50 protein-coding genes and 1 other RNA gene (1 of these 51 running past the window's edge) are annotated in these 57671 nt (G+C 59.6%); 20 read left to right on the forward strand and 31 right to left on the reverse strand.

All coding sequences use genetic code 11. The features are described 5' to 3' along the window. From KDL09_RS15735 to KDL09_RS15765, 7 genes are all read right to left on the reverse strand, one after another. A partial coding sequence (locus KDL09_RS15735) for a hypothetical protein (RefSeq protein WP_294387051.1) occupies positions 1-186 on the reverse strand: 186 nt, incomplete at its 3' end. 41 nt (positions 187-227) lie between these two features. Continuing rightward, positions 228-1556, reverse strand: coding sequence for a neutral/alkaline non-lysosomal ceramidase N-terminal domain-containing protein (locus KDL09_RS15740; protein ID WP_294387054.1), 1329 nt, complete (start codon positions 1554-1556; stop codon positions 228-230). A gap of 42 nt (positions 1557-1598) precedes the next feature. Further along, a complete protein-coding gene (locus tag KDL09_RS15745) occupies positions 1599-2399 on the reverse strand; it encodes an aldolase/citrate lyase family protein (protein ID WP_294387057.1) in 801 nt (266 codons plus the stop codon). 83 nt (positions 2400-2482) lie between these two features. After that, positions 2483-4315 (reverse strand): phosphoenolpyruvate carboxykinase (GTP), encoded by a 1833-nt coding sequence (locus KDL09_RS15750; RefSeq protein ID WP_294387060.1) that lies wholly within the window; start codon positions 4313-4315, stop codon positions 2483-2485. Between the two features lie 89 nt (positions 4316-4404). Beyond that, complete coding sequence (locus KDL09_RS15755; RefSeq protein ID WP_294387065.1) at positions 4405-5238, reverse strand: BPL-N domain-containing protein; 834 nt, start codon at positions 5236-5238, stop codon at positions 4405-4407. Continuing rightward, positions 5235-6056 carry an SGNH/GDSL hydrolase family protein gene (locus tag KDL09_RS15760; RefSeq protein WP_294387067.1) on the reverse strand — a complete coding sequence of 274 codons (822 nt, stop codon included), beginning with the start codon at positions 6054-6056 and terminating at the stop codon, positions 5235-5237. The genes KDL09_RS15755 and KDL09_RS15760 overlap by 4 nt, the downstream gene beginning before the upstream one ends. Before the next feature lie 2 nt (positions 6057-6058). Further along, a complete protein-coding gene (locus KDL09_RS15765) occupies positions 6059-6775 on the reverse strand; it encodes an SGNH/GDSL hydrolase family protein (protein ID WP_294387069.1) in 717 nt (238 codons plus the stop codon). A gap of 108 nt (positions 6776-6883) precedes the next feature. Between KDL09_RS15765 and KDL09_RS15770 the strand changes: the two genes are divergently transcribed. Then, positions 6884-7519, forward strand: a complete 636-nt coding sequence (locus KDL09_RS15770) for a DUF1080 domain-containing protein (RefSeq protein WP_294387072.1) — start codon at positions 6884-6886, stop codon at positions 7517-7519. On the opposite strand, the gene KDL09_RS15775 is transcribed toward KDL09_RS15770, so the two are convergent. The 11 genes from KDL09_RS15775 to KDL09_RS15825 all read right to left on the reverse strand — a co-directional run bounded on the left by KDL09_RS15775 (position 7500) and on the right by KDL09_RS15825 (position 23731). Then, entirely contained in the window at positions 7500-9329 is a 1830-nt protein-coding gene (locus KDL09_RS15775) for a monovalent cation:proton antiporter-2 (CPA2) family protein (RefSeq protein ID WP_294387074.1), read from the reverse strand. The two genes, KDL09_RS15770 and KDL09_RS15775, sit on opposite strands and share 20 nt — an antisense overlap. Positions 9330-9390: 61 nt before the next feature. Beyond that, entirely contained in the window at positions 9391-10266 is an 876-nt protein-coding gene (locus KDL09_RS15780; protein WP_294387076.1) for a DMT family transporter, read from the reverse strand. Continuing rightward, positions 10263-10868, reverse strand: a complete 606-nt coding sequence (locus tag KDL09_RS15785) for a nitroreductase family protein (RefSeq protein WP_294387078.1) — start codon at positions 10866-10868, stop codon at positions 10263-10265. Before KDL09_RS15785 ends, KDL09_RS15780 begins: the two co-directional genes overlap by 4 nt. A gap of 26 nt (positions 10869-10894) precedes the next feature. Continuing rightward, a complete protein-coding gene (locus tag KDL09_RS15790; RefSeq protein ID WP_294387081.1) occupies positions 10895-11800 on the reverse strand; it encodes a YceI family protein in 906 nt (301 codons plus the stop codon). 35 nt (positions 11801-11835) lie between these two features. Next, the gene (locus tag KDL09_RS15795) at positions 11836-12327 is read right to left on the reverse strand and encodes a VOC family protein (protein WP_294387082.1); all 492 of its coding nucleotides are present in this window, start codon (positions 12325-12327) and stop codon (positions 11836-11838) included. Positions 12328-12329: 2 nt separating this feature from the next. Next, positions 12330-13406: an alkene reductase gene (locus KDL09_RS15800; RefSeq protein ID WP_294387085.1), complete on the reverse strand. Its 1077-nt coding sequence runs from the start codon at positions 13404-13406 to the stop codon at positions 12330-12332. A 74-nt stretch (positions 13407-13480) separates the two neighbouring features. Then, on the reverse strand, positions 13481-13858 hold the full coding sequence (locus tag KDL09_RS15805; protein WP_294387088.1) for a hypothetical protein: 378 nt from the start codon (positions 13856-13858) through the stop codon (positions 13481-13483). A 37-nt stretch (positions 13859-13895) separates the two neighbouring features. Beyond that, complete coding sequence (locus KDL09_RS15810; protein ID WP_294387089.1) at positions 13896-14597, reverse strand: pirin family protein; 702 nt, start codon at positions 14595-14597, stop codon at positions 13896-13898. Between the two features lie 80 nt (positions 14598-14677). Continuing rightward, positions 14678-17014 (reverse strand): PQQ-binding-like beta-propeller repeat protein, encoded by a 2337-nt coding sequence (locus KDL09_RS15815; RefSeq protein WP_294387091.1) that lies wholly within the window; start codon positions 17012-17014, stop codon positions 14678-14680. 295 nt (positions 17015-17309) lie between these two features. Then, a complete protein-coding gene (locus KDL09_RS15820) occupies positions 17310-22904 on the reverse strand; it encodes a choice-of-anchor D domain-containing protein (protein WP_294387093.1) in 5595 nt (1864 codons plus the stop codon). 104 nt (positions 22905-23008) lie between these two features. Next, positions 23009-23731 (reverse strand): hypothetical protein, encoded by a 723-nt coding sequence (locus KDL09_RS15825; protein ID WP_294387095.1) that lies wholly within the window; start codon positions 23729-23731, stop codon positions 23009-23011. Between the two features lie 96 nt (positions 23732-23827). Between KDL09_RS15825 and KDL09_RS15830 the strand changes: the two genes are divergently transcribed. Further along, positions 23828-26311, forward strand: coding sequence for a serine/threonine-protein kinase (locus KDL09_RS15830; RefSeq protein ID WP_294387097.1), 2484 nt, complete (start codon positions 23828-23830; stop codon positions 26309-26311). Between the two features lie 14 nt (positions 26312-26325). Here the strand turns inward: KDL09_RS15830 and KDL09_RS15835 are convergent, their stop codons facing one another. Beyond that, positions 26326-27756 (reverse strand): DUF1501 domain-containing protein, encoded by a 1431-nt coding sequence (locus tag KDL09_RS15835; RefSeq protein ID WP_294387099.1) that lies wholly within the window; start codon positions 27754-27756, stop codon positions 26326-26328. 92 nt (positions 27757-27848) lie between these two features. Between KDL09_RS15835 and KDL09_RS15840 the strand changes: the two genes are divergently transcribed. The 3 genes from KDL09_RS15840 to KDL09_RS15850 are packed head-to-tail and all read left to right on the forward strand — an operon-like array spanning position 27849 to position 31710. After that, positions 27849-28751: a LysR substrate-binding domain-containing protein gene (locus tag KDL09_RS15840; RefSeq protein ID WP_294387102.1), complete on the forward strand. Its 903-nt coding sequence runs from the start codon at positions 27849-27851 to the stop codon at positions 28749-28751. Positions 28752-28795: 44 nt separating this feature from the next. Beyond that, positions 28796-30442 (forward strand): CocE/NonD family hydrolase, encoded by a 1647-nt coding sequence (locus KDL09_RS15845; protein WP_294387104.1) that lies wholly within the window; start codon positions 28796-28798, stop codon positions 30440-30442. Between the two features lie 17 nt (positions 30443-30459). Further along, entirely contained in the window at positions 30460-31710 is a 1251-nt protein-coding gene (locus KDL09_RS15850) for a lactonase family protein (protein WP_294387106.1), read from the forward strand. An 8-nt stretch (positions 31711-31718) separates the two neighbouring features. Here KDL09_RS15850 and trpC read toward each other — a convergent pair whose 3' ends face one another. Together trpC and KDL09_RS15860 are read right to left on the reverse strand one after the other, a co-directional pair. After that, on the reverse strand, positions 31719-32513 hold the full coding sequence (trpC, locus tag KDL09_RS15855) for an indole-3-glycerol phosphate synthase TrpC (protein ID WP_294387108.1): 795 nt from the start codon (positions 32511-32513) through the stop codon (positions 31719-31721). An 83-nt stretch (positions 32514-32596) separates the two neighbouring features. Then, positions 32597-33442 (reverse strand): hypothetical protein, encoded by an 846-nt coding sequence (locus KDL09_RS15860; RefSeq protein ID WP_294387111.1) that lies wholly within the window; start codon positions 33440-33442, stop codon positions 32597-32599. 262 nt (positions 33443-33704) lie between these two features. Here KDL09_RS15860 and KDL09_RS15865 point away from each other — a divergent pair, with 262 nt between their 5' ends. Together KDL09_RS15865 and KDL09_RS15870 are read left to right on the forward strand one after the other, a co-directional pair. Then, positions 33705-33935, forward strand: a complete 231-nt coding sequence (locus KDL09_RS15865) for a phosphopantetheine-binding protein (RefSeq protein WP_294387114.1) — start codon at positions 33705-33707, stop codon at positions 33933-33935. 347 nt (positions 33936-34282) lie between these two features. Next, a complete protein-coding gene (locus KDL09_RS15870; RefSeq protein WP_294387117.1) occupies positions 34283-35224 on the forward strand; it encodes a hypothetical protein in 942 nt (313 codons plus the stop codon). A 26-nt stretch (positions 35225-35250) separates the two neighbouring features. Here KDL09_RS15870 and ffs read toward each other — a convergent pair. Then, positions 35251-35345, reverse strand: an RNA gene (gene ffs / locus KDL09_RS15875) — signal recognition particle sRNA small type. A gap of 136 nt (positions 35346-35481) precedes the next feature. Between ffs and KDL09_RS15880 the strand changes: the two genes are divergently transcribed. The 3 genes from KDL09_RS15880 to KDL09_RS15890 all read left to right on the forward strand — a co-directional run bounded on the left by KDL09_RS15880 (position 35482) and on the right by KDL09_RS15890 (position 37639). Then, complete coding sequence (locus KDL09_RS15880) at positions 35482-36576, forward strand: hypothetical protein (RefSeq protein WP_294387119.1); 1095 nt, start codon at positions 35482-35484, stop codon at positions 36574-36576. A gap of 83 nt (positions 36577-36659) precedes the next feature. Beyond that, on the forward strand, positions 36660-37415 hold the full coding sequence (locus tag KDL09_RS15885) for a hypothetical protein (protein ID WP_294387123.1): 756 nt from the start codon (positions 36660-36662) through the stop codon (positions 37413-37415). A 26-nt stretch (positions 37416-37441) separates the two neighbouring features. Continuing rightward, a complete protein-coding gene (locus tag KDL09_RS15890) occupies positions 37442-37639 on the forward strand; it encodes a hypothetical protein (RefSeq protein WP_294387126.1) in 198 nt (65 codons plus the stop codon). Between the two features lie 42 nt (positions 37640-37681). Here the strand turns inward: KDL09_RS15890 and hisI are convergent, their stop codons facing one another. After that, entirely contained in the window at positions 37682-38098 is a 417-nt protein-coding gene (gene hisI / locus KDL09_RS15895; RefSeq protein ID WP_294387128.1) for a phosphoribosyl-AMP cyclohydrolase, read from the reverse strand. Positions 38099-38149: 51 nt separating this feature from the next. Next, the gene (locus KDL09_RS15900) at positions 38150-39682 is read right to left on the reverse strand and encodes a hypothetical protein (RefSeq protein ID WP_294387132.1); all 1533 of its coding nucleotides are present in this window, start codon (positions 39680-39682) and stop codon (positions 38150-38152) included. Positions 39683-39757: 75 nt separating this feature from the next. Between KDL09_RS15900 and KDL09_RS15905 the strand changes: the two genes are divergently transcribed. Next, positions 39758-41578 (forward strand): ABC transporter ATP-binding protein, encoded by a 1821-nt coding sequence (locus KDL09_RS15905; protein WP_294387134.1) that lies wholly within the window; start codon positions 39758-39760, stop codon positions 41576-41578. Here KDL09_RS15905 and KDL09_RS15910 read toward each other — a convergent pair whose 3' ends face one another. Further along, positions 41579-42949 (reverse strand): NCS2 family permease, encoded by a 1371-nt coding sequence (locus KDL09_RS15910; RefSeq protein ID WP_294387137.1) that lies wholly within the window; start codon positions 42947-42949, stop codon positions 41579-41581. An 89-nt stretch (positions 42950-43038) separates the two neighbouring features. Here KDL09_RS15910 and KDL09_RS15915 point away from each other — a divergent pair, with 89 nt between their 5' ends. Together KDL09_RS15915 and KDL09_RS15920 are read left to right on the forward strand one after the other, a co-directional pair. Beyond that, entirely contained in the window at positions 43039-44964 is a 1926-nt protein-coding gene (locus KDL09_RS15915) for a sulfatase (RefSeq protein ID WP_294387141.1), read from the forward strand. Between the two features lie 18 nt (positions 44965-44982). Continuing rightward, positions 44983-45279, forward strand: a complete 297-nt coding sequence (locus KDL09_RS15920) for a Dabb family protein (protein WP_294387146.1) — start codon at positions 44983-44985, stop codon at positions 45277-45279. A gap of 6 nt (positions 45280-45285) precedes the next feature. On the opposite strand, the gene KDL09_RS15925 is transcribed toward KDL09_RS15920, so the two are convergent. Further along, a complete protein-coding gene (locus tag KDL09_RS15925) occupies positions 45286-48522 on the reverse strand; it encodes a hypothetical protein (protein ID WP_294387150.1) in 3237 nt (1078 codons plus the stop codon). 158 nt (positions 48523-48680) lie between these two features. After that, positions 48681-48911, reverse strand: coding sequence for an SWIB/MDM2 domain-containing protein (locus KDL09_RS15930; RefSeq protein WP_294387153.1), 231 nt, complete (start codon positions 48909-48911; stop codon positions 48681-48683). On the opposite strand from KDL09_RS15930, the gene KDL09_RS15935 reads away from it, so the two are divergent. The 4 genes from KDL09_RS15935 (at position 48910) to KDL09_RS15950 (ending at position 52325) form a co-directional block, all read left to right on the forward strand. After that, the gene (locus KDL09_RS15935; RefSeq protein WP_294387155.1) at positions 48910-49074 is read left to right on the forward strand and encodes a hypothetical protein; all 165 of its coding nucleotides are present in this window, start codon (positions 48910-48912) and stop codon (positions 49072-49074) included. The genes KDL09_RS15930 and KDL09_RS15935 overlap by 2 nt on opposite strands. Positions 49075-49353: 279 nt before the next feature. Continuing rightward, positions 49354-49599, forward strand: coding sequence for a hypothetical protein (locus tag KDL09_RS15940; protein ID WP_294387159.1), 246 nt, complete (start codon positions 49354-49356; stop codon positions 49597-49599). Further along, positions 49596-50984, forward strand: a complete 1389-nt coding sequence (locus tag KDL09_RS15945; RefSeq protein WP_294387161.1) for a SpoIIE family protein phosphatase — start codon at positions 49596-49598, stop codon at positions 50982-50984. Before KDL09_RS15940 ends, KDL09_RS15945 begins: the two co-directional genes overlap by 4 nt. 3 nt (positions 50985-50987) lie before the next feature. After that, positions 50988-52325 carry a response regulator gene (locus tag KDL09_RS15950; protein ID WP_294387164.1) on the forward strand — a complete coding sequence of 446 codons (1338 nt, stop codon included), beginning with the start codon at positions 50988-50990 and terminating at the stop codon, positions 52323-52325. 12 nt (positions 52326-52337) lie between these two features. Here KDL09_RS15950 and KDL09_RS15955 read toward each other — a convergent pair whose 3' ends face one another. The 4 genes from KDL09_RS15955 to KDL09_RS15970 form a co-directional block, all read right to left on the reverse strand. Further along, entirely contained in the window at positions 52338-52985 is a 648-nt protein-coding gene (locus KDL09_RS15955; RefSeq protein ID WP_294387167.1) for a response regulator transcription factor, read from the reverse strand. Continuing rightward, positions 52982-54049, reverse strand: a complete 1068-nt coding sequence (locus KDL09_RS15960; protein WP_294387170.1) for a PAS domain S-box protein — start codon at positions 54047-54049, stop codon at positions 52982-52984. The genes KDL09_RS15955 and KDL09_RS15960 overlap by 4 nt, the downstream gene beginning before the upstream one ends. A 12-nt stretch (positions 54050-54061) precedes the next feature. Next, positions 54062-54967 carry a universal stress protein gene (locus KDL09_RS15965; RefSeq protein WP_294387174.1) on the reverse strand — a complete coding sequence of 302 codons (906 nt, stop codon included), beginning with the start codon at positions 54965-54967 and terminating at the stop codon, positions 54062-54064. Positions 54968-55054: 87 nt separating this feature from the next. Next, on the reverse strand, positions 55055-55513 hold the full coding sequence (locus KDL09_RS15970) for a hypothetical protein (RefSeq protein WP_294387176.1): 459 nt from the start codon (positions 55511-55513) through the stop codon (positions 55055-55057). A 92-nt stretch (positions 55514-55605) separates the two neighbouring features. Here KDL09_RS15970 and KDL09_RS15975 point away from each other — a divergent pair, with 92 nt between their 5' ends. From KDL09_RS15975 to KDL09_RS15985, 3 genes are all read left to right on the forward strand, one after another. After that, positions 55606-56919 carry a PQQ-binding-like beta-propeller repeat protein gene (locus KDL09_RS15975; protein ID WP_294387179.1) on the forward strand — a complete coding sequence of 438 codons (1314 nt, stop codon included), beginning with the start codon at positions 55606-55608 and terminating at the stop codon, positions 56917-56919. A gap of 205 nt (positions 56920-57124) precedes the next feature. Then, on the forward strand, positions 57125-57478 hold the full coding sequence (locus KDL09_RS15980) for a hypothetical protein (RefSeq protein WP_294387181.1): 354 nt from the start codon (positions 57125-57127) through the stop codon (positions 57476-57478). Positions 57479-57587: 109 nt separating this feature from the next. Further along, positions 57588-57671, forward strand: partial view of an NADH-quinone oxidoreductase subunit A gene (locus KDL09_RS15985; protein ID WP_294387183.1) — the 5' end (the start) only. Its footprint extends 291 nt past the window's final position; 84 of the gene's 375 nt are visible here — the first part of the coding sequence; its start codon is at positions 57588-57590; its stop codon lies beyond the right edge, outside the window.

Here is a 57671-nt window from a genome sequence, read left to right on the forward strand (position 1 = left end):
GCTGAGGCGGAATCCGCGCTGTCCCGTGATCGCCTTGGCATGACACACGCCCGCATTGCATCCGGCCTTGGTGAGGATCGGCTGGATGTCGTTCACAAAGCTCAGCGGACGCGACGCCTCCGCCGAAAAGCAGGTTCCGGCGAGCATCGCGAGGAGGCAGGCAAACAAAGGGGATTTGAGGGGCATTGCGGGAAACCTACGCGCGCAAACTGGCTTTTCTCGCTGCCTCAATGCGGAGCAAGGAAGCCCTTCGGCATCACCGCGTGCACCGCGCCCATGATCCGCTCCTCGACATCCGGGGCGAACTTGGTGGGCCGGTCATAATAGACCATCGCCCCCGCGCCCTCGTAACCACCTTCGTCCAAAACGCGACGCGAGGGCACGTAGCACGGCACATCATTCGAGTAGCCGTTCACCCACATCCGCGAGCGATCAAACTCGCGCTTGATGCGCAGCGAGTAATCCACCGTGATCTCGCCGGGCAGGAAGACCATGGCCAGATCGTCACCAAAGCTCCAGCGCTGCACGAGGTAGGGCAGATGCGTCGGGATCTGCTCGCCACGATCCAGCCGCGCGAGATTCTTCTTTGCATGATAGGCGACCGCAGCCTTGGGATCCGCCGCGAGCGTCTGCCATTCTTCACGCGTCGGCAGCGTCGCAAAGGCGAGGTCGATCTGCTTCGTCTGGCACGTCATCGGCCCATTCACCGGTTTCATCTGTCCCTGCACCAACCGCTTTGCCTCTGCGCCGAGATTTTCGCCGTATTGCTTCACGAGTTCCATCGTGCGACGCGGATTAGGATTCTGATCCGCGCCACAACCGATCGCCGTCAGCGCAATCGCGCCGGGAAACTCACGCTGCAGCGCCTCCTGCGCGCAGCCGGCCCAGTCACCGTGAATCTCGTCAATGCCGATCGTCGTGCAGTGGCAGGCGTAGCTCGTGAAAATCGCCCGCACCTTGCCGTCCTCGCCGGTCACACGCAGCACGGGCAGATCATGATCCACTGGCTTAAAGGGGAAATTACGACGGTTCGCCGCGAAGCCGACCTCGCCCACACTCCAGGCCAGCGTCGCCGGCTGACGATCCGCGAGGGCTGCAAGCGCCACCTTCTCGATGTTGTCGGTCAGTTCACGTGTGTAGCGCTCGATGGCAGGCAGGTGCTCCGCCGGAATGTCCATGCCAAAGAGATTTGGCAGCACGCCGATGAGCATGGGTGCGCAATGCGTGTGGCTGGAGCAGATCGCAAAGCGATCGCCGGTCACCTTCGTCTTCGCGCTGAGGCGACGCAGCACTTCATCGCGCATTGATCCCGGCACGCCGACGTTGTCCACCGTCACCAGCACCGCCGGCCCTTCGTCATCACTGCCGATCGCGAGGGCTTTCGCAAAAATGTGCTGCGAGACGCCGGTGTTCGGCGCCCGCCGCCCTCCATAACCGCTGAGCCGGACCGGATAATCCGGCGTGATGTCCACGGATGCGGCGCCGGCTTGACGAGTGGTGTCGGCCCCAAATCCGGCGGCCGTGAACAGAAAGATTGCAGCAAGCAGAGGTTTCATGAGTGGCAATCACTACGCGGAGCCAGTCATGAGACTTGCCACTCATCCTTTCCGCAGCGCACCAAACACTTCGGTCATCGCGTCCTTGAGCAGCGAACTGTCGTTTGAATGGCAGATGAAGCGTGCGCCCTGCTTGATGGCACGAAGCTGCTGCTCCGTTTTGCCAAACCAGGAGCCGGCGGGAATGTGGCGCTTGTCGGCGGCGTCGATGACCTTCTGCACGTTGGCGATGAAATCCGGATGATCGTACTCGTTCGGAATGCCCATGTTCGTCGTCATGTCGTTCGGACCGATGAACAGGGCGCTCACGCCGGGAATCGCACAAATCGCATCCAGATTCTCCAATGCCCGCACCGACTCGATCATCGGCACGAACAACGTGTCCGCGCACTTCTGTTCGATGTAGTCGCGCGTCTTGTCACTCGGCCACCGGCCTTCCTTGATCGCACGCTCAAGCGCCACGCCCTTCAAGGGACGATAAACGGCGGCCGCCGCGAGCCGTTTGATCAGTTCCACATCCTCCGCATACGGAATGACCACGCCGTCGAAGGAATCGCACACCTTTGCCACATCATCCGCATCCCGGCTGTGCGTGCGTGCCAGCGTGGCGATGCCCTTTGTCGCCAGCGCATAGCGCAGCGGCATGAAGTCCGCGATGTCGAGCGCGTTGTGTTCCGCGGTGACGATGACGAAGTCAATGCTGCCGTCCGGGATGAAATCGACAATGGAGGGCACCACGGCATGCTGGACTAGCATGCCGAAGACCGTGTGGCCTTTGATCATCTTGTCCTTGAGGATGGCGGCAGGCTTCGATCCGGAGGCGTTGTAGGGCTGGGTGGTCATGGCTTGACCCTAACAAACGAACTCCACATCCCGGGTTATCCCGGGATTGCATTTCAAGCGACCGTCAGGCTCAAAGCCCGGCCTTACATCCGGCAGATCAGGAGCTCGCGCTCATAGATCAACTCCTTCGGCAGATGGCTCTTCAGATCGAGGAAGAGCTCTTCGTGGGACAAGATTTCAGTGCGCCAGGCAACGCGGTCGAAGCGCTGAAGCTCCTCAAATTTCTCTTTCGGGAAGTTGAGCCCCTTCCAATCGATGTCGTCATAATGCGGCACCCAGCCGATTGGCGTTTCCTTGGCGATACCACGGCCGTTCGCACGAGCGACAATCCATTGCAGCACGCGCATATTTTCGCTGAAGCCCGGCCACAGGAACTTGCCATCGGCGTCCTTGCGGAACCAGTTCACGTGGAAGATGCGCGGTGTCTCGCTCAGCGTGCGCTGCATGTTGATCCAGTGGCGGAAGTAGTCGCCCATGTTGTAGCCGCAGAACGGCAGCATGGCCATCGGGTCACGGCGCACCTTGCCGATGGTTCCCGCGGCGGCGGCGGTCATCTCGCTGCCCATCGTGGCGCCGGCATAGACACCGCCGCTCCAGTTGAAGGCCTGGAAGACAAGCGGCATCGTCGTGGCACGGCGTCCGCCAAAGATGATCGCGCTGATCGGCACACCTTCCGGTTTTTCCCAATCCGGATCGATCGTGGGGCACTGCGAAGCCGGGGCGGTGAAGCGCGAGTTCGGATGCGCAGCTTTCACGCCTTTCTCCTTCGCGATTTCCGGCGTCCACTGATTGCCCTGCCAGTCGGTGCATTTGGCGGGCGGCTCGTCGGTCATGCCTTCCCACCACACACCGCCGTCAGGCGTGAGCGCGACGTTCGTGAAGATTGTGTTCTTCCGCAGCGAGGCCATCGCGTTGGGATTCGTTTTGTCACTGGTGCCGGGAGCCACGCCGAAGAAGCCGGCCTCAGGATTGATCGCGTGCAACCTGCCGTCGGCACCCGGTTTGATCCACGCGATGTCATCGCCAACCGTCCAGATCTTCCAGCCTTTGTCGGCGAAGTACTTCGGCGGAATGAGCATTGCGAAATTCGTCTTGCCGCAGGCGCTCGGGAACGCCGCGGCCACATAGGTCTTCTTCCCCTTCGGATCCTCGACGCCGAGGATGAGCATGTGCTCGGCCATCCAGCCTTCATCGCGAGCCATCGCGGAGGCGATGCGAAGCGCGAAGCACTTCTTGCCCAGCAGCGCATTGCCACCGTAGCCGCTGCCGTAGCTCCAGATCTCGCGAGTTTCCGGAAAGTGGACGATGTACTTCTCCTTGTTGCAGGGCCACGGGACGTCCTTCTGCCCCTTGTTCAGCGGGGCGCCGACAGTGTGCATGCAGGGCACGACGCGCTGCTTCGTTTTGTCGATCAAATCAAACACCTTCTTCCCGATGCGCGCCATGATGCGCATGTTCACCACCACGTAGGGCGAATCCGTGAGCTGCACGCCGATCTGCGACATCGGCGAGCCGACCGGGCCCATGCTGTAGGCCAGCACATACATCGTGCGTCCACGCATGCAGCCGTTGAAGAGCTTGCGAAGCTTCTCCTTCATCTCAAAGGGGTTCATCCAGTTGTTCGTGGGACCGGCTCCGTCTTTGGAGTAGCTGCAGATGAAGGTGCGCTCTTCCACGCGGGCGACGTCGCTGGGATCGGACTTCGCGTAGAAGCAGCCGGGCCAGGTCTTTTGATTCAACCGGATGAAGGTTCCGGCCTCGACCATTTCATTGCAGAGGCGGTCGTATTCAGCCTTCGAGCCATCCACCCAGTGAATCCGGTCCGGCTTGCACAGCGTGGCCATTTTGGCGACCCAACGCTGAAGGTGAATGTTTTTACTGAGAGGCTTCGAGGAGGGAGTTTTGACTGATTTCATGGCATGCGAGAAGAACCACCGCAAGAACGCGGAAAGCGTGCCAATGTCCAATGCTCAAGTCGTGCCGATCTTGTGCAGTTCGCACATCATCACGGCTGCAATGCTTCATCCTGTCCCGCCGCCCAGAGAATGCCGCGCGGAATGAGATGCTCCAACCCCGGTGTGTTTTCCGGATGCGGGCTGGAAATGAAGACGCGTCCTCGGCCAAAAGTGCTGACGGCCTGTGCGGGTGAATTCACCATGACGCCCTTCGGCGTGCCGTTTTCCGCAAGTTCGCTGCGAAACAGCGTCAACGGCCGGTAGGCGGGGATGTCCGCGCGTGTCCCCGGCTTGATGATGGGACCGTTGGCGTAGCGCACCTTGAATTTGCCATTCACGTCGCCAAGCAGCGGCCTGCCGTCCACGGTCACCTCCAGATCGACGAATCCGCGTCCACGCATCCATTTGTTCGAAACGGTGCCGGCGTTCAAGATGCCGAGACCCCATGAGAAGTTGGAACACGCGAGGTAGGCGCCGGCGCAGATGCCGCAGTAGCCACCGCCACCGCGCACATACTCGCGCACGTTCTTCAAACCGGCCTCTCCAATGCTCTTCGACTGCTGCGAGCCGCTGCCGCCGGAGAACACGACGACATCAAACTGCTTCAGATCGATCGTGCCCATCTCGGCCGCCGGAATGCGGGTGACCTGCGCTTCGGGCAATGTTTTGAGCACGTTGATGACATTGTTGATGCCGTCACCAGGAGCACCCTTGCCGTCAAAGATGCCCACCTTCACCGGCTTTGGCTTCGCGGGCGGCGAAACGATCGTCTTACCGCCGTTGATGTCCGGCGGAATGTCAGAGCTCGAGCTTTTCGGCTTCGCCTCCTGCGCATGAATCGCCAGCGACAGGAAAAGACTGCAGGCTACGAGACGGAGCTTCATGGCTGGGAGAGTTGTTCGAGAATCGACTTCGCCACCTGCTGTCCCATCAGGGCGTAACCTTTGGCGTTATAGTGCACGTCCTGCGGATTGGCGATGCCTTCGAGTTGCGGCTTGAGGAAGGAATACAGGTCGTCGATGACGACTCCGTTCTTCTTCATCACACGCAGGGCGATTTCATTCTTCTCGGCGATCTGCGTGACAAGTTCAGGGCCGTCCTTAGTGTCAGGCGGCACGGGCGTGGTGGTGGCAAAGATGAGCTTCGCACCTGTCTGCTTCATGCGTGCGATGAGCGTCTCAAGCCGCTGCTCGTAGTCGGCGGCGGGTGTTTTACGGTCGTGGATGCCGAAGTTGAAGTGGATCACGTCCCATTTGCCGTCGCCGAGCCAGATGTCGATCTTCTTCACGCCGTTTGCTGTGGGCCCGCAGTTTTCCGGCGCACGATGCACGTTCGCCTTTCCGGCGAGAGCCTTGCGCGTGTCGATCGTGTAACCGCGCGAGATCGAATCACCAATCAGCAGCACAAGCGGCAGCTTGGGATCATCCTGGACGAAATCCCAGGCGTTCGAGCGCCCGGCTATTTTGTCCTTCTTGTGCAGCGGCAGATAAAAGCCGTTGCCAAGGTTTTGTTCGAGCACGGTTTCCCATGCCTGCTGGTCGGCAGGCAGAGTCGCCTTCCATGCCTGATACTTTTCATCGACCGCCTTGTCCTCCGCCGCCTTCTTAGCGGCGGCCTCGGCGGCATTGGTGGGTTCGTTTTGCGATTTGATCTGCGCGTTGAGGGTCGCAGCGGAGAGAAGGAGAAGAACCAGCGGCTTCATGATCACTTCTTCGGAAGGTATTCGGTGATCATGGCGGCAACCTTCTCCGCCAGGTAACGGGAGCCTTCGGGAGTGTAGTGAACGTTCGCAGGGAGCTGCGCATCCGGCTTGGCGGAGGCGTGCGCATGCAGATCGTCGGTGGGAATCCCTGCAGCCTTCATCACTCGGGCGGCGGCCTCATTGTACTTCAGCTCATCGTCCTTGATGCGACCATCCGAACCTTCGGGAACGGGCGTCGTGTTGCACCAAATGAGTTTCGCGCCGGTGCCTTGCAGGATTTTGACCAGTTCGGTCAGGTTCTTCTCATAATCCGCCAGCAATACCTGCTGATGCGAGCCTTCCGCTTTGGGATCCGCACGCACCGGCGACTTCTCGCTGATGTATTTCAGGTCGTGCAGGCCCCAGTTGAAGTGAATCACGTCCCATTTCGAATCCCCGAGCCACTCCTTGAGATGTTGCAGTCCATTCGTCGTCGGGCCGCCGTTCGTCGGGATACGATGCACGTTGGCCTTGCCCTTGAGCATCTCGCGCACGTCGAGCGTGTAGCCGATCGAAATGGAGTCGCCGATGAGAAGCACACGAGGCAGGCCGGGCACGTCCTCGATCTTGGCGAAGGCCGGACTCGGTGCGCGTTTTTTGGTGGCCTTCGGGGCGGGCTTGGGAGCATCGGCGGCAATGGCCGTTCCAGCGATCAGGGCGAGAAGCAGGATGGATTTCATGAGACGTGATGAAACGCATGAGCGCCGCTAGAATATCACCCCGTTAAAAAAGATGATGGCAAAGACGGGCGCACCGCGTTTGATGGGCCACCTTCCAACCCACCCACCATGCGCACGCTGCTTTCCCTCCTTGCCCTCGCTTCCTTCGCCACCGCCGCCGAGCCGGTTTACCTGACACTCGCCGATTTCACCAAGGCCGATGGAGCAGCTCCCGGCGAAGGCTGGGCCACGGAAGGCGACAACACGATCCATCTTTCTGGCAAAGGCGCAGGACTGCTGATCTCCAAGAACGAATACACGAACTTCGAACTCGAATGGGAATGGAAGCTCAATGAGAAGGGCAACAACGGCATCAAATACTGGGTGACCAAGATCGGCGGCAAAGAATGGCTTGGCATCGAATATCAGATGATCGACGACAGCGGTCATCCGGATGGCCTGCGTGGCGGTTCACACACCACAGCTTCCATTTACGACATCAAGGAATGCGTGAAGGACAAGCGCGTGAAGCCGGCCGGCGAATGGAACACGAGCAAGATCATCGTCCAGGACGGCAAGATCCAGCACTGGCTCAATGGCGCTCTCGCCGCCGAAGCCGACACCAATGCGCCCGAGTGGAAGGAAATGATCGCGAAGAGCAAGTTCAAGAACAAGGAGGGCTTCGCCCCCGGCCACGGCAAGATCATGCTGACCGAGCACGGTGACGAAACCTGGTTCCGCAACATCAAGCTGACGGCGAAGTAGGTTCCGTCTTGTCACGCTCAAACAACTGCGTGAGTTCGATACGCCGTTGTCGCACGATGCTGGCATAGGCGTCGTCATCGTCCTGAACCGGGATGAGCATGTGGAAGGTCTCCTCGTCGTAGACTTTCCACTGCTTCATCGCACGCTCAAGCTCGTCGCGCTGCCTGCCGAGCACGCACAACGCCTTGGTTCCGAGCTCGAGCGCGCTGTGCATCTGCTCATGCACGATGTCCTCCACGTTCAGGCCGAGCCCGCGCAGTTCGAACCGATGATCAAAGTCATAGGCACGGGCCAGGATGCGCACGTTTGGAAACTTCTCCCGAATCTCCGCGATGAGCTGCGCCACCTTCGCACGATCGGCCAGAGAGATGATGAGAATCCTCGCCTCGGCGATGCCCGCGGCATGCAGCAGATCGAGGCGTGTGGCGTCGCCATAGAACACCTTGAAGCCAAAGTTGCGCAGCATGTCCACGTGATCAGGATCACTCTCCAGCACGGTCACTTTGACACCCTGCGCCATCATGAAACGGCCGACGAAGTTTCCAAAGCGGCCAAATCCGGCCATGATGACGGGCGCGTGCTCGTCGATGGCATCGGGCGCACGTTTCTCCATCACGACCGCCGTGAACCGCGGTGCGATGACCTTTTCATAGAGCACGAAGAGCAGCGGCGTCACCGCCATCGAGAGAGCCACGACGGCCACGAGAAGTTTCGACGTTTCCGCATCGAGAATGCGCTGCTGGATGGCCATGGAGAGCAGCGCGAAGGCAAACTCTCCGCCCTGCGCCAGCGCCAGTGACAAAAGCCAGCGATGACTGCCACGGATCTTCAGCACCGAAGCAATCGCAAACATCACCGCTGCCTTCATTACGATCAGTCCGGTCACCAGCAGTCCGATGACCACCGGTCGTGACGCGATCACGCTGAAATCCAGCGAGGCACCGACCGCGAGGAAGAACAGGCCGAGCAGCAGACCTTTGAACGGCTCCAGGTTGCTCTCCAGTTCATGACGATAGTGGCTTCCTGCCAGAACCACTCCGGCGACAAAAGCGCCCAGTGCCGGAGACAGTCCCACCTGCTCCATCAACAATGCAACACCGACGATCAGCAGCAGGGCGGCCGCCGTGAGCAATTCGCGCAGTCCCGTTTTCGCCAGAATCGCAAACCCGCGCGGCACGATGAACTGTCCGGCGATCACAATCGCCACCACCGCTCCGAGCGTGACGAGCGGCTGGGCCCAGTGCGGCAGATCTTGCAACCAGCCGTGATGATCACTGCTCACACCGCTTGCCGCGAGCAGCGGAAACACGGCCAGCATCGGAATGACGGAGATGTCTTGAAACAGCAGCACGGCGAACGAATCGCTCCCGCCGTCGGTGCGCATGAGCGCCTTCTCCTGCAGCGTCTGAATCACGATGGCGGTCGAGGACAATGCGAGGATCATGCCGACCGCAATGGCGGGTTTGAATTCCAGACCGCATGCCATCGCCACGCCCATCACTGCCAGTGCAGTAAACACGACCTGCATGCCGCCGAGGCCAAAAATCGGCCCGCGCATGCGCCAGAGGCGCGAGGGTTCCAGCTCGAGGCCAATCATGAACAGCATGATCACCACGCCAAATTCCGCGAAATGCATCGCCTCCTCGCCCTGCGATCCCCCGACCCACCCGAGCACGAACGGCCCGATCAATGCGCCGCCAATGAGATAGCCAAGTACGGATCCCAAACCCAGCCGATGTGCCACCGGCACCATGAGCACCGCGGTGGCGAGGTAGATAAAGGCAGATAGGAAGAAACTGGGATCGTGCATGCGCGAGTGGCCGGATGTAGGCACAGAAGCATTCGTTACGCCAAAAAAAGAATCAGGAGGCTCACCTTCCCCGCGCCATCCAAACACCCGTCACCGCCACTCCCATGCCGACGAGCGACAGGCCGGTCAGCGTTTCGCCAAAAATGCCCCAGGCCATCAGCGCCGTCACCGCGGGCACGGTGTAGAATAGGCTCGCCACATTCACCGCCGTGCCGCTGCGAATCAGGTGATTCAGCAGGCTGATCGCGCCGATGGAGAGCACCAGCGCCACCCACAGCAGTGCGAACACAAACTGCCCGCTCCATTCGACGCGCATCGTTTCGGTAGTGAACGCCAATAGTGCGGTCACCATCAGGCTCGCCGCATACTGCACCACCGTGCTCGTGCGCAGATCAAAGCTCGGGCAATGCCGTTTCTGCCACATCGTTCCCGCCGTGATTCCTATCAGTGCCAGGATGGCGGGCACCGTCATGACAAAGGTAAGCCCGCTGCCGGTCTTGTGCGCCACCACCAGCGCCGTGCCGACAAATCCGAGCACCAAACCCGCCCATTGACGCGACAGCACCCTTTCACCCAACGCCACTCCGGCAAACGCTGCTGTAAACAGCGGTTGCATCGACACGATCAAACTCAAGACCCCCGCCGGCAACCCGAGCCGCAGCGACCACACACAACCGCTCAGATATAGGGCGTGAATCAGCAGGCCCGCGAAAGCCACATGCAGCGTTTGCGCCCGTCCCTTCGGCCACGGTGCACGTGTCACCAGTGCGATCGGCGTCAAAATGGCGAGCACGATGCAGTAGCGCAGCATCAGGAACGTAAACGGTTCCGCATACGGAATTCCCAGCTTCGATCCGATGAAACCGCTGCTCCACAGCAGCACAAACAGCCATGGAATGACGACGTTCCAGCCCGCGGATCGAGGCGGCGCACTCATCCAAAGGTGTTCTGAATCACCACCTCATCGTAGGAGAGCTGACCCGGCTTCGGCCATGCAGGCTGGGTGCCTTTGCCGACGGCGATCATGAACGAAATGACGTGGTCTTCGGGAAGTTTGATGATTTTGGCCACAGCATCGAAATCAAACCCGTCCATCGGGCAGGAGTCGTAGCCCATGGCTTTCGCAGCCAGCATGATCGTCATGCCCGCGAGGCCGCAGGATCGCATGCACTCGTCGCGCTGCACCTGCTCCTTGCCTTCGTAATACGGTCCGATGGCAGGCACGAGAAAGTCCTGCACAGGCTGCGGCGCATTCTTCCAGTAGCGGCCCGGATCCTTCTTCCACGCGTCTTTATCGGCGCACATGACGATGAGCAGCGAAGCCTCCGTGACTTGCGCCTGATCCCACGCGACGGCACGAATCTGCTTCCGCACTTCGGGGTCGAGCACGGTGACAAAACGACAGTGCTGGATATTGAAAGCGGAGGGCGCCAGCATCGCGGATTCGAGAAGCTGACGAATTTCCGCGTCAGTCATGCGGTGGTTGGGATCGTAGTGCTTGATGGCGCGGCGGGCGTGAATGGCGTCGAGGGTGTTCATGGGGGGGATAAGAATGGGGAATCGTTTCAATGAGCGTTTTCAATTCGTTTCGCCTGAATCTTCAGATGCAGGTGAATGTGATCATTGACGACATGTTTGCCGAGAAAGGCGAACAGCCTGCCGGAGCCGTAGTGGCTGCCGAACTGGGTGCGGTCGAGTTCGATCTGTGCCTGACCCGTGAGGTGATCCGCATCTGCCGCTGCGATGACCGCGGGGAAGCTCAGCGGCCTGGCGACACCGCGCAGCGTCATCATGCCGTGCAGGGTGTAGTTCGGCGTTCCAGGTGTGCAGGACGGCAGCGGTTCCGCCCGTTCGCAGACAAATTCAGCGGACGGAAAGCGTTCCACGGCGAAGAAATCGTCGTCGCGCAAATGGCGGATGAGCATGGCATTGTAGGCGGTGTCCACGAGGTCCTCACAGGCGATGCTGTTCATGTCGAGCGTGAACCTCGCAGCCTTCAACCCGCCGTTTTGCACCTCGATCCGACCACCGGCCAGTTTCACCGTGCCCTGATGATGATTGAAAAGATTGCGGCCCGTCCAGCGCACGACGCTTGTTTCTGTATCGATGTCGAAAACGCCACCGAGATCATTCGATTCCTCCACGATCCCGGAACCTTCGACGGGGAGATCCTCCTTGAGCCACTCGTTTAGACCGCCGCGAAAGTCGCAGACGTTCGTGTAACCGGCCCTCTCCAGCTTTTCCGCCGCCACAGCGGAGTCGAGCGAGGGATCGCCCGCGCCATACACGATGATCAGCGAATCCCTGTCTGGCACCAGCTCCTCAACTTTGGACACGAAGACCATCTCGTAAACACAAGCGTTCACAGATCCCGGCAGATGTTGCTGCACGAAGTGCTCCTCAGGCAGCACATGAATGAGCTTTGCCCGGTCCTTAAGGGCACTGACTTCACTGGCATTGATATGTTTCATGAGTTCCTCCGGGTTGGTTTGAGTTTAAGCAGGGATCACTGGGATGCAGCCTCTGCGAGCAGCGCATCGAGATCGAGGGGATCTGTGGTCATCGAGAGCTCACCCTTTTCATCACGTGGCCATTCGGATGGATCACGATCGACGTAGAGTTCGAGGCCGTTGCCATCGGGATCGTGAAGGTAGAGCGCCTCGCTCACGCCATGGTCGGCGGCTCCATCGAGCGGCACCTTGTGCTCGATCAGACGGCGCAAGGCGTCGGCGAGTGATTTGCGATCCGGATACAAGATGGCGACATGATACAACCCGGTGCTGCCACGTGGCGGGGCCTTGCCACCCCGGCTTTCCCAGGTGTTCAGGCCGATGTGATGATGATAGCCACCTGCTGAGACGAAGGCCGCACCCGGCCCATACCGCTGCGTGAGCTCGAAGCCGAGCACGCCGCAGTAAAACGCAAGCGCCCGTTCCAGATCGGCCACTTTCAGATGAACGTGGCCGATGCGGACGCCAGGATGGATGGGCTTGCTCATGATCAGGCCGCCATGGCGGGGTAGTCCGTGTAGCCTGCGGGACCGGGAGAGTAAAACGTCGCTGCATTCGGCGCATTGAGCTCCGCTTTCGCCGCGATGCGGGCAGGCAGGTCAGGATTGGCGAGGAAGCTGGTGCCGAAGGCGACAGCATCGAGCTGTCCAGCCGCAATAGCCTGTTCCGCTTCATCCGCCGTGTAGCCCATGTTACCGATGAGCACGCCTTTGAAATGATGACGGGCGGGCGTCATGACATCGCCGCTTTGCGCCTGTAAGAAGTCACTGCGCATGACATGCAAGTAGGCGAGGCCGCGAGCGCTTGCCTCTTTGGCGATGTATTCGGTTATGGCCACGGGATCGCTGTCGATCATGCTGTTGTAGCTGTTCAGCGGCGAGATGCGCAGTCCCACTCGATCCGCGCCCCAGACGCTGATGACGGCATCGACAACTTCGAGCATCAAACGGGCGCGATTCTCGAGGGGGCCGCCGTAGGGACCGCTGCGCTTGTTCGCGCCATCGCGGAGGAATTCATCGAGAAGGTAGCCGTTGGCTCCGTGGACTTCGACGCCGTCGAATCCGGCGGCTTTGGCATTCTCCGCAGCTTTTTTGAAGCCTGCCACGATGCCGGGGATTTCATCGTCGCGAAGTTCGCGAGGTGTGACGTAAGGCTTCTTGCCTTCGGGCGTGTGAACTTCATCACCGGTGATCGGGATGGCACTCGGTGCGACGGGTTGCGCTCCGCCATTGAGCAAAGGATGGCAGGCACGGCCGCCGTGCCAGATTTGCAGCACGATACAACCTCCTTTGGCATGCACGGCATCTGTGACGAGCTTCCAGCCTGCGACTTGGGCATCGGAATAGATGCCGGGCTCCATCCAGAAGGAGGAGTTCCCCTCAATTGCCATCGTCGCCTCGGCAATGATGAGTCCGGCGCTGGCGCGTTGGGCGTAGTACTCGGCCATCAACGGCGTAGGAACGTGGTCGGCGTCAGCACGGCAGCGTGTAAGGGGTGCCATGAGGATTCGGTTTGGCAATTTGAGGGCGCCGGCTTGAACTGGAGTGAAAAGAGAGGGGTGGGACATGGTGATCAGATGAGGGTTTGAGAACAGAAAAACGAGCCGGATTCAGTGACGAATCCGGCTCGCGAGCGGACGCATCATTTCGCCGCGAACAGGGTGCTAATGAAGTCTTTGCGGCTGGCCAGAGTCACCAGTGACAAGACGCCGAGCACTACGGGCATTTCGTAGCCTCCTTTGACGAGAAAGAAGTGATACAGGGCGATATTGATCACAACCGGACCGAGCAAGGTAAGCGCGAGGTTCGTGAAGCGTCCGCTGAGGAGCAGCAGACCACCGCTGACTTCGAGCACCTTCACCACGGTGAGGTAACCGCTGCCGTAAATGGCGAACATGAAGTTTGCAGCAGGACCTTCCGGCGGCGGCGGGATCGGGATGAAGTGGAGCCACATGTTGGCACCGAAGACGGTGAAGATGAGGCCAAGGAGCAGGCGGGTGATGGTGGGGATGTGTTTCATAACGATGGGTTTGTTTGATGGTTTGGAATGGGGATTTTCAGGCGAGGTCGAACAGGAGAGCTTCGGCGTCTTCGCCTGCGGTGAAGGTGAGCGTGCCTGCATCGTCGGTGCTGACAGCGTCGCCGGGATTCAGTGTAGCCTCATTGGCCTTCACGCTGCCTTTGATGAGCTGCAGCCAAGCACCACGACCCGGTCGAACGTCGTGCGTCACGGATTCGCCGGCCTTCAGGCGCACGCGATAGATGTCGGCATCCTGATGGATGGTGGCGCTGCCTTCGCGGCCGTCGGAGGAGATGACGAGCACCTTGGCGGCGGTCTCATGTTCCGGCTTCGGATGCCATTCGGTATAGCTGGGCTTCAATCCGCTCTGGCGCGGACGAATCCAGATTTGCAGCAGGCTGCCGGCTTCGGTCTGCGAAGGATTGAACTCGCTGTGCGTCACGCCGCTGCCCGCGCTCATGAGCTGGATCTGGCCGGGCTTGAGCACACGGCCGTTGCCCATGCTGTCCTTGTGCTGCAGCGCTCCGTAGAGGATGTAGCTGAAGATTTCCATGTCGCGATGCGGATGCGTGGGAAATCCCGCGCCGGGCGCGATCACGTCCTGATTGATGACACGCAGGCTGCGGAAGCCCATGTGCGCCGGATCGTAGTAGTCGGCAAAGCTGAAGGTGTGATAGGAGTCGAGCCAGCCGTGGTTGGCGTGGCCGCGTTCATTGGAGAGGCGAAGTTTGAGTTTCATAACGACGATGCTTTCGCGCATCCGCCGTCATTCCTCCAATGCCACTTGCTTCACAAGTTCATGCTGTCAGGTAATCAAACTCACCGGCCACCTTTGATCACTTTCACCAGCGGACGATAGCCGTATTCGTTCAGCAAAGCGATGCCGCCGCGGTCGCTGGAGTCGCGGGCGACGTCGGACCAGGAGTTCAGCGCGTTGTAGATGCTGTCCATCGCGGCTTCGAGCGATTCGGCACGGGCGGCGGGATCGTGAGCCTTGTAGAGCGCCTCGATGGCGCTCATGAAGTGGAAGGTAAACTCCAGCCGCTTCGCATTGTAGAGCGTGAAGCTGCGCGAGCCTTCGCGGGCACGGGTGTTGGCGCGATACATCTCGTTCATCGCCGTGGCGTAGAAGGTCTTCGCCTCCGTGAGCCAGTCGGGCAGGCTTTTCTTCGAGTTCAAATGACGCAGCAGCATGTCCGGCGCGGGAATGCCGAGTTCGGGATCGTTCTGCGCGATGAGCTGCGAGGCTTTGTCGATGGCCTGAAAGCCCAGCCACATGCGCTCGGCCACGCCCTCGCCGCACATCGGCGTGACGAAGTCGCTCAGCGCCTTTTCACTCGCGAAATCATTCTTCGGCAGCACGGAACCCGCCACCGGCTCCGTGGCGATGATTTCAAAACCGAGTTTGCCCGCATGCTCACGAAAACGGGCCGTGATGGCGGTCACATCCGCATTTCCGAACGTGGACGCACCATGGAAGGCTTTACGCCCTCCCGTGTCGCCATCGACTCGGATTGGCGTGAATGGCGCGATCTTCGCCGGAATGGCGATGGTGGTGTATTTCAGTTTCTGGAGACGCTTGAGAAGCTGCTCGAGTTCCTCGGTGCTCCACGACTCCTGTCCCATCGCGTTGCCGGTGTAGCCATTCCACACACGCGATCCGTGCGCAGGCTGTGCGGTGATTTCGACGACATCCGCCGGCATCACTGCTGCCTTTCCGACCTCTGCCAGTGTTGGCGTTGAAGCGCTGGCAGACACGCAGACAAGGCTCTCCCGCGTGCGAATGAACAAGCGACCGTCTGCGATGCTCGGCGTGGCGATGATCTCCTCGCCGATGTCGTTTTTGCCGAGCACCTTCATCTCCGGACCATCTTCGAGCACGACGACAAAGCCGTTCTTGCCAGCAATGAACACCTTGCCATCCGCGGCGACGGGCGAGGCGAAGTAATCGCCGAAATTGCCGAGACGACTGCGATCCCACAGCGTTTTGCCATCCTTGGCGTCGTAACAGCTCGACATGCCGCCGCCTTTCACGAGGTAGAGACGGTCGTTGAACAACAACGGCGAGGCGATGTTCGACGGCGTCTTGTGATCGAGGTTCCACAGCACATGCGTCTTCGTCACATCGCCGCTGCCACCGCCTTTGATGGCCTGAATGATGTTCCCGCCGACCGCCATGTTGTCAGGCGATTGAAACGCCGTGTCGATTTCATCGGGATCAATGAGCCCGTTCTTGTTCTTGTCGGACGCGTCGAAACGCTCATGGAACTCCTTCGGCGTTTCTTCGCGTGAAAGGACCTTGTCCTGATTCGTGTCGAGCCATTCCAGCAGCGCGTATTTCAGCGTGCGCGTTGAATCACCGTAGCTCTGCACGGCGATGTAAATGACGCCATCATGCACCACCGGCGAGGTCATGATCGTGCGCAGCAGCGTGTTGCAGGTCCAGAGTTCCTTGCCCGTTGCCGGATCATAGCCTTTCAACTTGCCGCTGCCGGCGATAACGAGATCCGTGCGGCCATTCGCCTCGCACAGCACCGGCAGCGCATAACCGGCGAGCATGTCCTTGCGCGGCGTCCGCCACTTCTCCTTGCCCGTTTTGGCATCGACGGCGACCAGGAAGGGCGCAAGGTCATCATCCTGACAGAAGATCACCATGCCATTGTAAACGATGGGTGATGACGCTGCGCCCCAGTCCATCAAATAAGCCGGACGCGGCAGCGTATGACGCCAGACTTCCTTGCCCGTCTCGAAATCGAACGCCAGCAGCCCGATCGTGCTGAAATAGACATACACGCGCTCGCCATCCGTCGCAGGGGTCGAGGACGCATGACTGTTTGGCGGTGTGATACGTGGCAGCGTACCGGTGTCGAAATCGCTTTGCCAGAGTTGCTTCCCGCTCGCGGCGTCAAAACTGAACACGCCGAGCTTTTGGTCCCCAAGCATCGCCGTGGTGAACACGCGGCCGTTTTTGATGATCGGTGAACCGATGCCGTCGCCAATCTTCGCCTTCCACGAGATGTTTTTGTCCGCCGAAAACTCCTGGGGCAACCCTTTGGATGACGAAACGCCGCTGCCATTCGCCCCTCGAAACTGTGCCCAGTCCTCGGCTTGAAGAGTGATGGAGACCAACAGGACAGGAAGAATCGCGGCTTTCATGCGCCAGCCACTACGGAGCGCAGTGGCCGGCTATATCCTAAGACGTGTTTGAAAACTGCGGGTTCTGGGTTCGACGAGGCTAAGTAGTCCTCTCGCTCCGCAGGAGGAACGCAACGCTTCCGACGGTTCGATCGTCTTCGAGTGATTGAAACGTGTGGCCGATGTCGGGCTCCATGGGCTCATCTCGCGGAGCGAGATGGCTACTGTGCTGGCGCGTCTGCGGCACCTCCATGGATGTCCGGGAGGTTTTCAAACACGGCCAGGGCACCGATTTTGCCCTGATGACGAGGCTGCTTCACTGCGATTGCAGGCGGAAGAAGGCGGCGTTGTCCGGCACGGTGAATTGGAACTCCAACTGGCCGTTGCCGTTGACGGTGGTCTGCGGCGTGGTCATGGGGAATGGATCGAAGTTGGTCAGGTCGGTGCTCTTCTCCACGCCGATGGTCAGGGTGAAGACTCCGGTCGAGGCATTGCGCTGGATGAGCGGCGTGCCGATGTTCAGCGCCTGCACCTGCGAAGGTGTGTAGAGGCCGAAGGGATTTGGATTGCCGACCACGTTGTTCTGACCGGCGGTGTAATTCCCGTCATACTGCGTCTGGTTGTAAAGGCCCGCCGCATTCGCGCCGCTGTTCAGCGCGGCCACGAGAGATGTCTGGCTGGTCTGCCAGTCAAAGCCGAGCGCGGACAAAGAATACTCACCCCAGTCGTTCAGACCATCGTTGTCCGTGTCCAGCGTGGCAGAAAGCGCGAGGCCGGTGAGCGCGATGTCAAAGGTGTTTTCAAGCGCAGTTCCGTTCCCGATGTGAAGGGCGGATGTGCGTGCGCTTGAAGTCCCGGCAGGCGAAAAGGTGATGTCGAGAGTCGTGCTGTCACCAGGAGCCAGTGTGGCAGCCGTCCCCGTGGAATTCAGAACAAAGTCGGCGGCATTTGTGCCGTCCACCGTGATGGTGCCCACGGTCAGCGAGTACCAGCCCGTGTTCCGAAGAGTGAAGGTCTTGAGCGGTCCGGCAGCACCTATCCGCACTCCGCCGAAGTCAATGCTGGCGGAGCCATTCGCGAGAGCTGTGCCCACCGGTTCCTCCACCGTGATTCCTGGCAGCACCCCGTAGATGACGACGCTGTGATTGCCCTGATTGCTGAAAGAGAGTCCGCTGACCATCTGCCCGGCCAGCACGCTTGTTCCGCTGTCCGCATTCACCAGTGTCGGGGCATTGCGCTGCGTGACCACCGTGTTGTCTCCGATCTGGCCGAAGGAGTTGTCTCCCCATGCGGCGACTGTTCCGTCTGAACACAGCGCCAGGCTGTGCCGGAAACCTCCGGCAATGGCCACTACTGTCTTGTTGTACAGTGCGCTGGTCCCGCTGTCCACATTCACCGCCACCGGGGCGCTGCGTGGCGTCGTGGTATTGTCCCCGAGCTGGCCGAAACCATTGCTGCCCCATCCTGCCACGGTGCCATCAGAACACAGCGCCAGGCTATGACCGCCTGCGGCAATGGCTGTCACCGTCTTGCCATACAACGCGCTGGTCCCGTTGCTCGTGTTCACCAACACCGGGGCATGACGCTCGGCGGTCGTGGTGTCGCCGAGCTGACCGTTGACGTTGCCACCCCACGCTGCCACGGTTCCGTCCGAACATAGCGCCAGACTGTGGGCATTAGCCGCTACGATGGCGACCACCGTCTTGCCGTTCAGTGCGCTCGTTCCGCTGTCCACGTTCACCGCCACCGGGACATGACTCTCGGTGGTCGTGTTATCGCCCAGCCTGCCATTGGTGTTGTCTCCCCACGCGACCACGGTTCCGTCCGAGCACAAGGCCAGGCTGTGAGTGGCACCTGCCGCGATGGCCACCACTGTCTTGCCGAACAGCGCACTGGTCCCGCTGTCCACATTCACCGCCACCGGGGCAGAGCGATTGGTTGTCGTATTGTCCCCGAGCTTGCCATTGAGATTTTCTCCCCATGCCACCACGGCTCCGTCCGAACACAATGCCAGGCTGTGTTTGGCACCTGCAGCGATGGCGACCACTGTCTTGCCAGACAGCGCGCTCGTCCCACTGTCCGTGTTCACGGCCACCGGAGAATGGCGTTCTGTTGTTGTGTTATCTCCGAGCCTGCCGGAGACGTTATTCCCCCACGCATACACTTTCCCGTCACTCGTGAGCGCCAGAGTGTGGCCAGCCCCCCGCGCCACCTGCACGATGATTTTGCCTGCCAGCACACCGGTCTGGGTCACTGCCACTGGCGCATTGTTCGATCCTCCAGACGTGCCGTTCCCGATCTGGCCGTCGTTGTTGTTGCCCCACGCGGCGAGCCCTGTGTAGGGCCACATCAGGACCAGGTCGTTGCCATCCCCGCCGTAATACCAGGCCACATAGGGATAGGTCACCCCATTGAAACTGAGGCTCACCGTCGAACCATTGGACACATTGTTGAATTCACCGTTGATGAATCCGGTCCCGGTGTTCTTCACCACGGTCAGGTTGGTTCCTGCCGCAGGGGCAAAGTTCAGTGCCAGCGCTGCCGCTCCGGCTGGAGTGAAGCCGTTGCTGGTCACCGGCACGTCGGTTGCGCTGCCATACGTCCAGTCCAGCAGGCTTGTGCCGCGGATGGTGAACGTGAAGGGATCCTCGTTCGAATCATCATTCGGAACGCTCACCGTGGCGGTGTGAGCTCCGGCGGTGGTCGGATCATAGGTGATCGTGAATGTTTTCGTCTGTCCATTGGCCAAAGTGCCTGAGGCTGGTTGTGCCGTGACGCTGAAGGCAGCCGCCCCTGAACCGCTGAGTGTCACGTAGTCGGGAGCAACACCCGTCAGAGAGAGTATGCCATCGCCTGTGTTGGAAAGGGTGAAGGTATGGGCCACCGCGCCTGCCGTGACGGCCATCGTTCCGAAATCCGTGTCGTCCGCCGTGGCGGGTGTGGTGTCCCCGCTGACGATGTCCGTTCCGTTTCCACTGATGGCGATTTCGGGTGCTGGCGCTGCCGCCACGAGCCCGAGGCTGTGAATGGCATTTGGGCCGCTGCGCACCATGGCAAAGGTTTCCCCGGTGGCCAGCCCCGAGGTGCTCACCGGCACCGGCACGTTGCTAGTAGTCGTTGTGTTGTCGCCGAGCTGGCCACTGCTGTTGAGCCCCCACGACACCGCCGAGCCGTCCGAGCACCATGCCAGGGTGTGATACTGGCCGGCAAACATCCCCACGACAGTCTTTCCGTTCAGCACGCCGCTGGTGTCCACCAAAACCGGCACCTTGCTGTCAACCGGCCCGGATTGGCCCAACTGCCCGTTGGCGTTTGCTCCCCAAGTCGCCAAGGTGCCATCCGAGCACAGCGCCACGCTGTGATTCAGGCCCGCCCGCAACGTGACCACCGTTTTCCCAGCCAGCACTCCTGTGGTGGTCGTCAGCACGGGCACACCGCTGTTCGCATAGGTGTTGTTGCCCAATTGACCATTGCCACCATTGCCCCATGCTGCCACCGCACCATCCGAGCACAAGGCCAGGCTGTGCAACTGTCCGGCGGCGATGGACACCACCGTCTTGCCGGAGAGCACCCCGCTGGTATTCACCGCCACCGGCACAAGGCTGTCGGTTCCCGTAGCGTTGTTGCCCAACTGACCGTAGTCATTCTGGCCCCATGCGGCCACCGTGCCGTCCGAACACAAGGCCATACTGTGCCCCTGTCCGGCGGCAATCGCGGTGATCGTTTTGCCACTGAGGATTCCACTGGTGTCCACCAGCACGGGTACGTCACGAGAGGTTGTTGTGTTGTCACCCAACTGGCCGCGAGAATTGCTGCCCCATGCCGTCAGCGTGCCATCCGAGCACAGGGCCAGGCTGTGACTTGTGCCAACCGCAATGGCCACGACGGTCTTGCCACTCAGCACGCCAGACCTGTCCACCAGCACCGGCACACTGCTATCGCTGGGAGAATGATTGCCCAGCTGTCCGCTGAAATTGGAACCCCATGCAGCGAGAGTGCCATCGGAGCACAACGCCAGACTGTGATTGGCCCCGGCCGCCATGCTGACGATGGTCTTCCCAGCCAGCACACCACTGCTGACCACATTCACGGAGGTGAGCCGCCCTATTGTCGTGCCATCCCCCAGTTTCCCGTTGCTGTTGTCCCCCCAGGCCACCGGGCGCACGTTCTTCCACTGCAAGACCAGATCATTGCCCGTTCCGCCGTAGTAGTTGGCCACGAAGCGATACACCATCCCGTTGTAACCCATCACCACCTCCTGCCCCTGCGCCAGATTGCTGAAGGTTCCGCTGATGAACGCCGCTCCGGTGTTATTGACCACGGTCAGGCTCGTTCCTGCCACCGGTGCAAAGTTCAGTGCCAGCGTTGCGGCGCCGCTTGCGGTGAAACCATTGCTGGTCACCGGCACGTCGGACGCAGAGTTGTAAGTTGAGACAAGGCCGGTTCCTTGGACGGTGAAAGTGAAGGGGCCCTCGTTCGCGTCGTCATTGGGAATGGTCACGTTGGCTGTCTGAACTCCGGCGGCGGTGGGATCGAAAGTGATGGTGAAGGTCTGTGTGCCCGCAGTGGCCACCGTTCCCGAAGCAGGCTGCGCCGTTACGCTAAACGCGGAGGCGCCAGGCCCACTGAGCGTCACGTAGTTTGGCGCCGTTCCTGTCAGCGAGAGAAAGCCATCTCCCGAATTTGAAATGGTAAAGGTATGTGCCACTGAACCGCCCGCGACAGGCACGCTGCCGAAGTCCGTGTCGTCCGCCGTGTCAGGCGTGCTGTCCCCGCTGACAATGTCCGTTCCATTGCCACTGACGGCGATTTCGGGAAGCAGCAGCATCCATTTCAGATCGCCATTGGTCACATCGTAGTAAGCGATGGCAGGCTGGTTGTTTACCACGGCTAGCGATGTAAACTGGCCTACATCGCCAACGGTATCGAGCGATTTGCCTGTCTGCCAACTGGTGCCGCTAGGGTCGTTGGAGCGGATGTATTTGAGGTTGCCGTTGTTTTGGTTGTAATAGCTGACAAAAGGCTTCCCGTTCACCACAGCCAGTGAAGTGTATTCGCCACCAGTGGTGTCGATCGCCGTCCCACCACTCCAACTGGTGCCATCGACGTTGCTTGCTCGAATGAATTTGAGATTACCATTGGTCGGATTGTGGTAGCTGATGGCGGGGTTCCCGTTCACCACGGCCAGCGAAGTATATTGTCCACCAGTCGTGTCGATCGACGTTCCACCACTCCAACTGGTGCCATCGACGTTGCTTGCTCGAATGAATTTGAGATTACCATTGTTCGGATTGGAATAGCTGATGGCGGGGTTTCCGTTCACCACGGCCAGCGAGACGAACGCGCCGCCACTAATATCAATTGTAAGTGGTGCATTCCAACTGCCGCCACTTGCATCACTGGCCCGCACAAATTTGAGATCGACATTGTCCGCATCGAAATAACCGATCGCCGGGTTGCCATTAACCACGCAAAGAGAGGTAAACTGACCCACATCGCCAACTGAGTCGATCGTCACCGGCGTTCCCCAAGCGCTGCCATCGGCAGTGCTGGCCCGCACAAATTTGAGATCGCCATTGGTTACATCGTAGTAACTGATCGCCGGGTTGCCGTTGACCACGCAAAGCGAAGTATATTGACCCACGTCGCCGGCTGAAGCGACAGTCACCGGGGTTCCCCAAGTGCTGCCATCAGGAGTGCTGGCCCGCACAAACTTCAGATCGCCGTTGGTCACATCGTAGTAACTGATCGCCGGATTGCCATCGACGATCGCTTGAGAGCAATGGCTTCCGACATTTGAAGAAGTGCCATCCACGGCGATGGAAAAGTTGGATTGGGCCAGCCCGGAGGATGGGACCGCCAGAATGGCAACCACGAGCAGGAGAGAGAAGAATTGGAAGAGCTTGTTCATGGGAAGGGCGGGATGTCGTCGGGCTCTACCCCGGCCATGCTGCTGCATTACAACCCTTCTCAACAAATCCCGTCCGATGCTCCACCCCAGCCTTGCCTCAGAGTTCAGCTCTCGAAGAGGTCCAGCAGGTGCTGCAGTTCCGGGCGCACGTCTTCGCCATCATCCACGGTCTGCTTGACCTCCTCGATCAAACGCTCCCGAAAATCACCGCGCAGGCGATGCAGGGAAACGCGAACGTTGTTCACCGTGATGCCCAGGCGTGAGGCGACTTCGTCCATGGCCTCGTCTTCCGCGCCACCCGCGAGATGCGGTGCCAGGGCGTCGTGCAGGGTTTCCCTGCCGCGCTTCACATAGACGCCGCGGACCTCCCCGCGCACGCGGTCAATGAGTTCACGCGCCCATTGGCGGTCGTAGTAGATCTCAGGGGTGTCCCCGGTGGCATGCTGCTCGCGCTGCCAGCGTGCCTCATCTTCGTCCCACAGATCACTTTCGGCCTGGACGCGCTGATGGCGGCGGCGCTCGCCGCGCTGCCAGTTGCTCTTGAACCGTGAAAGCGCGGTAAGCAGAAAGGTGCGCAGCCTGCCACGCTCGCGGTCCGCCTGGGCGAGCCCTTCGTTGCGCAGCATCTTTTCGAAAAAGCCTTGCAGCACGTCCTCGGCATCCTCGTGCTGCATGCCGCTCATGCGCAGGTAGCCATAGAGCGGATAGCGGTAGCTGGTGAAGACCTCGCGCACCGCGCCCTCCGCCTCCGCAGACTCGCTGCTCCTCAGCCGGCTGATGACCGACCAACGGGTGGTGGGAAAGGAACGCTGCGCAGGTTCGCTCATGTATTTTCAGTTTAATACATGGGGCAGAATTCCTTTCACGAATTTTTTGCGTGTCATCAGCGTAACGTTGTGGTCTGTGTAGAAAATCTTCGCCGCATGTCCGCCCCTGAATCCCGGCACGACGACATCGCCCCCCTCCTCCGGCTCGGACTGGAGGAGGAACTTCCAGCACCCGACCCGGAGCAGACCCTCCTCCTGCCCGACCCACCGCCGCCGGGCAGCGACTCCAAAAAAAGCAAGAGCGGCCGCCGCCGGTGGAGCGCGCCTGCGATCGAAGAACTTCAGCGAATCCTGCCGAACTATGAAATCACCACACTGGTGGCCTGCGGTGGCATGGGTGCAGTTTACAAAGGCACGCAGGTGACACTGAAACGTGGTGTCGCCATCAAGGTGCTGCCACCGGACATCTCCAATGACGAGGACGATGGCATGGAATTCGCCAACCGCTTCAAGCGCGAGGCGCAGGCGATGGCACGGCTCAGTCATCCGAACATCGTGACCGTCTTCGACGCAGGCCAGACGCCGGGGGGGCTGCTCTACTACGTCATGGAGTTCATCGATGGAACGGATGTGGCGCAATTGATCGCCAGTGAAGGACGCGTCGCCAAGGAACGCGCGGTGGAGATCATCACGGCGGTTTGCGACGCGCTGGCCTATGCCCACGCCGAAGGCATCGTGCACCGCGACATCAAACCCTCCAACGTGATGATTGATCGCAGGGGAACGGTGAAGGTGGCGGACTTCGGCCTGGCCAAGGCGCTGAACCGGGAAACGACGGCGCTCACACGCACGCAGGTGGCGATGGGGACTCCTGATTACATGGCACCTGAAGCGACGATCCCGGGCATCCAGGTCGATGGCAGGGCGGACATCTACGCTGTCGGCGTGATGCTCTACCAGATGCTCACCGGCAAGGTCCCACGCGGACGGTTTGAGGCGGCCAGTGGCGTGGTGCCCAAGCTCGACCGCCGCTTCGACGCCATCGTGGACAAGGCCATGCAGACCGACCGCGAAAAGCGCTACTCCACCGCAATCGAGATGAAGGGCGCCATCGAGCGCGCTACAACGGCAGCCAAGATGACGTCGTGGAGACCGACGTCTTCCTTCGCCGGTCCGGCCCACCGATCTCGCGTCAAAACAAAGCTGGTCATCGCTGCAGTCGCGGTGATTGCTCTGGGTTTCGTCATTGACCGGCAAATGACACGGCAGCCACAGGTCACAGTCGCAGAGGCTTCAACCAATGCCCCCCCCGACTCCGCAGACCCGACGGACATCGGCTGGCACCATTTGATCCCGCTGATCAACCCGGAGAAAAACGCACTAAGCGGCCGGTGGAAGGTCGAGAACGGCGAACTGGTCTATCTCAATCGAGGAAATGACAACCGCGGGGCCATGGAGATCCCTGTGGACTACAACGGAGGCAGCTACGATCTGCGCATCCGTTTCACGCGAGCGGACACCATTCACCAATCCATGAGCTTTTCCTTCCGCAAAGGAACCGTCGGCGGAAGTGTGCTTTTTGATGTCACCACGCCTTCAGGGCTCCACATGGCAGGGCTGGAATATGATCGCGACACCACAATGATGAACTTCAACGACCAGTGGCCCAAAAGGGAACAGGACTGGCTGACTGTGGGCCAACGACACACCCTGCTCCTGCAGGTGCGCGATGAGGGATTGCGCGCCGAACTCAATGGCCAGGAAGTCTTCCGCTGGATGGGTGACTGGAGTCGTCTCCAGCAGGGCCGTGGTCTCGACACTTATCTGGGTGAACTGGACCACCTTCCAATCTTCGGTCTCGGCCTCATTCTCGGATCGGTGACCTACCACAACATCGAGATGAAGAGTGTGGCAGGCGCGGAAGGCGTGAAGCTGCCTGCCTTTACATCACCTCGGGAAAAATCATCCCCCGGCCTTGCGACCGTCAAACCAGCAGATCCATCTGCGTGGACAAACCTGCTGGAAAACTTCGATCCCGTCAGCAATGCATCCAACGGCCTCTGGTCGCTTAAAGACGGTGAATTGTTCTTCGACCCCACTAGTGGCAATGTGGGCAGTTGCGATCTTCCTGTGGACTACGACGGCGGCAATTATGAACTGCGCATTCAACTCACGCGACCAGAGAAAGCCGCAGGAGGCATCGCCTTCGCCATTCGAAAGGGGAAAAACGGTGGCACGATCATCTTCGATCAGCACTTCGTTGGACATGAGAATCTGAAATACGCAGGTTTGTCACATATCGCGGACCGTCCGGATTTCGACCTCGGCGACCTCTGCCCGCCACGCATACGGTGGATGGCGCCGGACTCTAGACACACGCTTCTAATCCAGGTCCGTGACGAAGGGCTGCGCGTCGTGCTTGATGATCAGGAGGCGTTTCGTTGGGTCGGGGACTGGAGCCACCTCAAGCAAGGCCGTGGTGCAGACGTGTTTTTCACGCGGAGTGCCGGGCGCAGTCCGATTTTCGGTCTGGCAAGCAAGATGGGGGGAGCCCTGTTTCACCGAATTGAGTTCCGCAAAGTCACCGGGGAAGAGGGAAAGAAACTGGAACCTGCGGCACCATCCGCAGCAAGTCAGTAGCCGCTCCAACTGGCTCAAAACAACTCGGTCAGCGGCCTGCCTTCATCGAGCAGGTTGTAGGCGCGACCGAGCTTGTCGTGAGCTTCGAGGTCGCCGATTCCCATGGCATAATAGACGGTCTTCGTGACGTCCTCGGGATAGATCGGCCGGTCCTTCGGCAGTTCAGCACGCGCGTCAGTTTCACCCACCGCCTGACCACCGCGGATGCCCGCGCCGGCCATGAGCACGCTCATGCAGGCGGTCCAGTGATCGCGCCCCGCACCCACCACGCCGCCGGAGCGACGGTCTCCGACTTTGGGCATGCGACCCATCTCGCTAGTGACCATCACCAGCGTTTCATCGAGCAGGCCGCGCGAGGAAAGATCCTCGAGGAACGCGGAGAAGCAGCGGTCGAACTGCGGCAGGAGGTTTTCGCGCAGGCAGTTAAAGTTGTTCCCATGCGTGTCCCAACTGCCGGCGCTGCGGCACTTCTTGGCGAGACTTTCATCGCCCATCCAAAACACGGTGATGAATGGCACGCCCGCCTCGACCAAGCGACGCGCCATGAGCAGGCTCATGCCGTTGATGTCCTGACCGTAACGCTCGCGCAGCTTCAACGGTTCGCTCTCGATGTCGAAAGCGTTCGCCGTGCCGCTTGAAGAAAGCAGATCAAACGCACGCTCCTGCTGCTTCACATAATTTTGAATCGCCACCTCGTGATCCAATTCACGACGCGCGTCATTCATCGCCGCCAGCAACGCCTTGCGATCCTGCATGCGCGACGCCGTCATGCCACCGCCGACGGAAATGGTCGGCGCGGCAAACTTCAGCGGCTCTTCAAAACGGCCATTCAGGAAAAACGGATCGTATTCCATGCCGATGCGACCCGCGAACTGTCCCGGACGCGTGAACGGCAGCTTGCTCGGCTTGTGCGGCAACGTGATGAGCGATGGCAGCGACGGATGCTGAGGGCGCTTCATGCCGATCACGCTTCCCATGTAAGGCCAGTCGTCTGGATACGGGCGACGGTCGTTGCCCTGCTGCTTGAAGGTCGGATCCGGTGCGTGGCCGGTGAGATTGTAATAATAGCCCGCGTGATGATCGCCCGTGGCGCGTCCGCCGTCGGTCACGCCGTGGATCATCGAGAATCGATGCGCCTGCTTCGCCAGCAGAGGCAGATGCTCGCACAGGCGAATGTCATCGCCCGTGGTGCGGATCGGCTTGAACTCACCGCGATACTCCAGCGGCGCATCTGGCTTCATGTCCCACATGTCGATGTGCGACGAACCGCCGCAGAGGAAAAACAGTACCGTCGATTTCGCCGGCTTCGCCAGAGTGGGAGCTGCCACCGCAGGTCCGGTCGAAGCACGCACGCCGCCTTTGAATCCGAGCGACGCCAGCCCCATCGTCGAAGCCGTGAGAAAGGCGCGACGGTCCATGGCGGGACGGAAAAGCGGAGAGGACATGGGAAGAGACCTGCTTTCTACGGCCTCCAAACGTCCGCCTTGTCACTTTGCAGGCGATTTGCGTAAAGGACGGGTCTGTGGTCTGATCACGCGTGGAATTTCACCAGCTTCGCTACTTCATCGCTTCTGCCGAGGAACTGAGCATTTCGGCTGCGGCAAAGCGTCTGCACGTCACGCAACCAGCGCTGAGCCGCCAGATCGCCGTGCTGGAGGCGGAACTGGGTGTGGCGTTGTTTGATCGCATCCGCAAACGCATCCACCTCACCGACGCAGGCCGCTTTTTCCTGCCAAAGGCACGCCAGATCGTCTGCGACGCCGAAACGGGTGCGCAGCAGTTGCGCGAGCAGTTTGGCAAGGCCCGGCGCACGTTGCGACTGGGATTCCTCACGCCGTTTCTTGACGATCTCGTGGCTCCGGCGGTGCGCGAGTTCCGTCAACGTCACCCGAAGGCTCAAGTGAGCCTTTTTGAACTGCCCCCGCGTGCCCAACTCGACCGCCTGCGCAATCACGAACTTGACGCCGCCATTCTCGGAAACATCTCGGAAGCAGACCGCGCGTTCTTCACCATCCGCACACTGTCACGGCACAAGATGGCCGCCGTTCTGCCAGAGGATCACGCATTGGCAAAGAAGAAGTCGATCAAGCTCTCAGCCCTGAAGAACGACTCGTGGGTTTCTCTCTCCGACGCCTTCTTCCCGGGTCGTCGCGAGTTTCTCCGCTCCATCTGCCAACAGGCTGGATTTGAACCGCAGGTCGTGAGCGAGGTTGATTCGCTTTCCATGATGCTCGGAGCCGTCACGGCCGGCGAAGGCGTCGCCGTCATTCCCGCGCATGCAAGCAAACTGCCGCATGGAGGCTGCGTGTTCATGCCACTTGCTGCTCCGGTTCCGACTTCCGAACTGCTTCTCGTCATGCCAAAACAGGCACCGGACCGGGAGCTCACGACGCTGACGAGCTTGATCGCGGAACTGGCCGCGCAAATCGCCCGGCCATGACATCATTCCAGTAACGTCCGCAATGAAACGTGCGTAATGGGTTGATGCGCCATCTTTTGCTCCTTCTCGTCTCCGTCGTATCCCTGCATTCGGCGGAACCTCCCAAACTCGATTTTGGAACCATCCGTGAAGAGCATCTCATGATTCCGATGCGGGATGGCAAGCGTCTTTCCGCCTATGTCTTCTTTCCTCCGGGCGAGGGCAAATGGCCCGCCATTTTCGAACAGCGCTACGCGGACATCAGCAGCGCCGGATCGCGCAAGGCGGCGGCGAAGTTTGCCGAGGGCGGCTTCGTGATCGCACTGGTGAACTATCGCGGCACGCATGAAAGCGAAGGCGTTTATCGTGGTTACCGCGGCCTGCAATGGGGACCGCTGCGCGATGGCTATGATGTCTGTGAGTGGCTCGCCGCACAGCCGTGGTGCACAGGCAAGATCGGCACGTATGGCGGATCGCAGGCGGGCTATGCGCAGAATTATCTCGCAGTGACACAGCCGCCGCACCTCGTGGCGCAATACATGACTGACACGGGCCTGAGCCTGTATCAGGAAGGCTACCGCATCGGCGGTGCGACGAAGCCGCAGCGCTTCATCAAAGGCGGCGCGGTGGCACGCGACATCAAGGACAACGAAGCCATGCTGCGCGAGTGGGACCAGCATCCGAACTACGATGACTACTGGCGCGATGAAGACGCGTCGCTGCACTTTGACAAGATGAACTACCCCTGCTTCACCATCGGCAGTTGGTTTGATTTCATGTGCCAGGGCAGCGTGGCGAGTTTCATCGGGCGCAATCAATACGGAGGCCCCTCCTCACGCGGCCACCAGCAGCTCATCATCGGTCCGTGGCTGCATGGCGGCTATCCGAAGTCGAACAAGATCGGCGAGCTCGTGTTTCCGGAGAACGCAATATTCGACGTGTATGCGCACATGAAGAAGTGGTTCAATCACCACCTCAAAGGCGAGAACAACGGTGTCGAGAAGGAAACACCCGTGCGCTACTACGTGATGGGAGCCACTGGAGAAGAAGGCGCGCCGGGCAATGTGTGGCGCGAGGAAAAAAACTTCCCGCCGCCGAGCACAGCATCGGATTGGTTCCTGCAGCCCGATGGCAAACTCGCCTCGAGCAAGGTATCCGCCACGAAGGCGAGCACCTCTTATCTGAGCGATCCCGCACATCCGATGAGCCTGCCGTACACGGGCTTCCCTGGCGCACGAGATGCTCGCGGGTTTGAAGAACAGGCCGAAGTGCGCACTTGGACAAGCGAGGTGCTCACGAAACCGGTTGAGGTGACCGGCCGCATCAAGGCGGAGGTCTTTGTATCCTCAACCGCCAAGGACACCGATTTCGTTCTGCGCGTCACGGACGTGTATCCTGACGGACGGTCCATGTTGCTCATGGATTACCCATTGCGTGCTCGCTACCACGAGGGCTTCGATCATCAAAAGCTGCTCGTGCCCGGAGAGGTCACCAAACTCGCCTGGGACATCGGCTGGACGAGCATCATTTTTAACAAAGGACATCGCATCCGCGTGACGATCGCCAGCACGGGCGCACCCTTCTATGAACCGAATCCGCAGACCGGCGCGCCGATCAGTCATTTCATCACCGAGCCCGGCGTGGCGGCGATCAACACCATCTGGCACGATGCTGCCCATGCCTCGCGCGTAATCCTGCCCGTAGTGAAATAAGCTGACACTTCCCTCTCATGCCCCCTTCCTCTCATTCCCGCCGCATTTTTCTCCAAACGCTCGTCGCATCAGCGATCAGCAGTCCATTGCTCGCAGCCACAGAACCCGGAGCGCTCATCGCCTATGTGGGGACCTACACCTCGCCGCTGCAAAACATGCGAAAAACCCAGGTGGATCTGCCGCCCGGGAACGGACGCGGCATTCATCTGTTTGAAGTGGACCGTGCCACCGGAGCAATGAAACCATGCGGACTGTTTGAAATGGGCACCAGCCCGAGCTGCCTCGCTTTCAGTCCTGACAAGAAACACCTCTATTCGGGCAACGAAACCGAGCGGATCGGCGACAATGAATCTGGAACGGTGAGCGCTTTTGCCATCGATCCTCAAAGCGGCCAGTTGAAACTGCTGAACAGCGTCAGTTCAGAAGGCAAAGGTCCCGCGCACCTCAGCGTGCATCCGTCAGGAAAGTTCGTGCTCGTGGCGAACTACTTCGGCGGCACGGTGGCCGTGATTCCCATCCTTCCCGACGGCAGCCTCGGCCCCGCGAGCGATGTGAAAAAAGACGAAGGAACCTTGGGCCCCACCAAGGCCGCCCACGCACCTCCCGGCAGCTTTGCCATCAGTGGACATGATCAGGCCCATGCGCACATGATTGAAGCAGATCCGTCTGGAAAATTCGTTCTGCACTCAGACCTCGGACTGGATCAGATCTATCTTTGGAAATTCGACGAACAGACCGGCAAACTGACGGCAAACACTCCTGCGACGGTCTCACTGCCTCCCGGCGACGGCCCGCGACACTTCGCGTTCCATCCGAAGGGCACGTGGCTCTATTCTCTGCAGGAGGAAGGTTCCACGGTCGTCCTCTTCGATTACAACAACGCCAACGGACAACTCGCCGCCAGACAAACCCTGTCGAGCCTGCCGCCCGGATTTGCCGGCAGCAACTTCTGCTCCGAAATCATGGTCTCGCCCGATGGACGCTTTGTCTATGCGGGCAACCGACTGCACGACAGCATCGCCATCTTCTCCGTCGGTGAGGATGGAACACTGACTTTCCTCACTGAGGAATGGACGCGCGGCGACTATCCACGGAGCTTCAACTTCGATCCGAGCGGGCAATTCCTCTATGTCTGCAATCAGCGCGCCGACAACGTCGCGGCTTTCCGAGTCGATGCCAAAACAGGAACACTCGCATTCACGGGACACTTCACGCCTGTAGGAAACCCTTCGATCATCGTGTTCCGCGATCTCTCGCAGCAGAAATAGACGGCGAATCAATGAAACTGCTCCGGCACCGGGGCACGGTACTGCGGGAGATCGACGAGAATGTTCGGGCTGCGCATCAGCGTCTCGCCGATCAGAAGCGCATTCGCTCCCGCTTCGGCAAGGCGATGGGCGTCGGCGGGCGTTTTGATTCCGCTTTCAGAAACGAGGACAACATCGTCCGGAACTTCTTCAGCGAGTTCTTCCGTGGTGGAGAGATCGACGGTGAAGCTCTTCAAGTTGCGATTGTTCACGCCGATGATACGGGCGTCTGTCGCGAGCGCACGTTCGAGTTCAGGCAGATTATGAACTTCAACAAGTGCGTCGACCTGGAAGGTCTGCGCCACCTCAAGCAGGTGCTCCAGCGTGGGTTGGTCGAGAGCCGCGACGATGAGCAGGATGGCATCCGCCCCCGCAACCACGGCCTCAAAGATCTGCGCCTCATGAATGATGAAGTCCTTGCGCAGGCAAGGGATGTCCACCTGCTCGCGAATGAGGGAAAGGTATTCGAGTCGGCCTTGAAAATACTTTTCGTCCGTGAGCACGGAGATGGCGCTGGCGCCCGCCTTCTCGTAGCCGCGGGCAATGGTCAGCGGATCAAAGTCGGCGGCAATCGTTCCGGCTGAAGGCGAAGCGCGCTTGACCTCGGCGATGATGCTGAGACGCGTCGGATCGTTGCGCAATGCGTCGTAAAAGGAGCGTACATCATCACGCAACGCGGCGGCGGCGCGGAGCTTTTCGGCGCGGGGCAGCAGGCGTTGCAGTTCGGTGTGCTTGTGGGCGATGATTTCGTCCAGCTTGTTCATGGGGCGCGCATGGAATCCAGATGACAGGTCAAATCCAATGGGAAGATTGTTTTCACGGTCGTCTCTCAGACCTGTAGGCCAGCTTAAACACTCAGATCAAATGCCTCGAATACGTTCCGGTGCTTCAACGGCATGCTCATCCGCGGCCGGTCCTGAATCATATTGTAGGTAATACCTTTGGCGAAGCCAAGTTCGTGAATGTGATCGGCAAAGACATGGCCACGCCTGATGAAGCGGTCCAAGACTTCCATGGAGCGGTATCTCGCATCGGCCAGAATGTCGATCGGTCCCTTCACTGTCTCCACGCATTTCAGATGGTCGCCGGTCGGGTAAACTTTCGCCAGAGGACCATCGACAAAGATGAAGCTGTAAGGCCTGTAAGGAGTGTCCCTGTAGGAGTGGGTGGGAACGTCCCCTCTCCAACGGTCGGCAACGACTGGCGACAAATGGAAGGTGATGAACTGCCTCTGCTTCTCAGGCAGGATTGACTGGGTGTTCTTGAGGGGCTTTTCAATGCTCTCCATTGACTGGATATGACCATCATAGGAGGGATCCTCCTGCTGGTTAAGCCAGAGCGCATGGCTCATGAAAATGGATGTAACCCCGCTCCCCAACTCCAAAACGTGCTCGGGTTTGTGACGGCGCAGGTATCTGTGCAACAAATAGTATTCCGTCAGCGGGACCCCGCCGCTGATAGATTTCCCGGGAATGGCAAGCAGTTCACGGTTTTCATCCAAATTAAAGTAGTCCAGGGCGATTTTCGCCATTCTGGCTTCCTCGGCTTTGGCCTCTTCAGGCTTGGGAAGCAAATACGACCGGTCCCACTTTGCCCGAATTTTGCTGATCTTCCTGCCGATTGAGTTGAAGAATTTGGGAAGTCCCCGCTTCTCACCGTTCTCATACGGCCATAGTAATGTAGTGATGCTCATCTGATGACGTCGAAATTTGAAACTCGTAGTTACGACCTTTTTTCTCGGCCGCCGCGAGGGCGCTTTCTCTAATAACCGACCAAGGCAAAGTCAATGTGTTAAGTCGTGCCCAATTGGCTGGCAGGAAGACGGGACGTTACCGCCCGACCGCGCACGTGTTCCGATGATGCAAAATACGCATACAGGGCTTTCTTGACGACAGGCTTGATGCAGGCTCTTTCCACTGAAGAAAATGCCCGAAGTCCCCATCACACCAGAAGCCGTGATCGAACTGCTCACCTCCGAGCATATTCTCGAACCCCAGGAGCCGATCCTTCCCGAGACCGATCTCTTCACGCTTGGACTGGATTCGATGGCAATGATGCAGCTGTTGTTGCAAATCGAGCAGCGCTTTCAACTCACCGTCAATCCGTCGGAAATGACCCGTGAGCGCTTCGCCACCGCCGGTTCCCTGGCCACGTTCCTGAGGGAAAAACGACGTCTCGCCGCCTGATGCTGACGTTGCCCGCCACCACGGTCGATTATTTCCTCGCCGGGCTTGAGTCCTTCATGCGCCGCAGCGGGCAGGATACGCATTGGGGTGTGACAGTTTTGAAGCTGGAGGGCAAACCCGACGCCGACTTGCTGGCGCGAGTCTGGGAGCAGATCCACGCGCACCATCCAATGCTGGGAGCACGGTTGAAACGTGTGTGGCGCGGCTGGCGGCTGGCCTGGGAAAGTCAGGGGACAGTTCCCGCGCCTGCAATCACGTGGCATCCAACGCAATCAGTGCCGCCCGACAAGAACATCCTCCGTGAGCGGTTTCAAGGCCAGGTCGGATCCAAGCCCCTTCGTTCCCCCTTGTTGATGGAGGTCTTTCCGTTCGGCGACCATGACCAACATGTCATTCTGCTGACATGGCGACACGCGCTGCTCGATGGCACGGGCATCAATCTGCTGCTGGAAAAAATGGCGTCAGGCGATGCCAGCGCAGGCCCGCCAGAACCTGCGCCACCAAAACGCCACAGAATGAGAGACGTGTTCCAACGAGCCCGGCCTCTGATGAAACGCCTGCATGCCATGACCAGCGCCGGCTGTCTGTCCGCCTGGGCCAAGGGGGGGGCGAAGGGCGGTGCGCCCGATTTTCATGTGATCGAATTCTCCCAAGAGCAGTCGGAAAGAGCTGCAGTTCGTCTGCGCACCGCGTGCGGCGACTTTTTGCAGATGCCTTTTTATGCAGCGGTCGCTGCGCGTGCTCTACGACTGCTGCATGAGAGGCGCGGATGGCACAGTCCCCAGATCCATCTGCAACTGCCTTTCCAGTCCCGCGGCCGCAGCCGCGACCTGCTGTTCGGCAATCATACTGGGACTCTGCCGTTGTTTCTCGACGCCGGAGCTCTTGGTACGCTTGAGGAAGCCGTGAGTCATCTGCTCGAGAGGTACCGCGAGGCGATGAGAGAAGAGATGCCGAAGGCATCGGAAGCCCTGATGACCTTGGCGGCCCACCTGCCGGTCGGTTGGTTCATCCCAGCCGTCCGTCTGTCCAACTGCGGCCAGATTTGCAGCCTCTTTCATTCCCATACCGGTTCTTTTCTGCCGGGGCGTGGCGAGTTCGCCGGAGCACCGGTTCAGAACGTTTACAACATTCCCAACGTGTGTTCCCCACCGGGCTTGGGAATCTTTTTCTCCGACTTTGCCGGACGAATTACTCTCACCCTTTCGTGGCGGAGAGGTTCGGTCTCCCCCGAGGAGGTGGAGACCGTGAACCAAAAGATCCAGGAGGATCTGACCGGAGGGCGATAAGAATCGGGCCCGTATAAGTGGATACGAAGTGCCAGGGAACCGCGACATGAGCAGGCAGGCTGCCGTTGCTTCCGTCAGGACCTGGCGGGGTTCGCAAGCTGAACATCCGCGGCCCCTGACGCCTGCTGTTCTAGCCGCAGGGTTCTCAAGACACAAGCAGGATTCCAGTCCGGTGGCAAAATGCCCAAAAATTGGTGTTGTCGAAACCCTGCCCTTCCGGTAAAAATCATGTTCTAAATTCTCAAATTCGTCCCTGTATGGTCTGGAAAATTCTCTCTGCTCTCTCCGCTGTCTGCCTTGGCACCGCCTGCTATTTTGCTTGGGCCAACCAGAAAACACTCGTCGAGGAGCGCAAACGCGAGGCTTACGCCACCGCCAATCTTGCCGAACAAAAGGCGCACATCGTTCAGGCTGAAGAAGCTAAGAAGAACCGTGAGAGCCAGCTTGCCACAGCCAATCAGGATCTTGAAACAACCAAGACCGCCGTGGTGGACACCACCGCCAAGGCGCAAACCAAAGAGCAAGAACTGGCTGTCGTGAAGACGAACTTGGATCAGGTGACCAAAATCGTGAACGATCTTGAGAAACAGATTAACGACGCGGGCGACATCGAGGCTCTTCTGGCTCAAATTGAATCCATCAAGAAAGAACGCGCCGAAGCCGAGGCCGCCCTTGCTAATCAGGTCCAGCAGCTCGCCTCTGCCCAGGAAAAGGTGAATAATCTCACCAACGCCGCCAAGGAAGCAGAAGACCGTGAAGCCCGGGGACGTCGTGGCATTGTGGATGACGATTTCACCGCCAAGGTTGCCTACTCTTACACCGACTGGGGTTTTGTGGTTCTCAACAAGGGCAACGGCGGCGGCGTATTCGCCAATGCCGACCTCGAAGTGAAGCGTGGAAAGGACGTCGTGGCCAAGCTGAAAGTCCGGGACGTGGAGCAGAACTCCTCAGTGGCGGACTTGGTCAAAGGCAGTCTCGCTGAAGGCGAACGCATCCGCCCGGGTGACCTTGTCGTAGCTGCAGCCGAACAAAGTGCCAAGGCGGCCAAGGGCCCTGCTGCAACCGCCGCTCCTGGTGCAACTGCGCCGGCAGCTCCTGCTCCTGATGGTGCCGCTCCAGCGGCGCCTGCCATGGGTTCTGATCCATTTGGCGCTCCAGCCGCACCGGCGCCCGCCGCTCCTGCCATGGGAGGTGACCCCTTCGGCGCTCCTGCTGCCGCCCCAGCCCCAGCTCCAGCCGCTCCTGCCATGGGAGCTGACCCCTTCGGTGCAGCCCCTGCTCCGGCTGGTGCCACCCCGGCACCCAGCACGGCAGATCCTTTTGGTGCTGCCCCCCCGCCAGCCAATCCCTGATTGCAGGCCTGATTCATCCTCCTTTTTGCTTACTTTAACAGATTCCCTCCATGACCAAAGTTCTCTTCATTCTCAGCGCTGTTGTGATCCTCGTCGCCAGCTTCTTTGCCTACCAAAATGGGCGTGAGTTTGCCACGGTTCGCACCAACATCATCGGTATCAACGCCAGCATCGCGACGGAAAAGCAGACCGAGAAAAAAGTGGTTGGTGAGGTGGGCCGGTTGGTCGCTGACATCACCCGCGTGCAGGGAGAACTGGATGTCGAGTCCGAGAAGCTGAAAGCGCAGAAAAACAGGTTTGCCCAAGCCGACAGCGAAACCACCCGCACCCAGGAAGAACTTGATGCCAAAGTGAAGAAGCAACAGGAGCTGACGGTTAAACTCGACAAGCTGCCCAAGGATGTGAAGCCAGAAACGATCGCCGAGGACATCAACCGGATGAAAAAGGAAAAGCTCGAGTATGAAGCGCAGGCCGAGCAGAAGAAAAAAGAAGTGGTCGCCGAAAACGACAAGATTGCCGGAGTTCAGAAGCGCTTGGATGATGTCGTTCATAAGATTGAAGAGCGCCGTAAGAACTTCGAGCGCAACAGCCTGACATCCCGTGTGGTGGCTGTGAATTATGACTGGGGTTTTGTGGTGATCGACGCCGGCAAGGCCACCGGCCTCACCGAAGATACAAAATTGATCGTCACACGCGGCGCACAGACGGTGGGCAAGGTGAGCGTGATGAGTGTCGACGGGCGCAACTCGCTGGCCGCCATCGTCCCGAACGCAGTCGTCAATGGACAGTTCATCATGCCTGGCGATCGCGTGATTCTCGAAAATCTGGTTCAGAATTGATGCTCGCCCGCGTTGTTGATGCCGTGATGAAACCGCGCCTGATCCTCCCCCTGCTGCTGTCGGTCATTTCCGTCTTTTCGTTCACCTCCTGCACGTCAGACGAACCCCAGCGCAAGAAGGTAGTGGGTCCTGATGGCAGCCAGTACAGCAACCTCCCTTGGAACCGTCCGCGTTCTTGGGAGGGCAACTCCCGCTACGGTGGCATGGTGCCGACGAGCCGATAGAATCGCCCTAGGCAGATATCAGGAAGGTTTTGGCGACTGGAGTTACGCTGTCGGTTCCAGCAGTGCTTCGCCATCGGCAGCTTTGACCACACGATAAAAGCAAGTGGAACGCTTGGTGTGGCAGCAGCCACCTCCATGCTGTTTCACTCGAAGCACCAATGCATCCTGATCACAGTCCGTGCGGATTTCGACGATCTCCTGAAACTCGCCGCTCGTCGCCCCTTTGTGCCAGATTTGATTGCGGCTGCGGCTCCAGTAAACCGCCTGACCGAGTTCCAGGGTCATTTTGAGCGACTGCTCGTTCATGTAGGCCAGCATCAACGGTGCCCCGCTCTCGGCATCCACTGCCATCGCAGGCATCAGGCCATGCTCGTCAAACTTTGGAGCAAACAATGTCCCTTCTTCGATTTCATGCTTGGATTCACGAGGGGCAAAAGAAATAGGGGCGGGGGCGGACATGGCCCTGCATGCTAGCGGCGCCCGCCCGGCATGCAACCACCGGCTGTAGGATCACTTCCCCGGGAATATCGGCAGTACCTTGTTGATCATGCCAGCTCCCGTTTTGACCCCACTTTCGATCACACCGCTGGCACCATCAATCACCTTGCCGGGGACTTTGGCAGCCTCGTCACCGACCACGGGCTTGAGCAGCTTCTCAGCGCCGAGCCCCACCTCTTGGGGGGTGTCGAACAGCAGGGACATCCCGACTGCCCCCACCAAGCGTGAGCTGAGATCCTCCTTCGGTGCATCCAACGTGCCGGCCACGTGAACACGCGCCCACTGCAGGCCCGGAGGGCCTGCGGGATTGGTCTCCACAAAGACACGCCTCTCGGCACCGGGAATGCCACGCACCGTTTCGGGCGTGACTCCGAGCATCAGATCTCCGCTTACCTCTCGTCCACGTATGGCCAGCGCTCCCTCGATGCGCAGCAATCCGTTCGATTGCACGACAATCTTCTCGATGACCAATGCGTCCCCTTGCGCACGAATGGTGGCGCTGCAGATGTCGAGCACGAGGCGTTTGAAGCGATGCGTGTTCGTATATGTCACCAGCTTGTCGAGAACGGGCAGGCCTGTAAGAGCACCTCCTTTGAGTGCAACCTCGGTTTTCCATTCCGGCGGCGAGCCGTGGGAGCCAGACATCTCGAGATCTCCTTCGATCTTGCCGGAAAGGCGTTGCTTCCAGGTCGGATCAAGAAACTCGTCGAGCGGGACTGCTTTGAAGTGCGCGAACGTCTGCCACTCCCCTGTTTCAAACTTCACGCCCCCCCGCAGCGTGACCTCCGATCCCTGCTTCCAGCGTAAGGCAGCATCGCTGAGCTGAAGTTGCGAGTCTCCAAGACGCAACGTGGCATGAGCGAGCTCGAACTTGAGCGGCTTCTTTTGTTCCGGAGCCGCAATGGGTGTTTGCAGGGAGCCGCCGCTCATTTTTGCGGACACCGAGATCTCACCGCTCTTCCAACCGCCGAGACGCAGCTGCGTATCAGCAATCTTCCATGCACCCTGCTCGAAAACGAACTGATGGATATCGAACCCGCTGATTTGGGTCTCTGCCGGAATGTAGCGGCGCAAAAACGACGGGATCGAATCTGCGTCCATCGAGCCCTTTGGTGCTGATGGTTCAGCAGCCGATGTTTGCTCCGGCATGCGATCAACGCGGCGCAGAGTCAGATCATCTGCTCCGGCATTCTGGATGCTCCAGGCCCCTTGTCGGATGGCCCCGAAATCCAACGAAGCGCGAATGCCGCCGGCATCAACGTTCCAGCCTCCAGCGGTCTCCAAAGATAGGTCCGCGATGCTGGCTGTGTCGTCGTTCCAATTGATCTGGGCGATGCGCGCCTTTCCACCCAGCTTGGCAACGGTCATTTCTTCAGCTTTTTGACGGAAGTCGTCCTGCCGCAGATACGTGCGGATGTAATTCGTCACCAACGTGGGGGCCAGCAACACAAGCATCAGACCGCTGACGATGATCAATCCCGCCAGCCACCACAGCCAGCGAAATGATGAAGACCGGCGTTGGCTGGTACTGCTGCGTCGTTGCATTTTGGCAAAGAGTGAGGTTTTTTCATCGCCAGAGCACTGTTCTCCGGCCTACGTTCAATCTCACACTTAACCTGTATGCTCAAAGCACTCAACGTCTGTCTTGAAGTCGATGGCCCGGGGGACTCGGAAGAGAACGCCACGTTGCATCTGCTGCGGGAGGTCTCCTTCAATTTGCCGCCGGCTCACCTCGTGGCGATCGTGGGACCTTCGGGTTGCGGCAAGACGACTCTTCTGAAAGTGATCACCGGCATCCTGCAGCAAACCTCCGGGGAGCTCCTCTGGGGAGGACGTGATTTGAGCGAGGAGGAGGATCTGCATCCGGGAGATCTGGGCTACGTGCCGCAATTCAGCGTGGCCTATGATCTTCTGACAGTCGAAGAGAGCATCGCCAGTGCGATGGTGCTGCGCACCCAGTTGGCGCAGACCGAAGATTTCATTCCCGCATTGGATCACATCCTTGAAGTAACGGGACTGACCCATCTCTCGGACCGTCAGGTCAAAGTACTTTCAGGCGGACAAAAGCGCCGTCTCGGGCTCGCGCTCGAACTCGTCACCGATCCCTGCCTGCTGCTGTGCGACGAGGTTACCAGCGGGCTGGACCCCAAATCCGAACGCGAGATCACCGATCTGCTGCGCGTGCTGTCGCGAGGACACCCGAAACGTGTCGTGGTGAACGTCACCCACAGTCTCGCGAGCCTTGATGCCTACGACAGCGTCATGGTTATGTACCAAGGTGTGCTGACCTACCACGGACCGCCGCAGGCGATGATGCACTACTTTGCCGCCGAGCACCCCGAGGAGATCTATCTCAAGCTCACCGAACGCAAAGCCGGCGACTGGCATGAGTCATGGGAGAAACATCGTGACACCTATTACCAGCGACATGGATTCGATGGAGCCCGTGTGCTGTCTGAGGATGAAGCCGCCGCCAAAAAGAGCGCAGGCCCGTCCCGCACATCCGTGCGTGAAGAACGTGCGGTCGCGAAACCGGAACTCGTCGCACCGCTCGAGGCAGAAGAACTGCCTCCGGTCGAAATGCCCTCGATGATGACACAGCTTTTCGAGCTGCTGCGCAGGCGGTGGACGATTTTCCGCCGGGACAAGGCGCAGGTGTGGCTGCATCTCGCCATGCTCCTCGGTTTCCCGCTGCTGGTGGTGATCTTCGCTCTCGACGGCATCAAGCCGCTGCGGGCGCTCTCCACCCATCAGGACGAAAACGTTGTGTTTGAGATGCAGCGGCAGGCCCAGCATCAGATCGAGCAGCTCAACGCAGGAAGCCTCGTTTCGGGTCTGATCATGCTGCAGGTCGTGCTGGTTACTTTGATGGCCAGCAACAATGCGGCGCGCGAGATCGCATCCGAACGCCTGATTCTCGAGCGCGAAAAGCTTGGAGGACTGAATCCGCTCGCCTATGTCGGCAGCAAGGTGATCTTCCTCGGCGTCTTCGTACTCGCACAGAGTTTATGGATGGGCTTCTTCGTGGACACGGTCGTGGGCGGTCTACCCGGCGATCTGATTATCAAGCTCGCCCTGCTCGTCCTCGCATCCGCCGCGATGACCAGTGTCTGTCTTGGCATCTCAGCGTTGAGCAAGACACCGGAGAAGGCCACGATCCTGTGCATCTACCTCGTCGGCTTTCAGCTCCCGCTCTCGGGCGCTGTGCTCACCCTGCCCGACTGGCTGGAAAACTGGGTGCAGCCGTTGATCGCCGCATTCTGGAGCTGGAGCGGCAGCCTGACGAGCATGCGCAGCACCGCGTTCTACGACGCCGTCCGCCAGGTGACAGCCACGGACATGGTCTCTCCCACCATCGCCGGCTTTGTACTTTTCGTGCACGTGCTCGTGGGGCTCGGCATGGCCTTCGTCGGCGTGCAGCGCAGCCAGTGGGATTCGTGATCAATGAGGCAGGCCAAAGAGGTAATAAGCCGCACAGAGCAGCGCCAGCACGATCATGCCGGCGTTTAAGTCGCGGGCACGACCGGATGCCAGTTTCAGCACCGGATGCACCACCAGACCGACCGTGAGACCGTTGGCGATGTTGTACGTGAAGAGCATCATCACGATCGTTGCGAAGGCCGGCACCCATTCGGTCAGATCGTCAAAGTTGATGCGGCGCACCGAACCGGCCATCAGCACCCCCACGGCGATCAAAGCCGGGCCATACGCGAAGCGAAGCTGCTGCAACGGCTCGATCAACGGAATGAAGAACAGTGAAACCGCAAACAAAACCGCCGTGACCAGTGCGGCCAGGCCGGTGCGTGCGCCTTCGCTGATGCCCGTGGCAGATTCGATGTAGGCGCCGCTGGTCGAAGTGCCCACCAGACCGCTGAACATGCAGGTCAGCGCGTCCACCAGCATGGGACGCTCGACTTCCGGAAAGTTGCCTTTTTCATCCAGCAGGTTCGCAGCCGATCCGAGTCCTGTCAGCGTGCCGAGCGTGTCGAGAAAGCTCATCAGGAACAACGTCAGCAGCACCGGCAGAAAGCCGACCTTCAACACGCTCGCGATGTCGAGTTTGAGGGCGATCTGGCCCAGCTCATAGTCTCCGGTGAACGGCAGTGCTGTAATGGCCTTGGGTGCGTGACCGAATCCAAGCAAGCCACCAATCACCGCTGTCACCACGATGCCGATGAGCAGCGCTCCACGGATTTTCCGAATCATGAGCACGGACATCAGCAAAAAGCCGCCGATCGCCAGCAGCACCTGAGGATCATGCAGATTGCCGATTTTCACCGGGACAGCAGGTGTCATGAACAGACCATGCGCATCGGTTTGCAGCGCCTGCGCAGGCATTCCCGTCACGAAACTCGTCACGATGCCGGTTTCGTAGAGTCCGATGAAAGCCAGAAACAGTCCGATGCCGACAGCGAAGCTGTGTTTCAGGTCCGGAGGAACGGCGTTCGCCAGCCAGCCTCGGACGCCGAGCAGCGTGATGATCACAAACAACACGCCGCTGACAAACACGGCCCCCAGCCGCTGCTCCCACCCTATTCCCAGAGCAGCGAGTCCGAACGCGATGAACGCGTTCTCTCCCATGTAAGGCGCCACCGCGATCGGACGGTTGGCCATCAATCCCATCAACAAGCAGCCCACCACCGCCGTCAAAATCGTCGCCACCGTGCCCGGACCGGCAGGAATGCCCGCAAAGGAGAGAATCGCCGGATTCACCACCATGATGTAGGCCATGGTGATGAACGTCGTAACTCCGCCGATCACTTCAGTTCGGACAGAAGAGCCTCGTTCACGCAGCTTGAAGAAGGTTTCCATGCTGTGGTGGAGAGGAGCGCGGACACGTTTCCATGCAAACCAAGTTTTGACCGCAATTCCATCCTCCCACCCGTCGTTCCCAGCGCACCATGATCCGCCTCGCAGTCTGTATCCTCGCCCTTTGCTCTTCGCTCTACGCTTCCTCGCAGCCGAACGTCGTCCTCTTTCTGGTCGATGACATGGGCTGGATGGACTGCGGCGTCCAGGGATCGCAGTATTATGAGACGCCAAACATCGACCGCTTTTCAAAGAGAGCGATGCGGTTCACGAATGCGTATGCGCAGCCTCTGTGTTCACCGACACGGGCGAGCATTTTGAGCGGGCAGTACACCGCCCGCCACGGCATCACCACCGCTAGCGGACATCAGCCGCCGCAGCCGGAAGGGCATGTCTTTTTGAAGGACACAGCACCGCCAAATGCGCCGATGCTGCTGCCGGAGAGCAAAAACTACCTCGAACCCTCGCAGATCACGCTGGCGGAGACGTTGAAGGGCGCGGGCTATCGCACCGCACATATTGGAAAGTGGCATGTCGGTCTCACACAGTCTTACTGGCCGGAGCAGCAGGGGTTCGATGTCGCGTTCCATTGTCATCCTGATCCGGGTCCGCCCGGAGAGTATTTTTCGCCGTATGGCGTGGTGCCAGATGGCAGTCCGAATGCGAGGCAGCGGGTCGGCACGATCACGGATGGACCCGAACATGAATACATCGTCGATCGTCAGGCTGAGGAAGCGGTGAAGTTCATCGACGCGAGCAAAGGCGGACCGTTTTTCCTGAATCTGTGGTGCTACGGCGTTCACGGACCGTGGGGACACAAGGTGGAGTACACGAAGTACTTCGCCGAGAAAAAGGATCCGAGCGGGCGTCAGGGGAATCCTATCATGGCATCCATGTTAAAGAGCGTGGACGAGTGTTTCGGTCGCATCCTCGACGAACTCGACAAGCAGGGAGTCGCCGACAACACGATCATCATTTTTTATTCGGACAACGGCGGCAACACCCACAGCAACGTGCCCGGCTCCGGCAAAACCGAAGCGGCGGAGAAGTTCAAGAGCGAGTTCCTGGCAGACTGGCGCAAATGGGCGGGCGACCAGCCTCCAACAATGAACACGCCGCTGCGAGACGGCAAAGGCACGCTCTATGAGGGCGGCACACGCGTGCCACTCATGTGGGCCTGGGCGGGAAAGATCCAGCTCGGCAGCTTGAGCGACGCGCTTGTGGGTCCTATCGACGTCTATCCGACGGTAATCGACCTGCTCGGCATTGCGAAGCCGAAGGAGCAGAAGTTCGACGGCGTCAGCTACGCGAAAGTGCTCAAGGGTGAGGGAGAACTCAAACGCGCCGCCTACTTCAACTACCACCCGCATGCCGGACTGCACCGCGCCGGCGGCGTGTGGGTGCGCAGCGGCGACTTCAAGCTGCTGCGCTGGTTTGGCAATCCGGGGTCCCATGAACTCTACAATCTGCGCGAGGACATCAGCGAAGCGAACGACCTCAGTGAAAAGATGCCCGACAAAGTGGCGGAACTTGAAGCGCTCATCGACGGCTTTCTCAAGGACACCGGTGCTCTCTATCCGCGCCCGAATCCGGCCTACAAACCGGTGGTGGCAAAGGCCAGGCCTGCAAACGCCGATCCGCTCGACAACTGGAAGGAGCGCGGCTGCAAGGCAACCGTCAGCGATGGCATCCTGACGATGAAGAGCACCGGAAAGCCCGCCGCCGCCTTCCTTGGCCACGGCATGGCGAAGATTAATGGCCCTGCGGTGGTGAAGCTGCGCGTGCGAAGCGAAGCCGGAGGTGAGGGCAAGATCGACTCGCTGCCCAACACATCCGCCAATCCAGATATCATCCATTCTTCGCCACTGGAGGTGAAGGCGGGTGACTGGCAGGAATTGAACATCGAAATCAAGGACTCGGGGCCGTTGGGAACACTGCGCGTCTATCTTCCCGACTCAGACATCGACTACATCGAAGTCGCGCCGAAAGGTGGGAAGGTGCAACGCTGGGACTTCTGAGCACGTACGTGTGCCGCCATGATCCGCCACACCGTCGTCTTCCGCCTCAAGCACGCTCCCGGTTCCGATGCCGAGCGTGATTTCCTCAAGGCCACCTGCGAACTTGCCCGAATTCACGGCGTGCAGAAGTTTGAGTGCCTGCGACAGACCAGTGCGAAGAATCCATACACCTTCGGTCTCTCGATGGAGTTCAATGACGCTGCTGCGTATGCATTTTACGACCAGCATCCCGATCATGTCGCCTTCGTGCAAGGACGCTGGATTCCTGAAGTTGCCGAATTCATGGAGATCGATTACGCGCCGCATTCAGCGTGACAACCGTCACGACCAACGTGCGAACGCCTGCCACAGGCCGCCGACGCCGAGAGCGCCGAGGAGCCAGTAGAGCGCCTTCATCACCGGTTGCTCGGAAAACGGCACAAAAGCGCCGCGCCTGAGGCCATTGATCTCCTGCAAAAGCCTTCCGGCGGCGGAATCATCAACGAGCGGGGAATAGCGCTGCCGCACCTCGGCCACGGCCTTGCTGCGCAAGGATTCCGCCGCGCTGCGGACGCGGGCCGCACCGAGAATGACAAGCAAAATCACGATGGCGTAAACGATGATGAGCGCCGGCGGCCAGATCCACGAGTCAAAGCGGTTCATGCGCGCGACGATCAGCAGTGCGAGCACATAAAACGGGAAGAACGTGAGGCGGCCGACATCACGCGTCCAGTCGGCCACCATCTCAAGGTCGATGTAGTCACGCAGATTGTCCGCGTGCAGGTTGGATTTCTTGTAGGCGTTGAGCATGTCCTCCGGCCAGTCGCTGCGGCCGCGGTTGAACCACTGGATGAACACGCGATTGAGCCAGAGCATGTCGACCACGAAGGCCGTGATCCACAGCAGCGCGGCGAGAGAAAGCTTGTCCAGCCACCCGTCGATGTTGCGCGCGTGATCTCCGCGAACGGGTGACAAGGGTTCACCCAGGAGCTGAAGAAGCTCATAGGCACCGAAAAACAGCAGCGCTGCCACAACGAGGGAGCGCGTGAGCCGGGCGGTGATCGAGTTGCTGAGCCGGTACTCGGACCACAACTGCTCTGGATGCACCACGCCTTCCTCTCCGTGACGTGTGGTCAGAACCGCGCCGGTTTCCCAGAAGAGAAACATGCTTTTCACCCAGTCGAGCAATGATCGCCGTGCCGGCGGTTCGACTGCCGCGCTTCCACGGCCAAAATAGGACGCACGCATTTCGTGGGAGCCTTCGGACAGCAGGGCGCAGGCTTTCGAAATGAGATGGAGTGTGAGCAGCACCGCCATGAGCCTGAAGGCCTCCGCCGGCCAGGCGCTGATGCCAGCACCAAAGAACAGCGGCTCACCGCCCTTCCACTCAGGACAAGCCGACCACCACGTCTCGACCTTCCATGGAACAACGACCGCGAACACCGCAACGCTCACCGGTGATTTGGCGATCTTGCCGAGAACACGCTTCCAGTTTGTGCCCACTCGCCCGGCGCCAACGATGAGGCCGAGGCCGGGCAGCCAGCTCACCACCATCCATCCCAGCCATGCGGTCACTAAAATGACCGCGATCCACCATGCCTGATAAGACCGCTCCTTGAGCTGCCACCAAGTGTGTGACTCAGGCTCCGGGTACAGGCCGGGAGTCTCCGCGGCCGAGGCAAAGGAAAGGTCGTGAGGCTCCTCGCGGCCGATTTCAAAGAGACGCACGGCACCGGCGTCGTACAACCGGTCGAACAAGTCCGGTTCGACTGTTTTTGTGGCTGCGAGCGTGGCCGCATACACCGAGGTTTGATAACTGTCGCGGAAGGGCAGCTTTCCCATCTGCCATCGATCCGCCAGCGTGACCCCATAAGGCGAGCCGACAATGAGATTGCGCGTCGTACGCAGTTCGTCCCGTTGCCAGAGCCACGCATCGAGATTGTTGGTGAAGAACTGAGTGTGCGGCAGACGCGGGCGCAAGGCGCGAAGGATCCACAGCTTGTCATACACATCACCACCGAGCACACCGACCGCCACGAGCCCTTTGTTTCCTTCGCGCGTCAGGCGCTGGTTCAGTTCCTCCAGTTGCGCGGCGAGGCGGCGCAGTGCATCCGCCTGGCTGACCCCGATGGGAACTTCATCCGGCGAATAATCCGAGCCACCGGAGGCATGGGGGCTTTTGTCTGGCGCACCTTGAGCCGTTTCGCTGCTGTAACGACCGTCGAGGCCGCGAGGGAAACTGATCCAGTGCCAGCGAACATTGGGATCATTGAAATCATGTGATGAATCCCTGCCGGTGATCGCCTCCATGAAGGTGAGCGGAAGCTCGCGTCCATAGGAAGTGTCATGCTCAGAAATGATGGCCACGTCACCGAGGTGATGAGCATTATCCGGTGTGTCGCGAAGCTCGAGCCCGCGACGTTGCAGTTCATCCACCAGGGCATGGGCCACATAATCGTCCGAAGCGAGGCTGCGAACAAACGGGCGCGATTGCGAGCCCTGCGGATCAAGCGCCTGTTTCATCAACCGGTCCACCCGGGCCTTGCTGGGGTCGGCCGGACCATCATCCGCACGTCCCGGCGGATTCTCCCCCGAGACACGCAGCAGCGCACGCGCGGAGGCGGTGGCCCAGGGGGAAATCATGCGCAGCGGTCCCTGCCACTGGTCTTTGCGCCACCCGGGTTCCGAAGCGGCCTCTCCGACGAAGTCGGCGAGTTTCTCCGTGGCATGCGGCCCGATGAGGGCAACTTCGATCTGCGCCGCATTGATCTCCTGTGTCTGCTCCACGCCGGCTTTCCGAGGATAACCATGAAGCAGACGGTGCAAGGCCGTGCGCAGATCTGAGAGGGGCGTCCCGCCGAGCGCATCACCGCGCACCCAGAGAACTCCCACCGCCACATACTGAGGACTGTTCACCGATGCGATGCGCGATGAAGACTTGAACCACTCAAACGCAACGTCGAGAAACGCGGGCGGGCTCTCACCCGGCAATGGTGACGCTGGCGTCATCTGAGTGACACCGGATGAGTTCGATGGAGCTTCCATCGCCATCACCTGCAACGGCCATGGCGAAAGACGGCAGCATTCCAGACTCCCTGAACTCTCGGGCACATATCCCGATGAAGTCAGACCCGCCATCACCGCCGAGCGTGCGCGGCTGCGTTGCTCGACAGCCGCGATGTCTGTGCCCGGACGAATCAACACGGGCATGAGGAGCACGCGTACCGGTCTGGGAGGCGGCAACTTCTCGATCACGTTGAAACGGGCAAGCCGGTCACGCAGCTCGAGGAAAAAGCCCCAGGGCGAGTGCACCTGCACTTCGTTCACCGGATCAAACTCCGCCTTGTCCGGCTCCACGAGCCTGGCACGGGCGAGTGCGTGCAGAGGATCTTCTCCTGGCGCCGCATTGAAACGATGCGTGTCTCCAGGAACGACCGATGTCGCTGAGCGCTCCACCGGACGACGCGGCACGAGCGGTTCGTAGTTCAGCAGCAGCACGCCCGCCAGAGCCGTGAGCACCGCCAGCGCCCCAGGCAACGGGATCGAGGAGAGGATGGTTTTCTTCGCGTCGTCAGACATGGGCTGGAGGAAGCTGAAACTGCCTCCGTGCTAAAGGGAACGGGACCAAAAGGCGAGAACAAAACCTTTCGTCCTTCGCGAAGCACTGAACGACAACGGCAAAAAAAGCGCCGCGTCCGGTCGGAACCGGACGCGGCGTCGCAGAATTCAGGAATGAATTAGGAGATGTGCTTGGAGACCAGCTTGGTCATCTCAAACATCGTCACCGTCTTCTTGCCGCCGAACACCGCCTTCAGCGCGTCGTCCGCGTTGATGTTGCGCTTGTTCTTGGCGTCCTGGAGACCGTTCTTCTTGATGTAGTCCCACAGCTTCTTCGTGATCTGACCACGAGGAGCAGGCTTGGCACCGACGACGGCTCCGAGGATCGCGTCAGGTTGCACCGGCTTCATGAGCGCAGGATTTGGTTTACGCTTTGCTTTCTTGGCAGCCTTCTTGGCTGCTGGTTTTGCTTTGGTTGCTTTCTTGGCCATAGTGTTGTTGGCGGCTGTTGCCGTGCGCGGAGGTTATGAGAGCGCCCCAAGGAGCGTCAACGCAAATTTCATCAATATTTAGGCTTGTTTCCCTGCGTAAAACCGCTCTCCCCCCTTCGTAAACCCCAATTCGAAGTCGCCTTTTTGCAAAAGCCCGGTGCGCAGGCGATCGCCATAACTGTTCATAAACTTGGTGGGGGAAACTCAACGCATCCTCCTGAAGTTTGAACAGAGCTGATCGGAAAATGAGAGCCTGGGCAGAATCTCATCACAGCATCTGCGGACAAAAAACTTGCACGACAAAGTTCCCGCCCGAGCCTTGCATCACATCGCCTGACCAACCCATGATGACAGGCGAGCCATGGAGGAACCCGAAATGGCCACACGCTCACCAGTGCCGTCAACCCATCACCTCTCGCCGGGGATGATGACAAGTGAGACTGATGCGTGGCCGGTCTTCAAGCTGGACGTGGTGTGCCATCTGTCGCTGCCGCCGGAGGACCAGGACACTGCTGGCAAATTCAGCAACTGGTATGGCGATCGGCAGTACCTCGCGCTCGCCAACTGCACGCTCAAGGCTCGTCCTCTTCTTTCTGTCACTCCATGACTACGACCATGATCACTCCACCTCCAGGCACGAGCATTCTCATCGTCGAAGACAGCCCCACACAAGCGTTGAAACTCGCCCATGTGCTTGAGACAAACGGCCACCGAGTCACCACCGCACGCAACGGTCGTGAAGCGCTGACCATGCTCACCACGCAGATGCCGACACTCGTCATCACCGACATCAACATGCCGGAGATGGACGGTTACGAACTCTGCCGCCGCATCAAGGACGACAGGCGACTGGGAGACCTGCCCGTCATACTTCTGACAGCGCTCTCTGATCCGAAGGACATTCTGCGTGGACTCGAATGCGGCGCGGACAACTTCATCGTCAAACCCTACGAGGAGGAGTTCCTGCTCTCGCGCATCCAGTACGTGCTCGCCAATCTCGAACTGCGCCACGCCTCGCAAGGGAAGCCGGTGACGGAGATCATCTTCGCCGGCCGCAAATACCAGCTTCACACCGGGCGCATCCACTCCATCGACCTGCTGCTCTCCACGTATGAGACCGCCGTGCAGAAGAACCTCGAGCTGAGCAAGGCGAAGGAAAAGCTGGAGGAGCAGGCCGAGCAGTTGCGCGAGAAGAACGCCGAGATGGCGGCGGATCTCGAGATGGCGCGCGAGCTCCAGGCCGCGATTGTTCCGCGGCATTACCCGATGTTCCCTTCCCATGTGTCGCCGGAACGGAGCGCTCTTCAGTTTTGCCATCGCTACACCACCACGACCGAACTCGGCGGAGACTTCTTCGACATCCGCCCGCTTTCCGACACGCAGGCCGGCGTGCTGGTGTGCGATGTCATGGGACATGGCGTGCGCGCCGCCCTCGTTGCCTCCATCCTGCGCGGCCTGACGGAGGAACTGACACCGATCGCCGAAGAACCCGGGCAGTTTTTCACGGAAATCAACCGCAGTCTCTGTGCCATCCTCAAACAGACCCCCACTCAGATGTTTGCCACTGCGTTTTATGCGGTCGTGGATCTTCAGAAGGGAGAGCTGCGTGTCGCAAGCGCCGGCCATCCTTCTGCGCTGCATGTGCGGCGCTCGGACAACTGCGTCGAACCCCTGATGGCCGAGGGGGATGAAGGCCCCGCACTCGGCATTTTCGACACGGCGACTTATCAGACGTTCCGCCGCCCGACGTGTGCACGAGACATGGTGATGCTCTTCACCGACGGCCTCTACGAGGTCGAGCACACGGACGGGAGCATTTTCGACAAAGAAGGTCTGCGCACCATCGTGGCCGGACTCTCAGAACAACCCACGCCACAGCTTTTCGACGAAATGCTTGTCAGGATCAAGCAGACCTCCGCCAGCGGGGACTTCGATGATGACATGTGCGTAGTGGCCGTGGATGTCGTGCGGCTGCTGCCTGAGACAACTTGATCCATGAACCCGCCCGTCACCTCCCGCAAACTGCGCATCCTCCTCGCCGAGGATGTCAACGTCATCGCCATGAGCATGGCACACGCGCTGGAAAGAGCCGGTTATGAAGTGCGAGTGGCCCACGATGGTGAGGAGTGTCTTCGCATGGCCCTGGACGACGTTCCGGACCTGCTGCTGCTCGACATCATGATGCCCAAACTCGACGGCATCGAAGTACTCAAGCAGCTGCGACAGGATGAGCGGACGCGCAACCTCGCCGTCGTGGTCTGCAGTGCCAAAGACTTCAAAACCGAGCGTGATGTGGCCGCCCAGCTCGGTGCGGCGGGCTACTTCATCAAATCCTCTGACCCAGATGCACTCGTCACGAAAGTGGCGGACGTGTTCAGTCCGCCCGCGCAGACAGCGACCGCCTCCGACCAACCGGGTGGCCAGGTTTGGGTTCCCATGCTCAAGACCGGCCGCGCTCATTTCAAGCTCTGGGGCACCCGCGGCTCCACGCCGACTCTAGGCGGACGCTTCCAGCGCCACGGTGGCAACACCTCGTGCATGTCCTTCCACATCGGTGACGATCTGATCGTCTTCGACGCAGGCAGCGGCATCAGGGATCTGGGCATCGAGATCATGGGAAGCAAAGCACGGCGGATTCATCTCTTCATCACCCACACGCACTGGGACCACATTCAGGGCTTTCCCTTTTTCATCCCCGCCTATGTGCCCGGCTATGAGCTGGTGATCTATGGTTCCAAGGGGTTCGGCAAAAACTTGGAAGACATCTTTCGCGGTCAGCTCGACCGAGACTACTTCCCCGTGCAGATGGAGGACATGCACGGCAATCTCCAGTTTCGCCTGCTGCCAGACGGCCCGGTCAATATAGGTGACGCCCAGGTGACCTGGGAGTTCGCGCACCACCCGCTGCCCACGGTCGGCTACAAAGTCAAAGCGGAAGGGCGGACTCTGGTGTGGATGCCCGACGATGAGTTTCTGCAAGGTTACACCGGCACGCCTCATGAACTCACACGAGATCACGGTCTGGTTCGTCAGTTCGACAAAATCATTGAGTTCGTCTCCGGCGCGGATGTGCTCATCCACGAAGCGCAGTACACGGCCGAGGAATATCCGAAGAAAATCGGCTGGGGCCACAGCTCCGTGCCAAATGCCGCCGTGCTCATGAAGCTGGCCGGCATTCGCCGCTGGATCGTGACCCATCACGACCCTATGCACGACGACGCCTTCCTTGAGACCAAGCTCAACCTCACGCGACAGATTCTCGCCGAAATCGGACACCCTGACATTGCCGTCACCCACGGTTACGACGGCATGACAGAGTATCTGACGCGCTGACTTTGACCACTCCTACATCTTGGCGCTGCTTTCAACCCATTGCACGGCGTAGCGGACGAGCGCAGCGCCATCAGTGATGCCGAGCTTTTCTTTGATGTGCGCACGATGGGCTTCGACGGTGCGCGCACTGATGCTCAACTGCGCGGCGATGTTCTTCGTCGCAACGCCCTTGCCGACGAGTTCGAGGATTTCGAGCTCGCGGTCGGTGAGGGAGTCCATGCCGGTGGCCTTCGAGCGTGCCGCACCGGAGACCTGCTCGAGCATGCGGTCATTGAGTGTCGCACTCACGTAGAGACCACCGCCGATGACTTTGTGGATCGCCGTGACGAGGTGATCAGCTGCGGCTTCTTTCATCACATAGCCGCGGGCGCCGGCACGCAGGGCACGCTCGCCATAGAGCGCCTCGTCGTGCATGGAGAGCACGAGGCACAGTGTGGCAGGATGCGCGGCACGGATGTCTTTGACGAGTTCGAGACCGTTCTTGTCCGGGAGGGTCAGGTCGATGACAACCAAGTCGGGCTTGAGCCTACCAACGACTTCCAGTCCCTCACGGGCGCTTCCGGCCTCCCCAATGACCTCCAGACCGTCCTCGGCACGGATCAACTGCGCGAGGCCGTGACGCATGATCGGGTGGTCGTCGACAAGGACGAGACGCTTCACGGATCTTTCACTGGTGCGGGAACGCTGCATATGACCTGGGTGCCACCGCCGGTACGCGGCTCGACTTTGAGTGTGCCGGCCATCATTTGAGCGCGATGACTCATGGTCAAGAGCCCCATGCCAGTTCCTTTGGCCGGCGATTCGGGGATGCCGACGCCGTTGTCCCGAATCGTGAGAACGATGTAGCCGCTCTGTCTGGCAAGGTGGATGTCAACCCGCCCGGCCTGGCTGTGCTTGACAGCGTTGGAGACTGCTTCCTGAGCGATGCGAAACAGCTGCACGGACATCTGGTTGTCATTCACCTGCACCGGATTGTCGTAGCGAAAGACGCATTTGATCTCGTAGGCACGCGCTGTGCTGTCCGCCAGCTCCTCCAATGCCTTCATGAGGCCGCCCGCATCAAGCACGACTGGCATGAGCCCGCGCGAAGTTTCACGGGCACGTGTGTTGGCCTTGGAAACGAGCCTGACGATCTCCTCCAGACTTTGAGCCTCAGGACTGCCGGACTTGCTGAGATTCTTCTGGGCCACCTTCGCCAGACAACCGATGGCGGCGAGTTGCTGGCACAAGTCGTCGTGAATATCCTGTCCGATGCGCGCCTGCTCCTCCTCGCTGATGCGAAGGATCTTGTCCTCGAGCACCTTGCGGTCTGTGAGATCGCGAATGATGCCCGCGAAGATTCTCCGGCCGCTGGGAAGCACAGCCTCACCCACGGAAAGATCGATTGGAAACACGGAACCGTCCTTGCGCTGAGCAAGCGCTTCACGACCGATGCCGATGATGCGCTTCACACCGCTTCTGAGATAATTCCGGACATAGTCGTCATGCCGGGCGCGGTAAGGCTGCGGCATGAGCATGCTGATGTTCCGGCCGATGATTTCCTCTTTTTTGTAGCCAAAGAGACGCTCCGTGGCCGTGTTCGCAGACTCGATGATGCAACGCTCGTCGATCGTGATGATCGCATTGACCGCCGTCTCCACGATGGCGCTGGAGATCTGTGCACTTGCCTGAAGCGCCGCCTGCAAAGCGGCAATGCTGGGTTCGTCAGGCTCGGGGTGCTGCATGGGCGCGGTGGATCAATCGGGAGACATGACAAACCCGTCCGGCTTCACAGCGAGGATCGAGCACGGTGCATGCTGAACGATTTTTTCAGCCGTGGTGCCGATCAAAAACTCACGAAGACCGGTTTTGCCCCGGGTGCCAAGCACCACCAGACTTGCATGCACTTCATTGACGTGATCCAGAATAGCTTCACGTATGTTGACACGTTCTTTGACATGGGCTGCAACCTCCACTCCCGCCTCCCGCGTCAGAGGCGCAAGAAAGGCGTCGAGATCCCTGCGCCAGTTCGCCACCGCCTCAGGATCATAGGTGGCGGGCAGCGAAGGCGCGAAACCTCCGTAGTCCAGAGACATGGCAAGGGCGCTCTGAAACACATGCAGGCAGTCGAGCGAAGCACCGTCCTGCTGCGCCAGATGCAGGGCACACTGCACGGCCTTGGCGGAGTTCTCGGAGAAATCCACGCAGGTTACGATTTTCTTGAACGGACCCTGTGCGTCTTCGCGCACCACGAGGACATCGACAGGCGCCTTCCGGACGCACTTCGCGGCAATGACCCCGATGCGATGAGGTTCATTCGTCGATCCTTTTGCCCCCATGACGAGCAGGTCCGCACTGTGAGCCCTGCAGGCTTCAACGAGTTCGGCAAACGGATTCCCAATGCGCACCTCCGCATTCACCACGGCGGAGCCGACCTCTGACTCAGCCACAAACTTTTTGAGTCGATCGAGCCACTCGGCGCGGATGGTGGCCTGATCAGTTGAAAGGGCGCCTTTGAGCTCATGCACGAGAAACTCGTCCATGACATGCACGGCGGTGATGGCAGCACCGTCCAGCGAAGATCGGCGGGCCGCTTCGCGCAGTGCATTTCGGCAGGACGAAGTGAAATCAATGGCGGCGATGATGTGATGGATCTTTTTCATGGTCGTTGGATTGGGATTATTTCATCATAACCGGCTGAAGATGGCAATGCCGCGCCGTTGTTGCGGCCTATGGAGCGGTCTTTGCGCCTACAATCCAGCCTCTTCCTGCGCCTGCTCGACGGCGGCTTCAAGCGTCCAGAGAGTCTTGTCGAAGCTCTTTTGCCGCGCGCGAAACTGCGCTTCCTCGGTGATGCCCGTCAGAGTTTCCAGCTCCTTGGTGGCAAAGGCATGGTGCTGCTCCAGTGCGGAGACCCGCGTTTTGAAGTAATCCCGGCCGCCCTGGTCTTTGAGCACATCGATGTCAGCCTTCCAGCGGGCAAGGGCATCACCGGCATTCTTGAGATACTCCTCACGACTGGTGCTGAGATGATCCTTTGCTTTCTTGAACCATTCGCGTCCTTTCACCTCCCCTTGCTCCTTCACTTTGGAGATCTCATTTCTCAGTTTCTCGGCGGCTCGACGCAACTGGTCATTAAGACTGTCCTCGGAACGCAGAGGAAGAACACAGAAACTGAAAACGAAAAAGGCGAGAAGATTTTTTTTCATGATCGTTGAGGGATACGGCTGGATGCCGCGAACCATGCATGCTCTTTTCCCATGCGAAAGAATTTCCAGCCAGCTTCGTCAACTTCAGGCCCATGATCCGCACGCCAGCTCTCACCTCTCTCCTTTTTGTCCTGCTGTCCTCTCTCTCGAGCGCCCAGCCGTCCACCACGCCTTTGTTCTGGCCGGCAAAGAACGGCCCTACGCATGACAGCATCGCACCTGCGGCGGATGCTGCACGGATCCCGCTGGAGTGGGACGGAGGGTCGGGCAAAAACATCGTCTGGCGCACCGAACTCGAAGGCGAAGGCCATTCCTCTCCGGTGATCGGCGGTGACATGATCTGGTTCACCGCAGCCACAACCGACGGCAAACAGCAGTTCGTCTATGGCATCGACCGTAACAGCGGAAAGATCGTGCATCACATGCTGGTCTTTGAAAATCCCACGCCCGAGGAACTGGGCAACCCGCTGAACAACTACGCCGCCCCGTCGCCCGTTCTGGAGGCAGATGCTCTCTACGTTCATTTCGGCACCTACGGCACCGTGCGAATCAACCCTGCCACGGGCGCTAAAGAATGGGAACGTCGTGACATCAACGTGCGCCACTTCCGTGGTCCGGGCTCGTCTCCCATCATTCATGGCGACCTCCTGATCCTCACCTTTGACGGGATCAACGAGCAATTTGTCACCGCACTCGACAAAAAGACCGGAAAGACCGTCTGGAAAACCCCCCGCTCCACCGACTACGGAGATCTCGACAAGGACGGCCACCCCACTCGTGATGGAGACATGCGCAAAGCCTACCACACTCCTGTGGTGTTCGAAATCGCGGGCAAAGAAGTGCTCGTGTCAGTCGGCTCGCGCGCCGCGTTTGGTTATGACGTCAACACAGGCAAAGAACTCTGGACCATCCGCCACGGCGGCTTCAATGCTGCCATTCCGCCGCTCCGCCTCGACAACCTCCTCATTCTCAACACAGGTTCCGAACGTGCCCACACTCTCGGTGTTCGCATCGACGACAAAATGACAGGCGACATCACCGAAAGCCACGTCCTCTGGGACCGGGAAAAACGCAATGCCAGTGAATCCGCCCCTGTGCTGGTCCACGGCATTTTGTTCCAAACCACCCGCGGAGGCATCGTCAGCGCGGTCGAGGCCAAGACCGGCAAAGATCTTTGGGAAGACCGACTCGAAGGCCAGCACCTGCCCTGCCCGTTGGTTTTGGGTGATAAACTGCTGTTTTCCAATGATCGCGGACAAAGCTTCCTCGTTCGTGCCTCAGCTGAAAAGTTCGAACTCGTAGGCAAGAACCAGCTCGCCGAACCCATCACCTCCTCCCCGGCAGTGGCAGATGGAGCGCTGTTCATCCGCACCAAAAAAGCGCTCTACAAGATTTCCGCCAAGTAGCCCTCCTCAAGGGCTGGAGACTTGTAACCACTTGAATTTCCGCACTTTGCCCCTGCAAAGTAAATACCGTCTCATGGATGCCAGTTGTTAAAAACGCCTTCCAATGGCGAATTCTATCGCTGCGCATGCCGCGTAGGAGAAAAATCCGTCTATACTCACAAAACCGTCGCAAAGACACCGATAATGTGGTAGGCTGGTGGTCCATATGCCTACTACCACACCGACACGCAAGACACGCTTTTCCCGTCGAGTCCCTGATCATGTCACGGACGAGTTAGTCAATGTCCTCTCAAAGCCGGAGACATATGAATTTAACACGTTGTTTGGCTTGGTTTACGACAACCTCAAGCTGAAAAATGCAGTGAGCGGTGGCGAAGAGATGCTTCGTCTGCGCTCCTACGAAAAGCTGCAGAATCTGGTTAGCCGTGGTCTCTGTGCCAAGGTGGCCAAGACCTACCGAGGCCTCGAAGGTCTCCGCGCCGCGCACAATGCCGCGATCGCCGCCCGTAGTGCCGCTGTGGGTGCGCGCAGTGCAGCCGCCTCTGCAGCTCGCCGTTAAGCCAGCTTTTCCTTTTCGGGCCGTCCTGCCTCCGTGCAGGACGGCCCTTTTTGTTTCCGAGTTTGACGCTGCCCCGCCTCTCGCTACCCATTTGCAGTCATTCGCCCCCATGTTTGAGAACTACATCCCCGTACTGCTCCAGATCGTCATCGCCGGTGGTTTTGCCGTCGTGACCCTGATCGCCTCGGCGCTC

It is taken from the genome of Prosthecobacter sp. (genome assembly GCF_020439865.1).
Lineage (GTDB): Bacteria > Verrucomicrobiota > Verrucomicrobiia > Verrucomicrobiales > Verrucomicrobiaceae > Prosthecobacter.

What these genes read in the sequence shown, in the direction of transcription:
- KDL09_RS15925 (WP_294387150.1), bottom strand. Translation starts at nt 48,522, where the DNA reads ATGTCTGACGACGCGAAGAAAACCATCCTCTCCTCGATCCCGTTGCCT.
- KDL09_RS15910 (WP_294387137.1), bottom strand. Translation starts at nt 42,949, where the DNA reads ATGGAAACCTTCTTCAAGCTGCGTGAACGAGGCTCTTCTGTCCGAACT.
- KDL09_RS15810 (WP_294387089.1), bottom strand. Translation starts at nt 14,597, where the DNA reads ATGAAACTCAAACTTCGCCTCTCCAATGAACGCGGCCACGCCAACCAC.
- KDL09_RS15980 (WP_294387181.1), top strand. Translation starts at nt 57,125, where the DNA reads ATGCCTACTACCACACCGACACGCAAGACACGCTTTTCCCGTCGAGTC.
- KDL09_RS15940 (WP_294387159.1), top strand. Translation starts at nt 49,354, where the DNA reads ATGGAGGAACCCGAAATGGCCACACGCTCACCAGTGCCGTCAACCCAT.
- KDL09_RS15945 (WP_294387161.1), top strand. Translation starts at nt 49,596, where the DNA reads ATGACTACGACCATGATCACTCCACCTCCAGGCACGAGCATTCTCATC.
- KDL09_RS15750 (WP_294387060.1), bottom strand. Translation starts at nt 4,315, where the DNA reads ATGAAATCAGTCAAAACTCCCTCCTCGAAGCCTCTCAGTAAAAACATT.
- KDL09_RS15905 (WP_294387134.1), top strand. Translation starts at nt 39,758, where the DNA reads ATGCTCAAAGCACTCAACGTCTGTCTTGAAGTCGATGGCCCGGGGGAC.
- hisI (WP_294387128.1), bottom strand. Translation starts at nt 38,098, where the DNA reads ATGTCCGCCCCCGCCCCTATTTCTTTTGCCCCTCGTGAATCCAAGCAT.
- KDL09_RS15805 (WP_294387088.1), bottom strand. Translation starts at nt 13,858, where the DNA reads ATGAAACACATCCCCACCATCACCCGCCTGCTCCTTGGCCTCATCTTC.
- KDL09_RS15775 (WP_294387074.1), bottom strand. Translation starts at nt 9,329, where the DNA reads ATGCACGATCCCAGTTTCTTCCTATCTGCCTTTATCTACCTCGCCACC.
- KDL09_RS15900 (WP_294387132.1), bottom strand. Translation starts at nt 39,682, where the DNA reads ATGCAACGACGCAGCAGTACCAGCCAACGCCGGTCTTCATCATTTCGC.
- KDL09_RS15820 (WP_294387093.1), bottom strand. Translation starts at nt 22,904, where the DNA reads ATGAACAAGCTCTTCCAATTCTTCTCTCTCCTGCTCGTGGTTGCCATT.
- KDL09_RS15890 (WP_294387126.1), top strand. Translation starts at nt 37,442, where the DNA reads ATGAAACCGCGCCTGATCCTCCCCCTGCTGCTGTCGGTCATTTCCGTC.
- KDL09_RS15845 (WP_294387104.1), top strand. Translation starts at nt 28,796, where the DNA reads ATGCGCCATCTTTTGCTCCTTCTCGTCTCCGTCGTATCCCTGCATTCG.
- KDL09_RS15740 (WP_294387054.1), bottom strand. Translation starts at nt 1,556, where the DNA reads ATGAAACCTCTGCTTGCTGCAATCTTTCTGTTCACGGCCGCCGGATTT.
- KDL09_RS15795 (WP_294387082.1), bottom strand. Translation starts at nt 12,327, where the DNA reads ATGAGCAAGCCCATCCATCCTGGCGTCCGCATCGGCCACGTTCATCTG.
- KDL09_RS15975 (WP_294387179.1), top strand. Translation starts at nt 55,606, where the DNA reads ATGATCCGCACGCCAGCTCTCACCTCTCTCCTTTTTGTCCTGCTGTCC.
- trpC (WP_294387108.1), bottom strand. Translation starts at nt 32,513, where the DNA reads ATGAACAAGCTGGACGAAATCATCGCCCACAAGCACACCGAACTGCAA.
- KDL09_RS15755 (WP_294387065.1), bottom strand. Translation starts at nt 5,238, where the DNA reads ATGAAGCTCCGTCTCGTAGCCTGCAGTCTTTTCCTGTCGCTGGCGATT.
- KDL09_RS15950 (WP_294387164.1), top strand. Translation starts at nt 50,988, where the DNA reads ATGAACCCGCCCGTCACCTCCCGCAAACTGCGCATCCTCCTCGCCGAG.
- KDL09_RS15915 (WP_294387141.1), top strand. Translation starts at nt 43,039, where the DNA reads ATGATCCGCCTCGCAGTCTGTATCCTCGCCCTTTGCTCTTCGCTCTAC.
- KDL09_RS15970 (WP_294387176.1), bottom strand. Translation starts at nt 55,513, where the DNA reads ATGAAAAAAAATCTTCTCGCCTTTTTCGTTTTCAGTTTCTGTGTTCTT.
- KDL09_RS15930 (WP_294387153.1), bottom strand. Translation starts at nt 48,911, where the DNA reads ATGAAGCCGGTGCAACCTGACGCGATCCTCGGAGCCGTCGTCGGTGCC.
- KDL09_RS15765 (WP_294387069.1), bottom strand. Translation starts at nt 6,775, where the DNA reads ATGAAATCCATCCTGCTTCTCGCCCTGATCGCTGGAACGGCCATTGCC.
- KDL09_RS15790 (WP_294387081.1), bottom strand. Translation starts at nt 11,800, where the DNA reads ATGAAACATATCAATGCCAGTGAAGTCAGTGCCCTTAAGGACCGGGCA.
- KDL09_RS15920 (WP_294387146.1), top strand. Translation starts at nt 44,983, where the DNA reads ATGATCCGCCACACCGTCGTCTTCCGCCTCAAGCACGCTCCCGGTTCC.
- KDL09_RS15850 (WP_294387106.1), top strand. Translation starts at nt 30,460, where the DNA reads ATGCCCCCTTCCTCTCATTCCCGCCGCATTTTTCTCCAAACGCTCGTC.
- KDL09_RS15770 (WP_294387072.1), top strand. Translation starts at nt 6,884, where the DNA reads ATGCGCACGCTGCTTTCCCTCCTTGCCCTCGCTTCCTTCGCCACCGCC.
- KDL09_RS15860 (WP_294387111.1), bottom strand. Translation starts at nt 33,442, where the DNA reads ATGAGCATCACTACATTACTATGGCCGTATGAGAACGGTGAGAAGCGG.
- KDL09_RS15785 (WP_294387078.1), bottom strand. Translation starts at nt 10,868, where the DNA reads ATGAACACCCTCGACGCCATTCACGCCCGCCGCGCCATCAAGCACTAC.
- KDL09_RS15780 (WP_294387076.1), bottom strand. Translation starts at nt 10,266, where the DNA reads ATGAGTGCGCCGCCTCGATCCGCGGGCTGGAACGTCGTCATTCCATGG.
- KDL09_RS15760 (WP_294387067.1), bottom strand. Translation starts at nt 6,056, where the DNA reads ATGAAGCCGCTGGTTCTTCTCCTTCTCTCCGCTGCGACCCTCAACGCG.
- KDL09_RS15835 (WP_294387099.1), bottom strand. Translation starts at nt 27,756, where the DNA reads ATGTCCTCTCCGCTTTTCCGTCCCGCCATGGACCGTCGCGCCTTTCTC.
- KDL09_RS15960 (WP_294387170.1), bottom strand. Translation starts at nt 54,049, where the DNA reads ATGCAGCACCCCGAGCCTGACGAACCCAGCATTGCCGCTTTGCAGGCG.
- KDL09_RS15825 (WP_294387095.1), bottom strand. Translation starts at nt 23,731, where the DNA reads ATGAGCGAACCTGCGCAGCGTTCCTTTCCCACCACCCGTTGGTCGGTC.
- KDL09_RS15935 (WP_294387155.1), top strand. Translation starts at nt 48,910, where the DNA reads ATGAGCGCAGGATTTGGTTTACGCTTTGCTTTCTTGGCAGCCTTCTTG.
- KDL09_RS15880 (WP_294387119.1), top strand. Translation starts at nt 35,482, where the DNA reads ATGGTCTGGAAAATTCTCTCTGCTCTCTCCGCTGTCTGCCTTGGCACC.
- KDL09_RS15965 (WP_294387174.1), bottom strand. Translation starts at nt 54,967, where the DNA reads ATGAAAAAGATCCATCACATCATCGCCGCCATTGATTTCACTTCGTCC.
- KDL09_RS15830 (WP_294387097.1), top strand. Translation starts at nt 23,828, where the DNA reads ATGTCCGCCCCTGAATCCCGGCACGACGACATCGCCCCCCTCCTCCGG.
- KDL09_RS15815 (WP_294387091.1), bottom strand. Translation starts at nt 17,014, where the DNA reads ATGAAAGCCGCGATTCTTCCTGTCCTGTTGGTCTCCATCACTCTTCAA.
- KDL09_RS15745 (WP_294387057.1), bottom strand. Translation starts at nt 2,399, where the DNA reads ATGACCACCCAGCCCTACAACGCCTCCGGATCGAAGCCTGCCGCCATC.
- KDL09_RS15800 (WP_294387085.1), bottom strand. Translation starts at nt 13,406, where the DNA reads ATGTCCCACCCCTCTCTTTTCACTCCAGTTCAAGCCGGCGCCCTCAAA.